A 56614-nucleotide genomic window follows, 5' to 3' on the forward strand; every position below is an offset into this window, starting at 1 on the left:
GTCTTCCTGCTCTCGCCGCCGAATGTCACGGTGGCCGCCGAGGACAAGCAGCGCATCGTCGAGGGCGGGTTCTTCAACCAGAGCTAGGACACATCACGTGCATTCAGTCGGACTCGTCATCCATGTGGTCCTCTGGTTCTTCATAGCACTCCTCTGGATCCGGTTCGTGGTGGACTGGGTGCAGGTCTTCGCCCGGTCGTGGGTGCCTCGCGGCCCGCTCCTGGTGGGCCTCGAGGGCGTGTACTCCACCACCGACCCCCCGATCAAGGCACTACGACGGGTCATCCCGCCGCTGCGGATCGGAAGCATCTCGCTCGATCTGAGCTTCCTGATCGTGATGATCGCCGCCTGGATCCTGCTCCGGATCAACGACCAGCTGCTCCTGACCTGAGCGGGTGCACCCTGGTGGCGGTGACTTGGTCACCATCGCAGACGCTATTGTTCGACCGACAGTTACTTTGACGATTGATGAATGGGTGAGGTCATGCCGCTGACGCCTGAGGACGTGAGCAACAAGCGCTTTACGCCCGTCCGGCTCCGCGAGGGCTACGACATGGGCGAGGTCGACCAGTTCCTCGACGAGGTGGAGGCCGAGCTGGCGCGGCTCACGAAGGAGAACGAAGACCTCAGGTCCAAGTTGTCCACGGCGCAGGGTTCCGGTGGGGTCACCGAGACCGCATCGCAGCCGAAGGTCGAGGAGCAGAAGGCTCCCGAGCCGACGCCCGAGCCCGCGCCGGTCGCGACTCCGGCGGCGGTCGTGGCCGCCACCCCGGTGGAGACGATCCGGGTCGAGACCGTCCCGCAGGCGTCCAACGCCGCGGCCCGGCTGCTCGAGATCGCGACCCGCAACGCCGATGAGCTGGTCGAAGAGGCCAAGAACGACGCCGACAAGATCGTCGGCGAGGCCCGCACCAAGGCCGAGCGTCTCGAGTCGGAGTCCAAGAGCAAGGCCGACCGCCTCGAGGCGGACGCCCGCACCCGCGCGCAGATGCTCGACTCGGAGACGGCCGAGCGCCGTCGCCAGATGTTCGGCGACCTGGAGAAGGAGCGCGACAAGCTCAACGGCGAGGTCGAGAACCTCCGCTCGTTCGAGCGCGAGTACCGCTCCCGCCTCAAGAGCTACTTCAGCCAGCAGCTCGAGGCCCTCAGTGGTGGCTCGGAGGCTTCGGCCCCGACCGGTGACGAGCAGCCCGCTCCCAAGCGGCTCCGCTCGATCCTGGGCGAGGACGAGGCCTGAGGCACGGTCCGACACAGCGTTCCACCAGGCGGCCGGTCCCTTCGGGGGCCGGCCGCTTTGCCTGTGCACGGTGCGCCTGATTTGAGGGGGTAGGGGTCACCCGCTACCCTCCGTGCACAACTGTGGCTCAAGCCACAGCAGCCGAGGCCGGAGGAGGCCCGCCCATGGCCCGCAGCACGAGGAAGTCACTCGCCGGGCAAGCGGCCACCGCCGCTCGCAAGGTGATCACACGACGACCCGCCGACAAGACGGCGAAGGCCACGACGAAGAGCGGCGCCACGAAGGCTGCGCCCGTGAAGAAGGCGGCCCCGGCGAAGAAGGCCGCGCCCGTGAAGAAGGCCGCTGCGGTGAAGAAGGCTGCGCCGGTGAAGAAGGCGGCCCCGGCGAAGAAGGCCGCCCCGGTGAAGAAGGCCGCTGCGGTGAAGAAGGCTGCGCCCGTGAAGAAGGCCGCCCCGGCCAAGAAGGCCGCGCCCGTGAAGAAGGCCGCTGCGGCGAAGAAGGCTGCGCCGGTGAAGAAGGCGGCCCCGGTTAAGAAGGCGGCCCCGGCCAAGAAGGCCGCCCCGGTGAAGAAGGCCGCCCCGGTGAAGAAGGCCGCTGCGGTGAAGAAGGCTGCGCCCGTGAAGAAGGCCGCCCCGGCGAAGAAGGTTGCCCCCGTGAAGAAGGCCGCCCCGGCACGCAAGGCGTCGCCCAGCGCCCTGGTGGTCCAGGAGGGCGAGGCCAAGTGGACGAAGGCCGAGCTCAAGGAGGTCCTCGACGAGCTCCACACCCAGCGCGCGCACAGCGAGGAGATCATCCAGAGCCTCGACTCCGAGCTCAACGGGCTGATGCGCGACTCGGGTGACGGTGCCGGCCAGGACCAGGCCGACCTGGGCGCGACCAGCTTCGAGCGCGACCACGAGCTGACCGTGCTCAACAGCGAGCGCGACAAGCTCGCCCAGATCGACCGGGCCCTGGCCCGCATCGACGACGGCACGTACGGCGTGTGCGAGTCCTGCGGCAACCCCATCGGCAAGATGCGGCTCATGGCCTTCCCGCGTGCCACACTGTGCATGACATGCAAGCAGCGCGAGGAGCGTCGCTGACCGGCGGCGCGCACGACCAGTCCGTCGACCAGCCGACCCCTCGCCGCGCCTCTCGAGCCCGGTTGCTGGCGCTCTTCGCGGGCGTCGCGCTCACGGCGTACGCCGTCGACGTGGTGTCCAAGATCGTCGCCGTCGAGAAGCTCACCGACCGTCCCGACGTCGAGCTCGTGGGCGACCTGTTCGTGCTCCACCTCGTCCGCAACCCCGGCGCGGCCTTCAGCACCGGCACCGGCTACACCGAGATCTTCAGCTGCGTCGCCATCGTCGCCGTGCTGGTGATCCTCTACGTCGTACGCCGGGTCGGCAGCGCCGGCTGGGGCGTCGCGCTCGGTCTGCTCCTCGCCGGGGTGGGGGGCAACCTCACCGACCGGCTGGTGCGCGAGCCCGGCCCGCTGCGGGGGCACGTCATCGACTTCTTCATGCTCCCGCACTGGCCGATCTTCAACGTCGCCGACATCTGCATCGACGCCGCCGCGATCCTGATCCTGATCCTGGTCTACCGCGGCGTCCGCCTCGACGGCACGCGCGCGCAGCGCGACGACGTCGAGCCCGAGCCCGAGCCGGCCCCGGAGACGACCGAGTGAACCGCGGGGCCGACCACCGGACGCTTCCGGTGCCCGATGGCCTCGCCGGGGAGCGGGTCGACGCCGCCATGGCGCGGATGTTCGGGCTCTCGCGCACCCGCGCCGCCGACCTGATCGCCGAGGGTCACGTCGCCGTCGACGGTGCCGCCGTCGGCAAGAGCGACCGGGTGATGCCGGGGGCGATCCTCGACGTCACGATCCCGATCCTCACCGACCCGCTGATGGTCGTGCCCGAGATCGTCGAGGGGATCAAGATCATCCACGACGACGACGCCATCGTGGTGATCGACAAGCCCGTCGGCGTCGCCGTGCACCCCTCGCCCGGCTGGAACGGACCGACCGTCGTCGGGCACCTCGCCGGCGCCGGCTTCCGGATCTCCACCAGCGGCGCCTCCGAGCGGCAGGGCATCGTCCAACGCCTCGACGTCGGCACATCCGGCGTGATGGTGATCTGCAAGTCGGAGCACGCCTACTCGGTGCTCAAGAACGCCTTCCGGCACCGCACGGTCGACAAGGTCTACCACGCGCTGGTGCAGGGCCACCCCGACCCGCTCGAGGGCACCATCGACGCCCCCATCGGCCGGCACCCGAAGTCCGACTGGAAGTTCGCCGTGATGGCCGACGGCCGGCACAGCGTCACCCACTACGAGACCCTCGAGGCACACCGCTTCGCCAGCCTTCTCGAGGTCCACCTCGAGACCGGCCGCACCCACCAGATCCGGGTGCACATGGCCGCGCTCAAGCACCCCTGTGTCGGTGACCTCACCTACGGTGCCGACCCCAAGCTCGCCAAGCGGGTCGGGCTCGAACGGCAGTGGCTGCACGCCGTACGCCTCGGCTTCGAGCACCCCGACACCGGCGAGCACGTCGAGTACGAGACCGAGTACCCGGAGGACCTCGCCCACGCGCTGGAGGTCGTCCGTGACGAGCACTGACCTCCTCCTCCGACCCGCGGTCGAGACCGACGCGACCGCGATCGCCGAGGTGCAGATCGCCTCTCGCCGCGAGGCCACGATGCCGCCCGGCATCCATCCCGACCACGAGGTCCACGCCTGGCTGACCGCCAAGCTGGCCGAGGACGAGCTGTGGGTCGCCGAGGTCGACGGCGTGGTCGCCGGCTACGCCCGGATGACCGCCACCTGGCTCGACGACCTGTACGTCGCCCCGCCGTACGCGCGCCGCGGGGTCGGCTCGGCGCTCCTCGAGGTCGTCAAGGCACAGCGCCCCGGCGGCTTCTGCCTCTGGGTCTTCGAGATGAACACGCCCGCCCGTGACTTCTACGCGCGCCACGGGTTGGTGGAGCTCGAGCACACCGACGGCTCCGCGAACGAGGAGCAGGCGCCCGACCTCCGGATGGCCTGGCCGGGGGAGGACCCGCTGGCGTTCCTCCGCGGGCTGATCGACGAGGTCGACGAGCATCTCGGCGACCTGCTCGCCCGCCGCGCGGCGCTGACCGCCGCCGTCCAGCACATCAAGCACGACACCACCCGCGACCCCGTCCGCGAGCGCGCGATCGCCGAGGCGATGGCGCTCCGTGCCCCTGCTCTCGGCGCCGAGCGGCTCTCCCGGATCGTGGACGCGATCATCACCGAGAGCCTCGACGCGACGTCTCCCGGCGGTGGCTGAGGCAGGCGTCCGGCGAGAGCCTCTCGTGCGCCACAACAGCGCAATTGCGCGGTTGGGCACTGGATATCGGCCGCCAGCAGGTCACAACAGCGCAATCGCGCGGTTGGGCACTCGACATCGGCCGCCAGCACGTCACAACAGCGCAATTGCGCTGTTCCGGTCGCCCCGAGATGGTCGCGCGCAGACTGTCCGTGCGTCCTGACATGATCAGATCCAGCGGTCGCGTAGGCTGACGGTCTTCCCCCAGGACGACCGTCACGGCCTCTGCCGTGGCCGCTGCCGCACGCCCTGAAGTAGCACCGAACACCTATCCGAGATCAGCCGAGGAGTGGCCCGCGACGATGGCGACAGGCTCCCAGGACTCCTTCGTCCACCTCCACGTCCACACCGAGTACTCCATGCTCGACGGAGCGGCTCGCCTCGGAGCGCTGGCGGAGCGGACCGCCGAGCTGGGCATGCCCGCGATCGCGATGACCGACCACGGCAACGTGTTCGGCGCCTACGAGTTCTACAAGAAGGCGAAGGGCGCCGGGGTCAAGCCGATCATCGGCATCGAGGCCTACTTCGCGCCCAACATCTCCCGCTTCGAGCGCAAGGGCGTCAACTTCTACGGCGGCGGCCCCGACGACGTGTCGGCCCGCGGCGCCTACACCCACATGACCCTCCTGTCGGAGACGACCGAGGGCATGCACAACCTCTTCCGGCTGAGCACCGGAGCCTGGCGCGACGGCTTCTTCAAGCAGCCGCGCATGGACCGCGAGCTGCTCGCCCAGCACAGCAAGGGCATCATCGGCACCACCGGCTGCCCGTCGGGCGAGGTGCAGGTCCACCTGCGCCACGGTCAGTACGACGCGGCGCGCCAGGCCGCCGCCGACTTCCAGGACATCCTCGGCCGGGACAACTACTTCCTCGAGCTGATGGACCACGGCCTCGACATCGAGAACCGCGTCCGCGACGGGCTGCTGCGCCTGGCTAAGGACCTGCAGATCCCGATGATCGCGACCAACGACTCCCACTACGTGATGCGCGAGGACGCGCCGTCGCAGGAGCACCTGCTCTGCATCAACTCCGGCTCCACGATGGACATCCCGGCCGGTGACGGCCCCGGCCAGCGGTTCGCCTTCAGCGGAGACGGCTACTACATCAAGTCGCCCGCGGAGATGCGGGCGCTGTGGGCCGACAAGTACCAGCTCCGCGAGGCCTGCGACAACACGCTGCTGATCGCGGAGCGCTGCAACGTCTCGTTCACCGAGGGCAACGGCACCTTCATGCCCCGCTTCCCCTGCCCCGAGGGCGAGAACGAGGACTCCTGGCTGGTCAAGGAGGTCGAGCGCGGCCTCCGCGTCCGCTACCCGAACGGCATCCCCGACGAGGTCCGCAAGCAGGCCGACTTCGAGGTCGGCGTCATCACCCAGATGGGCTTCCCGGGCTACTTCCTCGTCGTCGCCGACTTCATCAACTGGGCCAAGGACAACGGCATCCGGGTCGGCCCGGGCCGCGGCTCCGGCGCGGGCTCGATGGTCGCCTACGCCATGCGCATCACCGACCTCGACCCGCTGGTCCACGGCCTGATCTTCGAGCGCTTCCTCAACCCCGACCGCGTGTCGATGCCCGACTTCGACATCGACTTCGACGAGCGCCGGCGCGGCGAGGTCATCAAGTACGTCACCGAGAAGTACGGCGACGACCGGGTCTCCTACATCGTCACGTACGGCACCATCAAGGCCAAGCAGGCCGTCAAGGACTCCTCGCGCATCCTGGGCTACCCGTTCGCCATGGGCGACCGGATCACCAAGGCGATGCCGGCCGCGGTGATGGGCAAGGACGTGCCGCTCCAGGAGATCTTCAACCCCGAGCACAAGCGGTTCGGCGAGGGCGGCGAGTTCCGGGCGCTCTACGACGGCGACAACGACGTCAAGCGGGTCGTCGACACCGCCATCGGCATCGAGGGACTCAAGCGCCAGTGGGGCGTGCACGCGGCCGGCGTCATCATGTCCAGCGAGCCGTTGCTCGACATCATCCCGATGCTCAAGCGGCCCGCCGACGGCGCGATGATCACCCAGCTCGACTACCCGACCTGTGAGGCCCTCGGGCTGATCAAGATGGACTTCCTCGGGCTGCGCAACCTCACCGTCCTCGACGACGCCGTGAAGAACATCTTGGCCAACCGCGGCGAGGACGTGGTCCTCGAGGACCTCCCGCTGACCGACGAGACGACGTACGCCCTGCTCCAGCGCGGCGACACCCTCGGCGTCTTCCAGCTGGACGGCGGACCGATGCGGGCGCTGCTCCGGTCGATGAAGCCCGACACGTTCGAGGACATCTCCGCCGTCGGCGCGCTCTACCGACCCGGGCCGATGGGTGCCGACTCCCACAACAAGTACGCCCGCCGCAAGACCGGCCGTGAGCCGGTCGAGGCGATCCATCCCGAGCTGGCCGAGCCGTTGGCCGACATCCTGGGCGAGACCTACGGTCTGATCGTCTACCAGGAGCAGGTCATGGCGATCGCCCAGAAGCTCGCGGGCTACTCGCTCGGACAGGCCGACATCCTGCGCCGGGCGATGGGCAAGAAGAAGAAGGAGGAGCTGGACAAGCAGTTCGCCGGCTTCTCCGCGGGCATGCAGGAGCGCGGCTACTCCATGGGAGCGGTCAAGACGCTCTGGGACATCCTGCTCCCGTTCTCCGACTACGCCTTCAACAAGGCCCACTCCGCGGCGTACGGCATGGTCTCCTACTGGACCGCCTACCTGAAGGCCAACTACCCGGCCGAGTACATGGCGGCCCTGCTCACCTCGGTCAAGGACGACAAGGACAAGTCCGCGATCTACCTCAACGAGTGCCGCCGGATGAAGATCCAGGTGCTCCCGCCCGACGTCAACGAGTCGTCGGCCAACTTCACCCCGGTCGGCAACGACGTCCGCTTCGGTCTCACCGCGGTCCGCAACGTCGGCAGCAACGTCGTCGACAAGATCGTCGCCGGACGCGAGGAGCACGGGCGCTACGAGCACTTCAACGACTTCCTCGAGAAGGTCGACGGCCTGGTCTGCAACAAGCGGGTGCTCGAGTCGCTGATCAAGGCGGGCGCCTTCGACGACATGAAGCACAAGCGCCGCGCGCTGGTGGCCATCCACGAGGACGCCGCCGACCGCTACGCCACGATGAAGAAGGACACCGGCGGGGGACAGGACTCCCTGTTCGACGACCTCGAGTCGGGGTCCGAGGCGGCGTTCAACATGTCGGTCGCGATCCCCGAGATCGACGAGTGGGACAAGATGACGCTGCTGGGCCACGAGCGCGAGATGCTCGGCCTCTACGTCTCCGACCACCCGCTCCTCGGCCTCGAGCACGTGCTCGCCAACAGCTCCGACTGCACGGTCGGCCAGCTGATGCTCGACGAGGACCGCCAGGACGGCTCGCCGATCACGATCACCGGCCTCGTCACCTCGGTGCAGCGCAAGATCACCAAGCGTGGCGACGCCTGGGCCATGGTCACCCTCGAGGACCTCGACGGCGCCATCGACGTGCTGCTGTTCCCGAGCTCCTACCAGCTGGCCAGCACCTACCTGGTCGAGGACGCGATCCTCACCGTGAAGGGCCGGCTGTCACGCCAGAAGGACCAGCCCGAGATCCACGGCCAGGAGGTGTCGGTCCCCGACGTCTCCGACGGTCCGTCCGGCCCGGTCGTGATCAGCCTCCCGTCGACCCGGTGCACGCCACCGGTGGTCGACCAGCTCAAGGACGTGCTCGCGACGCACCCCGGCATGACCGAGGTCCGGCTCCGCCTGCTGACCCGCGAGGAGACCCTGGTGATGCGGCTCGACGACCGGCTCCGCGTCACCCCCAGCCCCGCGCTGTTCGCGGACCTCAAGGCCCTCCTGGGACCCGGATGTCTGACCAGCTGACCGCGCCCGCCGACGAGCTCGGCGCCGGCGAGCGGTCCGGGACCCGTGCTGCCCTGCTCCAGTTCCTGCTCGCCGTCGCGGTGATCGCGGCGCTCGGGGCCCTGGGCGCCGTCGTGTGGAACTGGGTCTGGACGCCCCCGGTCGGCGTCGTCTCCGACCACCAGTGGCTCGCCGAGGACGAGGCCGGTCTGCGGGGACAGTTCTCCAGCACCGGCTGGTTCGTGGTCGTCGCCGGCGTCGCCGGGCTCCTCGGTGGTGCGCTGGTCGCGCTCCTCCTCGACCGGGTGCCGCTGCTGACGCTGGTCGCGGTGGTCGTCGGCTCGGTGATCGCCACCTGGCTGATGATCGAGGTCGGCTCTGCGCTCGGCCCGCCCGATCCCCGCCACCTGGCGCTCACCGCCGAGGAGGGCACCCACCTGCCCGCCGACCTCACGGTCTCGGGGGCAGCTCCGGGGGACCTGCCGCGCGGGCTCGGCTTCCTTCGGTACAGCCCGTGGATCGCCCTGCCGACCGGGGCGCTGGTCGGCCTGACGCTGGTGTTCCTCGGACTGTCCGCCCGGGCCCGGATCGCTCCCGCCCACGAGGTTGACGCCCCGCCTGCTGGGTAGGATCCGCGCGTGTCCAGCAACGTGCCTCCCGGTGGCCCCGGCGTCCCTGAGTACCTCGACAGCCACGGCGGCGGTCCGCGGCAGCCGCCACCGCCTCCTGCCGGCGGCGGACGCCGTACCGGCCTGGTCGCCGGGGGAGTCATCTCCGGTGTCGTGCTGATCGGTGCCGGCGCCTGGGGCGCCTGGTCGTTCTTCGCGACCGGCCCGCAGCCGGCCGAGGCGCTGCCCGACTCGACCGTCGCCTACGTGAGCGTCGACCTGGACCCGAGCGGCGGCCAGAAGATCGAGGCTCTGCGCACGCTGCGCGAGTTCCCCGCCTTCAAGGACAAGGTCGGCCTCGACACCGATGACGACATCCGCGAGCGCATCTTCGAGGAGATCCAGAAGTCGTCGCCCTGCGACGACCTCGACTACGGCGACGACATCGAGCCGTGGCTCGGTGACCGGATGGCACTCGCGGCCGTCGACACCGGCGGAGACACCCCGACACCGGTCTTCGTGCTCCAGGTGAGCGACGACGACGCCGCCGACGCCGGCCTCCAGAAGCTCGAGGACTGCGGTGGTGACGGCGGCGACTCGGTCGCCTGGGCGATCAACGACGGCTGGGCGCTGCTCGGCGAGTCGCAGGACACGGTGGACGGCATCGCGAAGGACGCCGCCGAGTCACCGCTGTCCGGGGACGACGACTACACGACCTGGACCGACGAGACCGGCGACCCCGGGATCATGACGGCGTACGTCGCGCCCGAGGCCGGGCAGATCCTGGCCGACAACCTCGACGGGTTGCTGTCCCCCTTCGGCGGGCTCGGAGCGGACGCCCCGGTCACGGGCTACGCCGATGCTCTCGAGGACTTCCAGGGGATGGCCGCGACCGTCCGCTTCGACGACGGCGCCCTCGAGGTCGAGGTCGCCGCCGACGCCGGGTCGAGCCAGGACGCGCTGAGCGAGTCCGACCGCGGCGACGACGTGCTCGCGACGCTGCCCGACGACACGGCCGCCGCGATCGGCGTCGGTCTGGCGGACGGGTGGTTCGGCGACCTCGTCGACCAGCTGGCCTCCTCCGTCGGCGGCGACACGAGTGCCGACGAGCTGCTGGACCAGCTCTCGCAGGAGTCCGGGCTCGACCTGCCCGACGACGCCGAGACGCTGGCCGGCGACTCCGCGGCCCTGGCCGTGGGCGCCGACTTCGACCCGAACTCCTTCCTGGAGTCCGGCGACGGCACCGGTGTGCCCGTCGGCCTGAAGGTCCAGGGGGACCCCGACGAGATCGAGAAGGTCCTCGACAAGCTCCGGCTCCAGGTCAGCGAGGGCGAAGGCTTCTTCCTCGACAGCGACAGCGACGGCGACATGATCGCGATCGGACCCGACGAGGACTACCGCCAGCAGCTCCTCGACGACGGCGACCTCGGCGACTCCGACGTGTTCCAGAACGTCGTCCGCGAGGCGGGTGACGCCGCGGCCGTGCTCTTCGTGAACTTCGACGCGGGCGACGACTGGCTCAGCAGCATCGGTGACCAGGACCCCGAGATCGCCGACAACCTCGAGCCGCTCCAGGGCCTGGGTCTCAGCACCTGGCTCGACGACGACACCAGTCACCTGGTGCTGCGGGTCACGACCGACTAGCGGAGACGCGGCAGCGGATCCGCTGATGGTGGTCGAGCGAGCCGCGTGTCGAGACCTAGGCCTGCTGTCGGCCGATCGGGGCCACCATCGCGCCCGTCACGGCCACCAGGTCGGCGGGCGCGATCCCGAGGTCGAGGCCGCGCCGGCCGCCGGAGACGTAGACCGTGTCGAAGCCGAGCGCCGACTCGTCCACGACGGTCGGGTGCGGGCGCCGCTGGCCGACCGGCGAGATGCCGCCGGCGACGTAGCCGGTGGCCCTCTCGGCCGCGGCGACCTCGGCCATCGCGGCCCTGCTCGCGCTGCGGGCCCGGGCCAGCGCCTTGAGGTCGAGCTGGCCGGACACCGGCACGATGCCGACGGTGAGCACCCCGTCGACGGTCGCCATCAGCGTCTTGAACACGCTGGCGGGCTCCACCCCGAGCGCCGCCGCTGCCTCGAGCCCGTAGGACGCCGCCCGCGGATCGTGGTCGTACTCGTGCAGCGTGAAGGCGATCCCGGCGCGGGTCAGGGCGACGGTGGCCGGGGTTCCTCCGGCGGACTTCTTCTTGGCCATCGTCCTAGTTGGGACTCCACCGAGTGCGGGCCACCTCGGTTGCCGGCAAGGACGGGATCACGTTCATGAACCGGAGCTCGGCGCGCAGCAGGTCGGTGACCAGCACCAGCCGCTCACCGGCGTCCTCGGCCTCGAGCAGCGCCTGCCGCTCCTGCATCGGCAGCGGCGCCACCGCGGCCAGCGTCCAGGAGAGGTACGTCGGGTCGCGGGGGAGCGCCCCGGAGTACGGGTCGCTGCGGATGCCCGCCAGCGCAGCGCGGTAGGCCGTGAAGGTGACCCGTGCTCGCTCGAGGATCGACTCCGGCACGTCGGCCACCGGGTCGGGCAGCTCGGTGACGTGGCCGACCGGGAAGTTGCCGGTCGTGTCGAGCCGGTCGAGCTGGATCCGCTCGAGCCCGACCGCGACCACGTCGAACGTGCCGTCGGCGTGGCCCTCGACCTCGGTCAGCTGCACCCGGCAACCGACTCGGTAGAGCGACTGCGCGCCGTGGTCGCCGACCTCGTAGCCCTCACGAATGCCCACCGAGCCGAACACCCGCTCGGCGGGGTCCTCCACGCGGAGCAGGTGGTGCACGAGCGCGCGGTAGCGGTCCTCGAAGACCGTCAACGGCACGCTCACCCCGGGGAACAGCACCGCGTTCAGCGGGAACATCGGCAGCGTGTCGCTCACCCCTTCAACCTAGCCCGTCCATCGACTGTCGCCGTGTGCTGCTCAGGCGTGGCGCCTCGTACGATTGACCCATGATCCGCCGCATCGACCTGCGTGGAGCCGCGCCCGGCTCCGTCGACTACCGCGAAGCCGTGCCGCGCGCCGACTTCGACGTCGAGGCTGCGGTGCCCGCCGTGCATGCGATCTGCGAGGCGGTCCGCACCCGCGGGCTCGACGCCATCCGGGAGTACGGCGAGAAGTTCGACGGCGTGACCGTCGACGACATCCGCGTGCCCGCGGCCGACCTGGCCGACGCGCTCGCGAACCTCGACCCGGCGATCCGAGCCGCGCTCGACGAGTCGATCCGCCGGCTGCGCCTGACCTGCGCGGCCGAGCTCGAGCAGGACGCGGTCACCGACCTCGGCCCCGGCGCCCGGGTGACCCACCGCAAGGTGCCGGTCGGCCGGGTCGGCCTCTACGTCCCCGGCGGCCTCGCGCCGCTGGTGTCCAGCGTGCTGATGAACGTCGTCCCCGCCCAGACTGCCGGCGTCGAGTCGATCGCGCTCGCGAGCCCGCCGCAGAAGGAGTTCGGCGGCTCCGTGCACCCGACGATCCTGGCCGCGTGTGCGCTGCTCGGCGTCGAGGAGGTCTACGCCGTCGGGGGTGCCCAGGCGATCGCCATGTTCGCCTACGGCACCGGCCCCTGCGACCGGGTCGACCTGGTCACCGGCCCCGGCAACATCTACACGGTCACCGCCAAGCGGCTGCTCAAGGGACAGGTCGGCATCGACTCCGAGGCCGGCCCCACCGAGATCGCGATCCTGGCCGACGACACCGCCGACGCGGCGTTCGTGGCCGCCGACCTGATCAGCCAGGCCGAGCACGACCCGCTCGCCGCCGCGGTGCTCGTCACCCCGAGCGAGGCGCTGGCCGCCGACGTCGAGGCCGAGCTCGACAAGCAGGTCTCCGCGACCCGTCACGTCGAGCGGATCCGCACCAGCCTCGCGGGCAGCCAGTCGGGCATCGTGCTCGTCGACGACCTCGAGCAGGGCCTGGCCGTGGTCAACGCCTACGCCGCCGAGCACCTCGAGATCCACACCGCCGACGCCGCGTCGTACGCCGCCCGGGTCCGCAACGCGGGTGCGATCTTCGTCGGGCCGTACGCCCCGGTCAGCCTCGGCGACTACTGCGCCGGCTCCAACCACGTGCTGCCCACCGGCGGCTGCGCCTGCCACTCCTCGGGGCTGTCGGTGCGCGCGTTCACCAAGTCGGTGCACGTCGTCGACTACTCCCGCGAGGCGCTCGAGGCCGTCGCCGGCCACGTCGTCACGCTCGCCGCGGCGGAGGACCTGCCCGGCCACGGCGCCGCGGTCTCGGTTCGGTTCGAGCGATGACCTGGCCTCCGCTGCGGGAGGAGCTGCGCGGCATCGAGCCGTACGGCGCCCCCCAGCTGGACGTGTCCGTCCAGCTCAACGTCAACGAGAACCCGTACGGGCCCTCGCCGGCCTGCGCGGCCGACATCGCGGCCGCCGTCGCGGCGGCGGCGACGACCCTGAACCGCTACCCCGACCGCGAGTTCACCGAGCTGCGCACCGCGCTGGCCGACTACCTCGGCCACGGCGTGACCCCCGAGCAGGTGTGGGCGGCGAACGGCTCCAACGAGGTGATGCTCCAGCTGCTCCAGGCCTTCGGCGGTCCGGGCCGGGTGGCGCTGAGCTTCGCCCCGACGTACTCGATGTACCCCGAGTACGCCCGTGACTCGGTCACCGCGTGGGTCGTCGGCCACCGCGAGACCGACTTCTCGCTCGACCTCGACCACGCGCGCGACCTGGTCAAGGAGAAGCAGCCGAGCGTCGTGCTGCTGCCGAGCCCCAACAACCCGACCGGCACCGCGCTCCCGCTCGACGCGGTGACCACGCTCTGCGAGGCGGCCGCCAGCACGGAGCAGGGTGGGATCGTCGTCGTCGACGAGGCGTACGGCGAGTTCCGGCGGGCCGGCACCCCGAGTGCGCTCGAGCTGCTGCCGCGGCACCGCAACCTCGTCGTCAGCCGGACCATGAGCAAGGCGTTCGCGCTGGCCGGTGCCCGGGTGGGCTACCTCGCCGCGGCGCCGGAGATCTGCGACGCGATCCGGGTCGTCCGCCTGCCCTACCACCTCTCCGCGGTCACCCAGGCGACCGCGCTGGCGGCGCTGCGGCACGCCCCCGAGCTGCTCGGCAAGGTCGACCAGCTGCGGGCCGAGCGCGACGACACGGTGGCGTGGCTGCGCGGCCGCGGGCTGCTGGTCGCCGACAGCGACGCCAATTTCGCATTGTTCGGGACCTTCCGGGACCGTCATGCTGTGTGGCAGGGGCTGCTCGACCGGGGTGTGCTGATCCGGGAGACCGGCCCCGACGGCTGGCTGCGCGTCTCGATCGGCACGGCCGACGAGATGCAGACCTTCAAGGAAGCACTGACCCAGGTCATGGAAGAGGCAGAGAGATGAGCAGGACAGCACGCATCGAGCGACAGACCAGCGAGTCGAAGGTGCTCGTCGAGGTCGACCTCGACGGCTCCGGACGCCACGACGTCTCCACCGGCGTCGGCTTCTACGACCACATGCTGATCTCGTTCGCCCGCCACGCGCTCGTCGACCTGACCGTCCAGACCGCGGGCGACACCCACATCGACGCCCACCACACCGTCGAGGACACCGCCATCGTGCTGGGCCAGGCGCTGCGCGAGGCGCTCGGCGACAAGGCCGGGATCCGCCGCTTCGGCGACGCGACCGTGCCGCTCGACGAGGCGCTGGTGCAGGCCGTCGTCGACGTGTCCGGGCGCCCCTACTGCGTGCACACCGGCGAGCCCGAGGGCCAGCAGTACGTCGTCCTCGGGGGCGACTACCTCGGCTCGCTGACCCGCCACGTCTTCGAGACGCTCGCCTTCCACGCCCACATCGCGCTGCACGTCCGCGTGCTGGCCGGCCGCGAGCCGCACCACATCGTCGAGACCCAGTTCAAGGCGTTCGCGCGGGCCTTCCGCGACGCGGTCGCGCTCGACCCGCGCGAGACCGGGGTCCCGAGCACCAAGGGTGCACTCTGAGCACGAAGCCCGGTGTCGTCGTCCTCGACTACGGATCGGGGAACCTCCGCTCCGCCGTGCGCGCTGTCGAACGCGCCGGCGCGGAGGTGACGCTCACCGGCGACTTCGACGCTGCCCTCCAGGCCGACGGCCTGGTCGTGCCGGGGGTCGGCGCCTACGCCTCGTGCATGGCCGGCCTGCGCGCGATCAAGGGCGAGCGCATCATCGGTCGCCGGCTCGCGGGCGGGCGCCCGGTGCTCGGCATCTGCGTCGGCATGCAGATCCTCTTCGAGCGTGGCGTCGAGCACGGCGTCGAGACCGAGGGCTGCGACGAGTGGCCGGGCGTGGTGGAGCGGATCCAGGCGCCCGTCGTGCCCCACATGGGGTGGAACACCGTCGAGGTGCCCGAGGGCAGCACCCTCTTCGAGGGCATCGCCGACGAGCGCTTCTACTTCGTGCACTCGTACGGCGTGCGCGCCTGGGAGCTCGAGACCGACGGGCGCACCCGCGCGCCGCTGGTGACCTGGGCCGAGCACGGCGGTGACCGGTTCGTCGCCGCCGTCGAGAACGGCCCCCTCACCGCGACCCAGTTCCACCCGGAGAAGTCGGGCGAGGCCGGTGCGGCCCTGCTGCGCAACTGGGTCCGGTCGCTGGGATGAGCAAGGAACGCGCCCAGCGCCGGGCCGAGCGCGAGCGGGAGGCCGCCGTGCTGGCTGCCGCCCGGGCCGCCGAGGCCGAGCGCCAGGAGCGCCGCGCCGCCCGGCTCCGCGCGGTGACCTCCCAGCTGCCGAAGCGGCGAGCCAGGCCGACCGGGATCATCGCCGAGCGGCGCCGCAAGCAGACCGGGGCGACGATCGCGCTGCTGCTGGCGCTCAACGTCCTGGTCTGGGTCTTCCTCCGGGACTGGGGCGTCAGCCTGGCCGCCCTGGTGGTCAGCCTGCTCGCCGCGCCCGTCCTGTACACGATGCTCTTCCGCCGATCCTGAAGGAACCCATGTCCGACTACCTCGAGCTCCTCCCCGCCGTCGACATCACCGAGGGTCAGGCCGTCCAGCTCGCCCAGGGCGTCGCCGGCTCCGAGCGCGCCTACGGCGACCCGGTGGCCGCCGCGATGCGGTGGCAGGACGCCGGCGCCGAGTGGCTGCACCTGGTCGACCTCGACGCGGCCTTCGGCCGGGGGAGCAACCGTGAGCTCCAGGCGCAGATCGTCGGCGCCCTCGACATCAAGGTCGAGATGAGCGGCGGCATCCGCGACGACGAGTCGCTCGAGGCCGCACTGGCGACCGGCTGCCGCCGGGTCAACATCGGCACCGCCGCGCTCGAGCAGCCGGAGTGGTGCGCGCGCATCATCGCCGAGCACGGCGACCGGATCGCGATCGGCCTCGACGTCCGCGGCCGGACGCTCGCGGCCCGCGGCTGGACCCGCGACGGTGGCGACCTGTACGACGTACTCGCCCGGCTCGACGCCGAGGGCTGCGCCCGCTACGTCGTCACCGACGTCAACAAGGACGGCATGCTCCAGGGTCCCAACCTCCAGCTGCTGCAGGACGTCTGCGCCGCGACCGACCGCCCGGTCGTCGCGTCCGGCGGCGTGACCACGCTCGCCGACATCGAGGCGCTGATGGGCCTCGTGCCGGTCGGCGTCGAGGGCGCGATCGCCGGCACCGCGCTCTACGAGGGCCGGTTCACCCTCGAGGACGCGCTCGCCCTCACCCGGGGCCCGCGGTGAGCCTCGCGGTCCGCGTGATCCCGTGCCTCGACGTCGACGCCGGCCGCGTGGTCAAGGGCATCAACTTCCAGGAGCTGCGCGACGCGGGTGACCCGGTCGAGCTGGCGCGGATCTACGACGCCGAGGGCGCCGACGAGCTGACGTTCCTCGACATCTCGGCCTCCCACGAGGGCCGCGCCACCACGATGGAGATCGTGTCGCGCACCGCGGAGGAGGTCTTCATCCCGCTGACCGTCGGCGGGGGAGTCGGCAGCGTGGAGGACGTCGACCGGCTGCTGCGCGCCGGCGCCGACAAGATCGCCGTGAACACCGCGGCCATCCACCGGCCCGGGCTGGTCGCCGAGATCGCCGACCGGTTCGGCAGCCAGGTCCTGGTCCTCTCGGTCGACGCCCGCCGCGCGCCGGGGACGGCGTCCGGCTTCGAGGTCACCACCCACGGGGGCCGCAAGTCCGCCGGGCTCGACGCCCTCGAGTGGGCCGTGCGGGCCGCCGAGCTGGGCGCCGGCGAGATCCTGCTCAACGCGATGGACGCCGACGGCACCCAGGAGGGCTTCGACCTCGAGCTGATCCGCGCCGTACGCCGTGAGGTCACCATCCCGGTGATCGCGTCGGGGGGCGCGGGCGCCGTCGAGCACTTCCCGCCCGCGGTCGACGCGGGTGCGGACGCCGTGCTGGCCGCCACCGTCTTCCACTTCGGCACGCTGCGGATCGCGGACGTCAAGCAGTCGCTCGCGGCCGCGGGCCACCCGGTGCGCTAGGCGATCGGACCGATCGGGCCTGGGCCGGGGCCGGGGCGGTTGGCGCGGTCGGACGCGTCGTTCTGGGAGTCCAGCGTGCTCCGCCGCATCTTGTCGGCATCCACCCCACCGCGGCGGGGCCGCCCGCTGGTCCACCAGGCGAGCGCGCCGAGGACGACGACGACCACCAGGGCGACGAGCCAGAACATCACGGGGTCTCCTAGATGGAGTTGAACGGGTTGCCGTGGCCGGTGCCGTGACCCTCCACGGGACGCCCGGAGCGGATGGCGACGTCGCCCTCGGACTTCTCGCGGGCCCGCCGGAACTCCTCGGCGTCCACGCCGCCCGGCTTCTTGCGGCCGCTGGTCCACCACGCGAGGGCTCCGAGCACGACGACGACCGCGAGGACGATCAACCAGAACATCATGGTGCCTCCCGAGGGGGTGGAGTGACAGCGTACGCCCGTCGACCTGCGGAAAACCGGTTCAGACCCCCAGGTCCGCCGAGCGCACCGCTTCGACCGCGTCGTCCGGGCCCGTGATCTCGACCCCGGCGACGGCCCGGCGGCCGAAGAGGAACAGCACCAGCTCGACGACCGGCCCGGTCACGGTCACCGGGTCCGGGCCCCGGCGCATGGTCACCTCGGCACCGGAGTCGGCGCGGTGGAAGACGACCGGGACCGGCAGCGACCGGCCGAGGAACGCCGCGCCCCCGCGCAGCTGGCGCCACAGCTCGTCGAGGTCGGCCGGCTCGAGCGCGCGCGGCTGCCAGTCGGGCTGGGCGCGGCGCAGGTCCTCGAGGTGGACCAGGTACTCGAGCGTGTTGGCGGCCTTCTCGACCGGCGGGAGGGCGTACGGCGAGAGGCCGGGCGAGCGCAGCTTCTCGACGAGCACGCCGAAGTCCTGGCGCCGGTAGCGGGCCATCGACCGCTCGGTGAGGGCGGAGAGCGGGCCGACCACGATGCCGGCCGCGCCGACCGGGCGGCGCTCGCGCACCAGCAGGTGCGTGACGAGGTCCTTGGCGTCCCAGCCACCGCACAGGGTCGGGGCGTCCTCGCCGAGGACGAGGGCGAGGTCGCAGAGGTCGGCGCGCTCGCGGCGGGCCAGGGACGCACTCATACCGGCGAGCCTATTGTCCGTACCCGGGAATACCCTGACCGTCCCGCTGGGTTGTCAGCGGCTGACACGAGAAGAGGCACGACACAGGTGACGGACCAACGGCGCAGCCGGCGCGGCACGACCCGCGAGGGCTTCGCCGTACTCGCCGTGGCGATCCGGCGCGAGCCGTGGATCTTCACCCTCTCGACCGTCGGCAGCCTGCTTTTCGGTGCGTTGACCGTGGCCGACGCCTGGGTGCTCGGCTGGGCCACCGACCACGTCGTGCTCCCCGCCTTCCGAGACGGCGAGATCGGTGCCGACATGCTGCTCGCGGTCCTGGCGCTCTTCGTCGGGGTCGCGATCCTGCGCGCGGTCGGCATCGTCGCCCGCCGCCTCGGCGCCGGGGTCATGCAGTACCGCATGCAGGCCCACACCCGGCGCGCCGTGACCCGGCAGTACCTCACCCTCCCGATGGAGTGGCACCAGCGGCACCCGACCGGGCAGCTGCTCTCCAACGCGAACTCCGACGTCGAGGCCGCGTGGGGGCCGATCGCGCCGCTGCCGATGGCCGTCGGCACCCTCGCGATGATGGTGATCGCGATCGCCCAGATGTTCGCCGCGGACGTGGTGATGGCGCTGGTCGGACTGCTGGTGTTCCCGGCCGTGGTCCTCGCCAACCTCGCCTACCAGCGGCGAGCGTCGCCGCTGATGACCAAGGCCCAGCAGCTCCGTGCGGAGCTGAGCGAGGTCGCCCACGAGTCCTTCGACGGCGCGATGGTCGTCAAGACCCTCGGCCGCGAGACCGAGGAGACCGGGCGCTTCGCCGACAAGGCGCTGGCCCTGCGCGACGTCAACATCCGGGCCGGCCGGATCCGCGCGGCGTTCGACCCGACGCTCGCGGCGCTGCCCAACGTCGGGGTGCTGATCGTGCTCGCCGTCGGCGTCGAGCGGGTGCTGCACGGCGCCACCGACCCGGGCGACGTCGTGACCATCGCCTACCTGCTGACGATCGTGTCCTTCCCGATCCGGTCGATCGGCTGGCTGCTGGGGGAGTTCCCGCGCAGCGTGGTCGGCTTCGACCGGGTGCAGCACGTCCTGCGGGCGACCGGCGAGATGGCGTACGGCGACCGGGAGGCCGACCGCGACTCCGGCTCGGGCGCCCGGCTGTCCGTCGAGCACCTCGCCTACCGCTACGACACCGACCAGGGACTCCTCGAGGACGTCTCCTTCACCGTCGAGCCCGGTCGGACGGTCGCCGTCGTCGGGGCCACCGCGTCGGGCAAGAGCACGCTCACCCACCTGCTGACCCGTCTCGTCGACCCCGACGGCGGGCGGATCCTCCTCGACGGCACCGACCTGCGCGACCTCGCTCGCGGCCAGCTCGCCGAGACCGTCGCGATCGTGCCCCAGACCGCCTTCCTCTTCGACGACACCGTGCGCGGCAACATCACCCTCGGCGCCACGGACCTCACCGACGACGACGTGTGGGCGGCGCTGCGCGCGGCCCAGGCCGACGGCTTCGTCGCCGCGCTGCCGGAGGGTCTCGACAGCCGGCTGGGCGAGCGTGGCACGTCGCTCTCGGGCGGCCAGCGGCAGCGCATCTCGCTGGCCCGGGCGCTCGTGCGCCGGCCGCGGCTGCTGATCCTCGACGACGCGACGTCGGCGGTCGACCCGGAGGTCGAGGCCCGGATCCTCGAGGCGCTCCGCTCGGGCGGCACCGGGGCCTCGCTCGTCGTGGTCGCCTACCGCAAGGCCACGATCGGGCTCGCCGACGAGGTGGTCCACCTCGAGGACGGCCGGGTCGCCGACCGCGGCACCCACGCCGACCTGCTCGAGCGGAGCCCGGCCTACGCCCGTCTCGTCAACGCCTACGAACACTCCGCCCTCGATCTCGGGACCGAGCTCGTGGAGGACCCGTCATGACCGCCCTCGAGCAGGGCACGGCCATGGACTCCGGCGACGAGATGGGCGCGATCGAGACCATCCGCCGCGGCGTCCACTTCTCGCCCGAGCTCAAGGAGGGCGTCGGCTGGACCCTCGTCCTCGCCGCGCTCGCGTCGGTCGGCCAGATCATCGTGCCGGTCGCGGTCCAGCAGACCCTCGACCAGGGACTCAACGGCCCCGACGGCCCGGACGTGTCGTTCACGGTGCTGATGGGCATCGGTGCCGCGCTCGCCCTGATGGTGACCAGCTGGGCGTCGTACGCCATGACCCGCCGGCTGTTCACCAGCGCCGAGCGCGGCCTCGCCACGCTCCGGATCAAGGCCTTCCGCCACGTCCACGACCTGCCGCTGCTCACCCAGAACACCGAGCGCCGCGGCGCCCTGGTCTCGCGGGTGACCAGCGACGTCGACCAGGTCAGCCAGTTCCTGGTGTTCGGCGGCCTGCTGCTGGTGGTGAGCGTCGGGCAGGTGCTGGTCGCGACGGTGGTGATGCTGATCTACAGCTGGCAGCTCGCACTCGTCGTGTGGGTCTGCTTCGCGCCGCTCTTCTTGTCGCTGAAGTACTTCCAGCGCAAGCTGTCCGACGCCTACCGCACCGTGCGCCAGCAGGTCGGCCTGATGCTCTCCGCGATCTCCGAGCCCGTGGTCGGCGCGGCCGTCGTGCGGTCGTACGCCGTCGAGGCCCGCACCCAGGCCCGCATCGACGAGGCCATCGACGAGTACAAGACGGCCAGCACCCGTGCCCAGGGCTTCACCGCCGTGTCGTTCTCGCTGGGCGGCCTGTCCGCGGGCCTCGCCAACGCCGGCGTGCTGATCGTCGGCATCTGGCTCGGCTTCGCCGACGACATCACCGCCGGCAAGGTGCTGGCCTTCGCGTTCCTGGTGACGCTCTTCGTCGGCCCGGTGCAGATGGGGACCCAGATCCTCACCGACGGGCAGAACGCGATCGCGGGCTGGCGCCGTGTCATCGGCATCCTGGAGACGCCGGCCGACCTGGTCGACCCCGGACCCGACGGGCGGACGCTGCCGCGCGGACCGATCGACGTCCGCCTCGACGGCGTGACCTTCGCCTACCCCGGTGGGCCGCCCGTGCTGCGCGACATCGACCTCGACATCGCCTCCGGCACCCGCCTCGCCGTCGTCGGCGAGACCGGCTCCGGCAAGTCCACCGTCGCCAAGCTGGTGACCCGCCTGATGGACCCGTCCGAGGGCGCCGTCCTCCTCGACGGCGTCGACGTGCGCCGGATCGCCCACGAGTCGCTGCGTCGCAGCGTCGTGCTCGTGCCGCAGGAGGGCTTCCTCTTCGACGACACCATCGAGGCCAACGTCCGCTACGGCAAGCTCGACGCCACCGAGGACGACATCCTCGTTGCCGCCCGCGAGCTCGGCCTGGACGACTGGCTCGCGGGGCTGCCGCGCGGCATCCACACCGCCGTCGGCCAGCGCGGCGAGTCGATGTCGGCGGGGGAGCGCCAGCTCGTCGCACTGCTGCGCGCCCAGCTCGCCGACCCCGACCTGCTCGTCCTCGACGAGGCCACGAGTGCCGTCGACCCGGCCCTCGAGATGCGCATCGGCCGCGCCCTCGAGCGGCTGATGAGCGGCCGCACGTCGATCACCATCGCGCACCGCCTCTCCACCGCCGAGAACGCCGACGAGGTCGTGGTCGTCGACAAGGGCCGGATCGTGCAGCGCGGCCCGCACGCCGACCTGGTCGCCCAGGAGGGGTCGGTCTACGCCGGTCTGCACGCCTCGTGGGTCAGCCAACAAGGCTCATGACCCTGCCGAGGTGGTTTCGAGGCTCGTCGCTGGCGCTCCTCGCACCTCAACCACCGTCGCGGTGGTTGAGGTGCGAAGGCGCCCCGCGCCTGAGCCTCGAAACCACCCACGCGGAATAATGACGGCGTGACTTCCCTCGACCCCGCGATCGCCGACCGGCTCAAGCGCACCGCCGAAGGGCTGGTGCCGGCCGTGGTGCAGCAGCACGACACCGGCGAGGTGCTGATGCTCGGCTGGATGGACGACGAGGCACTGGCCCGCACGATGGCGACCGGCCGGGCGACCTACTGGAGCCGCTCGCGTCAGGAGTACTGGATCAAGGGCGACACCTCGGGCCACGTGCAGTGGGTCAAGGAGGTCCGGCTCGACTGTGACGGCGACACCCTCCTGGTGAAGGTCGACCAGGTCGGCGCGGCGTGCCACACCGGCGACCGCACCTGCTTCGACGCCGACCTGGTCCACGACGGTGCCTGAGAGTCGCCGCCGGACGTTCGGTCCGGTGGTGCTGCTCGGCCTCGTGGCCGGTGGCCTGGTCGCGGTCGCGGGAGACCAGCCCGCCGCCGACGCCTCGGGCCGCGCGGCGCGCGCGGCGGCCGGTGGCTTCGTGACGTACGACGCCCACCTGCCGCTCGTGACCGCCCTCGGACTGGTCGTGCTCGCCTGCTGGGGGGTCGTGCTCGTCACCCGCGGCCGGGTCCGCCGGGCCGTCGCCGCGCTCGGCGTCCTGGCGAGCGGCGGCGCCCTGGTCGCGGTGGTGATGGCCTGGTCCGCGGTTCCCGACCAGCTCCGCGCCGACCTCGCCGAGGTCGGCGTCACCGACGCGGGCATCGGCCACACGCTCTGGTACTTCGCGGCCGGGATCGGCACCCTGCTCTCGGTCGGCGTGACCGTGCTCGCGGTCGCGTGGGTGCCGGACTGGCCCGAGATGGGCACCCGGTACGACGCACCCGGCACCGCTGCGTCGAGCACACCCCCGGCCCGGGAGCCGGAGGAGCAGACCAGTCTCGACCTCTGGAAGGCGCTCGACGAGGGTCGCGACCCCACCGCGTGACGACACTGAATAGACTGCACACGCACGATCGTCGCCCACCTGAACCGCCCCGAGGAGCCCCGCATGTCTGACAGTCACGGCAACACTCCCGCAGCCTGGACGGCCGTCACCGTCGCCATGCTCGGCTTCGTGGTCGCCGCCGTCGGCATGCTGATCGACGTCGACCAGATCAACTGGCTGATCTTCTACATCGGCGTGGGGATCGGCGTGGCTTCCCTGGTCATCTTCGCCGTGATGGCCAAGCTCGGCTACCACACCGAGTCCGAGCACTGAGCCGGACAGCTCGACGATGACCGCCACCGCGCGCCCCACCGGGCAGCCGCCGGCCGCAGCCGCGGAGCCGAGCCGGTGGCAGCGGATGGCGGCCCCGACGTTCACGATCGGCGGTCTCGCCCTGGCCACCGTGGCCCTGCACGTCCGCGACCCGCACGACAGCGGCTCCTGGGGCTACTGCCCGAGCGCGGCGATGGGCTTCTGGTGCCCCGGCTGCGGCGGCCTGCGGGCGGTCAACGACCTCACCCGGGGCCAGGTCGGTGCGGCCGCGTCCAGCAACCTGCTCTTCGTGGCGGTGCTCCCGCTCCTGGTGTTCCTGCTCGGGCGCTGGGCGGTCGACCGCTGGACCGGGCGCGAGCGTGAGCCCGACACCCGGTTGATCACCGTGGCGACGGTGGTGTTCTGCGCGCTCGGTGTGGTCTTCGCCGTGCTGCGCAACATCCCGGCCGGCTCCTGGCTCGCGCCGTAGTCCCACCCGGGACGTACGAAGGCCGGCCTCCCGCAGGGAGACCGGCCTTCTGAGCTGAGTGCGTGGGTCAGCTGCTGTACTCGAAGTTCGTGTCGATGACACCGGTCGCGACCAGGATGATCGAGATGATGACCATGATGATGCCGACGATGCCGGTGATGATGCCGGTCAGCGCCATGCCGTCGCCCTTGAGGGCACCGTTGGAGTTCCTGATCTCCTTGCGGGCCAGGATGCCGAGCACGAGCGCCACGATGCTGCTGACGACGAGGAACCCGCAGCAGATCGTGAGGAGGCCGACCAGGCCGGTCACCATCGAGGCGATGGCCTTGCCGGCCGTCTTGGGCGGGGTCCCGCCGGCCGGCGGGACGGGTGCGCCGTACTGCGGCGGCGGGGGCGGTTCTGAGTAGCTCACGTGGTCGAACCCTTCGTTGTGGCCGTTCCGTCTGTCGGCCGCTTGGAGCGGACCCTACCCCGGACGGACCGTCGTCGGGACGCAACCGCCGCCGTGAAACACTGAGACGCCCGCACCCGTTCGTTGACGTTGGAGTTCGCCGCATGTCCGTGCTCGATGACATCGTCGCCGGCGTGCGGGTCGATCTCGCCGAGCGGGAGTCCGCGGCCAGCCTCACCGACCTGCGGGCAGCCCTGGCCGACGTCGACCCGCCGCTCGACCCGATGCCGCAGCTGCGTGCCCCCGGCTCGAGCGTGATCGCCGAGGTGAAGCGGCGCAGTCCCAGCAAGGGCGACCTGGCCGACATCCCCGACCCGACCGTGCTGGCGCGGGCGTACGCCGCCGGCGGGGCGGCCGCGATCAGCGTGCTCACCGAGCGCCGCCGCTTCGGGGGCAGCCTCGACGACCTGCGCGCCGTCCGCGCGGCGGTCGACGTCCCCCTGCTGCGCAAGGACTTCATCGTCACGACCTACCAGCTCGTGGAGGCCCGTGCCGCGGGCGCCGACCTGGCTCTCCTGATCGTCGCGGCGCTGCCCGGCGACGAGCTCCGGCGGCTCCACGACGAGGCCCGCGAGCTCGGGCTGACGGTGCTGGTCGAGGTCCACGACGAGGCCGAGACCGAGCGCGCGGTCGAGCTGGGCGCCGAGCTGGTCGGCGTCAACGCCCGCAACCTCAAGACCCTCGAGATCCACGACGACACGTTCGGCCGGCTCGCGCCGCAGATCCCCGATGACCGGGTCAAAGTCGCCGAGTCCGGCATCTTCGGGCCCGACGACGTCAAGCGCTTCGTCCGCGAGGGCGCCGGTGCGGTGCTCGTCGGCGAGGCACTGGTGAAGGACGGCGACCCCGAGCGGGCCGTCGCGAGCATGACAGGAGTGCAGGCATGACCACCCACCAGGCACGTCCCCCCAGCTACGACGCCGACGCCCAGGGCTGGTTCGGCGGTGCCGGGACGGGGTTCGGCGGCCGGTTCATGCCCGAGGCGCTCGTGGCCGCGCTCGACGAGCTCACGGTCGCCTGGCACGAGGCGATGGCCGACCCGGAGTTCGTGGCGGAGTTCGAGGCGATCCTGCGGGACTACGCCGGGATCCCGAGCCCGCTCTACCACGCCGAGCGGCTGAGCCAGAAGGTCGGCGCCCGGATCCTGCTCAAGCGCGAGGACCTCAACCACACCGGCGCCCACAAGATCCGCAACGTGCTCGGCCAGGCCCTGCTCACCCGCCGGATGGGCAAGACCCGCGTGATCGCCGAGACCGGGGCCGGCCAGCACGGTGTCGCCAGCGCGACCGCCGCCGCCTACTTCGGCCTCGACTGCACCGTCTACATGGGCTCGGTGGACACCAAGCGCCAGGCGCTCAACGTCGCCCGGATGCATCTCCTCGGCGCCAAGGTCGTGCCGGTCGACTCCGGCAGCGCGACCCTCAAGGACGCGATCAACGAGGCGCTGCGCGACTGGGTCGCGAGCGTCGACCACACGGCGTACCTCTTCGGCACCGCCGCCGGCCCGCACCCGTTCCCGAGCATGGTCCGCGACTTCACCCGCGGCATCGGAGACGAGGCCCGCGCCCAGTGCCTGGAGCAGTACGGCGCGCTGCCCGACGCCATCGCCGCCTGCGTCGGCGGCGGGTCGAACGCGATCGGGCTGTTCACCGCCTTCCTCGACGACGAGGACGTCGCGATCTACGGCTTCGAAGCGGGTGGCGACGGCTTCGAGACCGGGCGGCACGCCGCCACCATCCACGCCGGCGACCGCGGCGTGCTGCACGGCGCCCGCACCTACGTGCTGCAGGACGAGGACGGCCAGACCATCGAGTCCCACTCGATCTCGGCCGGTCTCGACTACCCGGGCGTCGGGCCGCAGCACGCCCACCTCGCCGCGGTCGGCCGGGCGACGTACCTCCCGGTCACCGACGACGAGGCCATGCAGGCGCTGGCGCTGCTCAGCCGCACCGAGGGGATCATCCCGGCGGTCGAGTCGGCGCACGCGATCGCCGGCGCGCTCAAGGTCGCCGAGCAGCTCGCCGCCGAGAAGGGCCCCGAGGTCACGATGCTGATCAACCTCAGCGGCCGGGGCGACAAGGACATGGAGACCGCCATCGAGTACTTCGGGCTGGGCCACGAGGACGTGGTGCTGTCCGACCAGGTGACCGAAGAGCCCGTGGGGGACGTCCGATGAGCGTGTCGATCGCCTTCGAGAAGGCACGCGCCGACGGCCGCGCCGCGCTGGTGGGCTACCTGCCGGCCGGCTACCCCGACGTGCCGGGCGCCATCGACGGGCTGCTCGCGATGGTCGACGCCGGCTGCGACGTGATCGAGATCGGCCTGCCCTACAGCGACCCGGTCATGGACGGTCCGACCATCCAGGCCGCCGCCCAGGCCGCGCTGGAGCGCGGCGTCCGCACCGCCGACGTGCTGCGCACGGTCGAGGCGGTCGCCGCTACCGGCACGCCCACGGTCGTGATGACCTACTGGAACCCGATCGAGAAGTACGGGGTGGGGCGCTTCGCCGCCGACCTGGCCAACGCCGGGGGAGCGGGCCTGATCACGCCCGACCTGACCCCCGACAGCGGACCCGACTGGATCGCCGCCGCCGACGAGCACGACCTCGACAAGATCTTCCTGGTCGCGCCCTCGTCGACCGACGAGCGGATCGCGATGACCACGGCCGCCTGCCGCGGGTTCGTCTACGCGACCGCGGTCATGGGCGTCACCGGCGCCCGGACGACGACCAGCGACCTCGCCGGCCCGCTCGTCGCCCGCACGAAGGCGCTCACGGACCTCCCTGTCGGCGTCGGGCTCGGCGTGAGCAACGGCGACCAGGCGGCCGAGATCGCGGCGTACGCCGACGGCGTCATCGTCGGCTCGGCGTTCGTGCGGGTGCTGCTCGACCACGCCGACGACCGCGCCGCGGGCCTGCGCGCCCTCACCGCCCTCACCGAGGACCTCGCCGGAGGCGTCCGGCGTGCGTAGCACCGTGGCCGCGCTGGCCGCGCTGCTCTGCCTGGGCGCGCTCGCGGCCTGCGGCGGCGGGTCGGACGGCGACTTCAGCGGCAACCGGCTGGACCCGCCGTTCGAGGTCCTGAGCACCCCGCTCACCGATACGGGCGATGAGCCCTACTCGCTGGCCGACGACACCGACAAGCCGCTGACCCTGGTCTTCTTCGGCTACACGCACTGCCCGGACATCTGCGGCCAGGTGATGTCCAGCCTCGCGTCGGCGATGACCCGCCTCGACGAGAGCGACCGCGACCGGGTCGACGTCGTGTTCGTGACGACCGACCCGGTGCGCGACACCGCCCCCGTGCTGCGGAAGTACCTCGACGGTTACGACCCGTCCTTCGTGGGCCTGACCGGTGACATCGGCACCATCGCCGACGTGGCCCTGCCGCTCGGCGTCGGGGTCGAGAAGGGCCAGAAGCTGCCCTCGGGCGGCTACGACGTCACCCACGGCACGACCATCACCGGGATCGACGGCGACGACGAGGGCACTGTCTACTGGGGCGAGGCGACGTCCTCGGCCCAGTACGCCGCCGACATCCACACCTTGCTGAACGAGGACTGACCGATGACCACCGCACTGACGCTGCTCTCGATCCCGAGCCCCTCGTCGGGGGAGTGGTACCTCGGACCGTTCCCACTGCGTGGCTACGCCTTGGCGATCATCCTCGGCATCGTCGCCGCGATCTGGATCGGCGAGCGCCGCTGGGTCGCCCGCGGGGGTCGCTCCGGCGACATCCAGGACCTGGCGATCTGGGCGGTCCCCTTCGGCCTGGTCGGCGGGCGGCTCTACCACGTCGCCACCGACCACGACCTCTACTTCGGCGCCGGTCGGCACGCGATCGACGCCCTGTACATCTGGCGCGGCGGCCTCGGGGTGTGGGGCTCGATCGCCTTCGGCGCGGTCGGCGTCATCATCGGCGCGCGCCGCAAGGGCATCAAGCTGCTGCCGGTGCTCGACGCGATGGCACCCGGGGTGCTGGTCGCCCAGGCCATCGGCCGGTGGGGCAACTGGTTCAACCAGGAGCTCTTCGGCAGGCCGACGAAGCTGCCCTGGGGCCTCTCGGTCAGCGACGACACCGCGCTCGGCCTCGGCTATCCCGCCGGGACGCTGTTCCACCCGACGTTCCTCTACGAGTGCCTGTGGTGCCTGGCGGGCTTCGTGCTGCTGGTGTGGCTGGACCGTCGGTTCCGGCTCGGCCACGGCCGGGTGGTCGCGCTCTACATCATGATCTACACGCTCGGCCGCGGCTGGATCGAGATGCTGCGCATCGACGACGTCGAGCTCAAGGACGTCGGCGGGCTGCGCTTCAACGTGTGGACCTCGATCGTGCTGTTCGTGGCCGCGCTGATCTGGTTCCTGGTCAGCAGCCGGATGCGCCCCGGTCGCGAGGAGCAGGTCTACGACGACGGCCGCGGCCCCGAGGCCTCGGTGCTCGGCACCCCTTCCGCGCCGGAGGGGGACGACGTAGCCTCGGAACAGGCCGCCGCCGACCGTGACGGCCCCCCGGGCGCGAGCTGACCGGGCCCGTCCCGCCCGTGTCCGCGTCCGACGTGACGGAGCAAGAGCGCCCGACCGGGTGATAATCTGATGACTCCGCTAGGGCCAATGTCGTCCCCTGCCCATGCACAGCCGATTCGCCGGCGGCCCCGACAACGTCGTGGGGTCCGTGCGGCGCTGAAGACGACGGGAGAATGCCCGGTGCCCTACTCGCACGCATTCCCGCCGCCCCAAGGGCTCTACGACCCCCGCCACGAGCACGATGCGTGTGGTGTGGCGTTCGTCGCGACCCTGACCGGCGTCGCCAGTCACGACATCGTTGCCAAGGCCCTCACGGCCCTGCGCAACCTCGAGCACCGCGGAGCCGCGGGCGCCGAGCCCAACTCGGGCGACGGTGCCGGCATCTTGATGCAGGTCCCGGACGCGTTCCTGCGCGCCGTGACCGCCGAGGCCGGCTTCGAGCTCCCGGGCCAGCACGCGTACGCCGTCGGCACGGCCTTCCTGCCCGGCGACGACGAGGAGGTCACCAAGACCCGACGCCGGATCGAGGAGATCGCGGCCGAGGAGGGCCTGACCGTCCTCGGCTGGCGCGACGTCCCGACCCAGCCCGACATCCTCGGCAAGACCGCCCTGGGCGTGATGCCGTCGTTCAGCCAGCTGTTCGTGGCCGGCGCCGGCTCCCGCGTGACCGGGATGGCGCTCGAGCGGCTCGCCTTCTGCCTGCGCAAGCGCGCCGAGCGCGAGACCGACGTGTACTTCCCGTCGCTGTCGTCGCGCACGCTCGCCTACAAGGGCATGCTCACGACCGACCAGCTCGACAACTTCTTCCCCGACCTGGTCGACGAGCGGGTCGCCTCGGCGCTGGCCGTCGTGCACTCCCGCTTCTCGACGAACACGTTCCCGAGCTGGCCGCTGGCGCACCCGTTCCGGTTCATCGCCCACAACGGCGAGATCAACACCGTGATGGGCAACCGCAACTGGATGCGGGCCCGCGAGGCGCTGCTCGACTCCGACCTGATCCCGGGCGACCTCGAGCGGCTCTTCCCGATCTGCACCCCGGGGGCCTCCGACTCGGCGTCGTTCGACGAGGTCCTCGAGCTCCTCCACATGGGTGGCCGGACGCTGCCCCACTCGGTGCTGATGATGATCCCCGAGGCGTGGGAGAACCACGCCGAGATGGACGCCAAGCGCCGCGCGTTCTACGAGTTCCACTCCACGATGATGGAGCCGTGGGACGGCCCCGCCTGCGTCGTCTTCACCGACGGCTCCCAGATCGGCGCGGTCCTCGACCGCAACGGCCTGCGCCCGTCGCGCTACTGGGTCACCGACGACGGCCTGGTCGTGCTGGCCTCCGAGGTCGGCGTCCTCGACCTCGACCCCGCCTCCATCGTCCGCAAGGGCCGGCTCCAGCCGGGCCGGATGTTCCTCGTCGACACCGACGAGCACCGGATCATCGAGGACGAGGAGATCAAGACCCAGCTCGCCTCGGAGCACCCCTACGACGAGTGGCTGCACGCCGGCCTGATCCACCTCGACGACGTCACCGAGCGCGAGCACATCATCCACACGCACGCCTCGGTGACCCGCCGCCAGCAGGTCTTCGGCTACACCGAGGAGGAGCTGCGGGTCATCCTCACCCCGATGGCCAACACCGGCGGCGAGCCGCTCGGGTCGATGGGCACCGACACGCCCATCGCCGCGCTGAGCGCCAAGCCGCGGCTCCTGTTCGACTACTTCAGCCAGCTGTTCGCCCAGGTCACCAACCCTCCGCTGGACGCGATCCGCGAGGAGCTGGTCACGTCGCTGGCCGGCACCATCGGCCCGGAGGCCAACCTGCTCGACCCGGCGCCGGCCTCCTGTCGGATGGTCGTGATGCCGTTCCCGGTCATCTCCAACGACGACCTCGCCAAGATCCGCCACATCAACCGTGACGGCGACATGCCGGGCTTCATCACCCACGTGGCGCGCGGTCTCTACCCCGTCGAGGGCGGAGGAGCGGCGATGGCCGAGCGGATCGAGGAGGTCTGCCAGGAGGTGTCCGCGGCGATCGCCGACGGCGCCCGCGTCATCGTGCTCTCCGACCGGCACTCCACGGCCGAGCTGGCCCCGATCCCGTCGCTGCTGCTCACCGGTGCGGTCCACCACCACCTGGTCCGCGAGAAGACCCGCACCCAGGTCGGGCTGCTGGTCGAGTCCGGCGACGTGCGCGAGGTGCACCACGTCGCGCTGCTCGTCGGGTACGGCGCGGCCGCGGTCAACCCGTACCTCGCGATGGAGTCCGTCGAGGACCTCGCCCGCGAGGGCTACTACGTCAAGACCGACGGCGAGAAGGCCGTCGCCAACCTGATCAAGGCGCTCGGCAAGGGCGTCCTCAAGGTGATGTCCAAGATGGGCGTCTCGACTGTGGCGTCGTACACCGGTGCCCAGATCTTCGAGGCGGTCGGCCTCTCGCAGGCGGTCGTCGACAAGTACTTCACCGGCACGACCTCCAAGCTCGGCGGCGTCGAGCTGGACACGATCGCGGAGGAGGTCGCGCAGCGGCACGCCACGGCGTACCCCCGCGGCGGCATCGCGCCGGCGCACCGCGAGCTCGAGATCGGCGGCGAGTACCAGTGGCGCCGCGAGGGCGAGCCGCACCTGTTCGACCCCGAGACCGTCTTCCGCCTCCAGCACGCCACGCGCGCGGGTCGCTACGACGTCTTCAAGCAGTACACCTCCCGCGTGGACGAGCAGTCCGAGCGGCTGATGACGCTGCGCGGCATGTTCCGCTTCAAGGACGCCGAGGGGACCGGGCGTGCCCCGATCCCGATCGAGGAGGTCGAGCCGGTCTCCGAGATCGTCAAGCGCTTCTCGACCGGTGCGATGTCGTACGGCTCCATCTCCAAGGAGGCGCACGAGACCCTCGCGATCGCCATGAACCGGCTGGGCGCGAAGTCCAACACCGGTGAGGGCGGCGAGGACCCGGACCGCCTCTACGACCCGGAGCGGCGCAGCTCGATCAAGCAGGTCGCGTCCGGTCGCTTCGGTGTCACATCGGAGTACCTCACCAACGCCGACGACATCCAGATCAAGATGGCGCAGGGCGCCAAGCCCGGCGAGGGCGGTCAGCTGCCCGGCAACAAGGTCTACCCGTGGGTGGCCAAGACCCGGCACTCCACGCCGGGTGTGGGCCTGATCAGCCCGCCGCCGCACCACGACATCTACTCGATCGAGGACCTGGCGCAGCTGATCCACGACCTCAAGAACGCCAACCCGAGCGCCCGCGTCCACGTGAAGCTGGTCTCCGAGGTCGGCGTCGGCACGGTCGCGACCGGCGTCTCCAAGGCGCACGCCGACGTGGTGCTCATCTCCGGCCACGACGGCGGCACCGGCGCCGCGCCGCTCACGTCGCTCAAGCACGCGGGTGGACCCTGGGAGCTCGGCCTGGCCGAGACCCAGCAGACGCTGCTGCTCAACGGCCTGCGCGACCGGATCGTCGTGCAGACCGACGGCCAGCTCAAGACCGGCCGCGACGTCGTGGTCGCCGCGCTGCTCGGCGCGGAGGAGTACGGCTTCGCCTCGGCCCCGCTGGTGGTCTCCGGCTGCATCATGATGCGGGTCTGCCACCTCGACACCTGCCCCGTGGGCGTCGCGACGCAGAACCCGGTCCTGCGGGAGCGCTACTCCGGCAAGGCCGAGTACGTCGTGAACTTCTTCGAGTACATCGCCGAGGAGGTGCGCGAGATCCTGGCCGAGCTGGGCTTCCGCACCCTCGCCGAGGCGATCGGCCAGGTCGACACCCTCGACGTCGCCGAGGCGGTCGACCACTGGAAGGCCGCGGGTCTCGACCTCACGCCGATCCTGCACAAGCCCGAGCTCCCCGAGGGCGCCGCGCTGCGCAACACGACGACCCAGGACCACGGCCTCGACAAGGCGCTCGACGTCACCGACCTGGTGCCGCTCGCGAAGGCGGCGCTGGAGTCCGGGGAGCCGGTGCGCGCGCAGGTCGCGATCCGCAACGTCAACCGCACGGTCGGCACGATCCTCGGCCACGAGGTCACCAAGAGGTACGGCGGTGACGGTCTGCCCGAAGGCACCATCGACATCACGTTCCTCGGTTCGGCGGGCCAGTCGTTCGGCGCGTTCGTGCCGAAGGGCATCACGCTGCGGCTCGAGGGCGACGCCAACGACTACGTCGGCAAGGGTCTGTCCGGCGGTCGGATCGTCGTTCGCCCCGACCGGGCCGCGACGTTCCGGGCCGACGAGCAGATCATCGCCGGCAACGTGATCGCGTACGGCGCGACCTCGGGCGAGATCTTCATCCGCGGCGGCGTGGGCGAGCGGTGCTGCGTGCGCAACTCCGGCGCGCGGGTCGTGACCGAGGGCGTGGGCGACCACGGCTGCGAGTACATGACCGGCGGCCGCGTCGCGGTCCTCGGCAAGACCGGTCGCAACTTCGCGGCCGGCATGTCCGGAGGCGTGGCCTGGGTGCTCGACCTGTTGCCCGGCCGCGTCAACCAGGAGCTCGTCGAGCTCGGCCCCGTCACCGGCGACGCGGCCGTCGAGCTCGAGAAGATGGTGCGGGCGCACCTCGAGGAGACCGGTTCGACGGTCGCCGAGGAGCTGCTCGCCGACTGGGATACCTCGCTGACGCGCTTCACCGAGGTCATGCCCACCGACTACCGCAAGTCGCTCGAGGTCAAGGCCAAGGCGGAAGCCGACGGCCTGGACGAGAACGAGACGGCGCACGCGATGATGGAGGCACTCCATGGATGAGCGAAGCGAAGGAATGGAGGGGGTGGCGCAGCATGGCTGACCCCAAAGGCTTTCTCAAGTACGGCCGCGAGGTCGCCGAGCGGCGTCCGGTCGAGGAGCGGATCCACGACTGGAACGAGGTCTACCCCGGCAGCGCCGGGCGGGCCCTGCTCCCGATCATCACCGAGCAGGCCGGGCGCTGCATGGACTGCGGCATCCCGTTCTGCCACCAGGGCTGCCCGCTCGGGAACATCATCCCGGAGTGGAACGACCTGGTCTGGCGCGACGACTGGGACGGCGCGATCGAGCGCCTGCACGCGACCAACAACTTCCCGGAGTTCACCGGTCGCCTCTGCCCCGCCCCCTGCGAGACCGCCTGCGTGCTGGGCATCAACCAGGACCCGGTCACGATCAAGAACGTCGAGGTCTCGATCATCGACAAGGCCTGGGAGTCGGGCATGGTCCGGCCCCAGCCGCCGGAGTGGCTCTCGGGCCGCACGGTCGCCGTCATCGGCTCGGGCCCGGCGGGCCTGGCTGCGGCGCAGCAGCTCACCCGCGCCGGTCACACGGTCGCCGTCTACGAGCGGGCCGACAAGATCGGCGGCCTGCTGCGCTACGGCATCCCCGAGTTCAAGATGGAGAAGAAGCACCTCGACAAGCGCCTCGAGCAGATGCGCCGCGAGGGCACCGTCTTCCGGGCCGGCGTCAACGTCGGCGAGGACAAGATGACCGGCGACAAGCTGCGCGAGCGGTACGACGCCGTCGTCCTCGCCATGGGTGCCACCCAGGCGCGCGACCTCGACGCCCCGGGCCGCGAGCTCGGCGGCATCCACCAGGCCATGGAGTTCCTGCCGCAGGCCAACCGGGTCGCGCTCGGCGAAGAGGTCGAGGGCCAGATCACGGCCACCGGCAAGCACGTCGTGATCATCGGCGGCGGCGACACGGGTGCCGACTGCCTCGGCACGTCGACCCGCCAGGGTGCCGCGTCGATCACGCAGCTCGAGATCATGCCCGAGCCCCCGGAGACCCGCCCGGCGGGCCAGCCGTGGCCGACGTACCCGATGACCTTCCGGGTCTCCTCGGCCCACGAGGAGGCAGGTGAGCGCGTCTACGCCGTCTCCACGAAGGAGTTCCTCGGCGACGAGGACGGCAACGTGCGCGCGCTGCGCCTGGTCGAGGTGGAGTTCGAGGCCGGCAAGTTCACCGAGGTCGAGGGCTCCGAGCACGAGATCCCGGCCCAGCTGGTGCTCTTCGCGATGGGGTTCACCGGCCCCGAGCGGGCCGGTCTCATCGAGCAGCTCGGCGTCGACCTCGACGAGCGCGGCAACGTCAAGCGCGACGCGTCGTACCTCTCGTCGGTGCCCGGCGTGTTCGTGGCCGGCGACGCCGGTCGCGGTCAGTCGCTCATCGTCTGGGCGATCGCCGAGGGCCGGGCCGCCGCGTCGAAGGTGGACGAGTTCCTGACGGGTTCGACGACGCTGCCGGCGCCGATCGCGCCGACGGAGCGCCCGCTCGTCGTATGAGAGTCGCCCAGGACCCGGGGTTCGGTCTTTGAACGATCAAAGTCACGCTAGGGTAGGGCCCGTGCGTAGAGCCAAGATCGTCTGCACCCTGGGTCCGGCGACCTCGTCGCCGCGGCGCATCCGCGAACTCGTGTACGCCGGGATGGACGTCGCCCGGCTGAACATGAGCCATGGCACCCACGAGGACCACGCCGAGGCGTACCGCCTCGTGCGCGAGGCCTCGGACGCCAGCGGCCACGGCGTCGGCATCTTCGCCGACCTCCAGGGCCCGAAGATCCGGCTCTCGACCTTCGACGACGGCCCCGTCGTGCTCCACCGCGGCCAGCAGTGGACGATCACGACGCGCGACGTGCCCGGTGACGACCAGGTGGCCGGCACGACGTACCAGGGCCTGCCCGGTGACGTGAACGTCGGCGACCCGATCCTCATCGACGACGGCAAGGTCCGGCTGCGGGTGACCGGTGTCGAAGGCACCGACGTCCGCACCGAAGTCCTGGTCGGCGGCAAGGTCAGCAACCACAAGGGCATCAACCTCCCCGGCGTCGCGGTGTCCGTCCCCGCACTGTCGGAGAAGGACATCGAGGACCTGCGCTTCGCCCTGCACCTCACGGTCGACTTCATCGCGCTGAGCTTCGTGCGCGACGCGAAGGACGCGGACGACGTCCGCAAGATCATGGACGAGGAGGGCGTGCACCTCCCGATCATCGCCAAGATCGAGAAGCCCCAGGCGATCGAGAACCTCGACGAGGTCATCGACGCCTTCGACGGCTTCATGGTCGCCCGCGGTGACCTCGCCGTGGAGTGCCCGCTCGAGGACGTGCCGTTCCTGCAGAAGCAGATCGTGCGCAAGGCGCGCCTGCACGCGAAGCCGGTCATCGTCGCGACCCAGATGCTCGAGTCGATGATCTCGAGCCCGGCGCCCACCCGCGCCGAGGCCTCCGACGTCGCCAACGCCGTGCTCGACGGCGCCGACGCCGTGATGCTCTCCGGTGAGACCAGCGTGGGGGAGTACCCCGTGCACACGGTCGAGACCATGGCCCGGATCATCACGTCGACCGAGGAGCACGCGATCCAGTCCGGCGACGAGGTCGGCGTGTTCGCCAAGATCGACTGGGACCCGCACACCCGCTCCGGCGTGATCGCCAAGGCGGCCGAGGAGGTCGCCGAGCGGGTCGACGCCAAGTACGTCGTCGCGTTCACCACGAGCGGCGACTCCGCCCGCCGGATGTCGCGGCTGCGTGGCCCGGTGCCCGTCCTCGCGTTCACCCCGGTCCCCGCGGTCCGGTCCCAGCTCGCGATGAGCTGGGGCGTCGAGACGTTCCTGACCCAGATGGTCGAGCACACCGACGAGATGGTCCGCCAGGTCGACGAGCAGCTGCTCCAGATCGGCCGCGTCAGCGAGGGCGACCTGGTCGTGATCATCGCCGGGGCGCCTCCGGGCATCCCCGGCTCCACCAACGCGCTGCGCATCCACCGGATGGGCGACGCCATCAAGGGCGTCGCCCCGGCCTACCGCCGGTCGACGGACGCCTAGCTCGTACCTCGCCGCGGCGTCCGACCCCGACAGGTCGGCGGCCCGAACCCGGGCCGCCTCCCTCCTCGGCTGTGCGGTGCACGCACCCTGTGCACGTTCCCGCCCGAGGGCGATGCCTCAGACCACTGCGCTGCGCCCGCCGAACTCCTTGCGACCCCAGAGGGCCCACACGGCCGCGGTGACGATGGAGAAGAGGATCGCGCAGACGATCCAGATCACCTTGGCCGCGGTGCTCGCCGAGGAGCGTGCGACCTCGACGATCACCCAGATGGCGGCGACGAGACCGATGATGCCGATGACTGTGCCCATGTGGCGCTCCTTCGTGATGTGCGCGGCCGACCGGCCGGCGTGCCCCGAGTGGGATTCGAACCCACACTGAATGGTGTTTGAGACCATCGCCTCTGCCGTTGGGCTATCGGGGCCAGCGGCTGCAGAACCCTACCGAAACTCCCGGAGGCATGACGCCTTGGCAAAAGTCGAGTAACTAACTATTGTTTGTGGTCAACATCGGGTGCCGCACAGGTGGAGGTCGGTCATGGGGTCGTGGTGGAAGCCGTGGCAGTGGAGTCAGGACAGCAACCGGGCCGCGGTCGTCAACGCCCGCGCGGCGAGCACCGAGCTCAGCCGCCGGCGGGTCGAGCGTCAGGAGATCGAGCTCTTCCTCCGGCAGCACCGACGCGTGGCGGCAGCGACGCCCGCCGCGACCAGGCGTCCAGCCTGACGGTCCCGCGCGTACGGCGGGTCGCGGGCGGCTAGCCTTCTGCCCGTGAGCCAGCCGACCCACCCGCCGACCCCCGAGCCCGCGAGCGCCGCGACCCGTCGCGTCGTGATCGCCGAGGACGAGGTCCTGATCCGGATGGACCTCGCCGAGATGCTCTCCGAGGAGGGCTACGACGTGGTCGGCCAGGCGGGCGACGGCGAGATGGCCGTCCAGCTGGCCGAGGAGCTCCGACCCGACCTGGTCATCCTCGACGTCAAGATGCCGGTCCTCGACGGCATCGCCGCCGCGGAGCGGATTGCCGGTCAGCGGATCGCCCCGGTCGTCATCCTCACCGCCTTCTCGCAGCGGGACCTCGTCGAGCGGGCCCGCGACGCCGGCGCGATGGCGTACCTCGTGAAGCCCTTCTCCCAGACCGACCTGGTGCCCGCGATCGAGATGGCGGTCAGCCGCTTCGCCGAGCTGGCCATGCTCGAGTCCGAGGTCGCCGACCTCACCGAGCGTCTCGAGACCCGCAAGGCGGTCGACCGGGCCAAGAGCGTGCTGCAGCAGCAGCTGCAGCTGTCCGAGCCCGACGCGTTCCGCTGGATCCAGAAGACCGCGATGGACCTCCGCCTCTCGATGCGCCAGGTCGCGGACGGCGTGATCACGCACGGTCCGAGCATCGCGGGCTGACCGCCGGCACCTGTGGACGAGCAACGTCCGGATCACTCGCAGATCACGCTTCGGTAAAGGCGCACCGTGACCCGCCGATCGAACCGCGCGATGTGGCGCTGGACGGCGAGTTGACCCCTAGACTGCCGTCGGTGCCCGGCCGGGTGCCCGGAGGGAGGACCGAGTTGACGACTCGACACGCAGTCCGCGCACGGGCAGTGAGTAGGCGGGCCGCAGGCCTTCTCCTCGCCATGCTCGTCGCGCCCCTGATCGTCCTCCTCGGGCAGTCATCGGCGGGCGCCGTCGACACGCTCTGCCTCCCCGGCCCGGACAAGGCCTGCATCGCCGGCACGCTCCGCACCGAGGACGGCGTCCTCCCCGACGTCACGATCACCGTGACCGACGAGGCTGGCACCGTCCAGGAGGCGGTCACCAGTGACACCGGCAAGTGGAACGTCCAGGTCGACGAGGAGGGGACCTACACGGTCGCGCTCGACAAGACGACCCTCCCCAAGGACCTCGACGTCGCGAAGTCGGAGATCACGGTCCAGGCGAAGTTCGGCGCGACCCTGCCGGCTCTGTTCGACGTCCGCACCGCGTCGTACGACGCCTCCACGAGCAAGGTCGACGAGCTCGTCCAGAGCGGTGTCAACGGCCTGCGCCTGGGGCTCCTGCTCGCCCTGGCCTCCGTCGGGCTCTCGCTCATCTACGGCACGACCGGCCTCTCGAACTTCGCGCACGCGGAGCAGGTCACCCTCGGCGGCGTGCTCGGCTACCTGTTCGTGAACAGCTGGGGCCTGAACCTCTGGATCGGCGGAGTGCTGGTGGTCCTCGCCTGTGCGTTCTCGGGCTACTTCCAGGACCGGGTGCTCTGGCAGCCGCTCCGGCGCCGGGGCCTGGGCCTGACCCAGATGATCATCGTGACGATCGGTCTCTCGCTGTCGCTGCAGTACGTCTTCCAGTACTTCCTCGGCGCCGGGACGGTGCGCGTCGTCCAGGACAACCCGTCGGTGCGGACGTTCGGCTCGGTCACGATCACCAACCAGTCGCTGGTGGCGATGGCGATCTCGATCGTCGTCCTGGCCGCCGTCGGCTTCGCCCTGCTGCGCACCCGCATCGGCCGGGCCACCCGGGCGGTGTCGGACAACCCGGCCCTCGCCTCGGCCTCGGGCATCGACACCGACAAGGTGATCCGCCTGGTCTGGACGGTCGCGATGGGCCTGGCCGGACTCTCCGGGATCCTCTACGCGCTGGTCGTCAACGGCATCAAGTGGGACTCCGGTCTGCAGATCCTGCTGCTGCTGTTCGCGGCGGTCACGCTGGGTGGTCTCGGCACGGCGTTCGGCGCGCTGCTCGGCGCCCTGGTCATCGGCCTCGTCGTCGAGGTCTCCCCGGTGGTGGGCATGCCGGGTGACTTCAAGTACGCCACCGCGCTGTTGATCCTGATCCTGCTCCTGCTCGTGCGGCCCCAGGGCCTGCTCGGGAAGCCGCAGCGGGTCGGCTGAGGAAGGACGGGGACATGGACACCATCCAGGGAATTCTCAACGGCATGATGCGGGAGACGCTCTCCCCGCAGACCGCCGCCGTCGCCATCGCCGTCATCGGCCTCAACATCCACCTCGGCTTCACCGGCCTGCTGAACTTCGGCCAGGCCGGGTTCATGCTGCTGGGCGCCTACGGCATGGCGATCTCCGTCTGGCACGGCCTGCCGTTCGCCGTGGGCATCCTCTTCGGGCTGGGCGCCGCGCTCATCTTCGCGCTGGTGCTCGGCGTACCCACCCTGAAGCTGCGTGGTGACTACCTGGCGATCGTGACGATCTCGGCCGCCGAGATCCTCAGGTACGTCGGCAGATCGTCGCTGCTCTCGGACTTCACCGGTGCGGCCCAGGGCATCCCCGGCAGCCAGTACCGCACGCCCTTCACGTCGCTCTCCTTCTTCGGCAACGGCTCCTTCACCCTGTGGCCGTTCAACTACCTGGACGTCGCCGGCGGTGCCGCGTGGGTCCGGATCCTCGGGTGGATCGTGCTCGTCGCCCTGATCGTGGGGCTCGTCTACGTGCTGCGCGGCAAGGCCGGCCTCGCGGGCGGCGCCAAGGTCGGCGCCGCGGTCGTCCTGGGTGTCCTGGCCGTCCTCCTGGTCTTCTTCCTGTTCCCGGTCCCGAACCAGTCGACCGGCGTCAACGGCTGGTGGGTCCGGTTCGTCGCCTGGACGATCGTGGCCATCTGCACGTTCCTCGTGTTCCTGCTGGTCCGCAGCCCCTGGGGCCGGCTCCTGCGAGGCGTGCGCGAGGACGAGGACGCGATCCGCTCGCTCGGCAAGAACGTCTTCTCGATCAAGATGCAGGCGCTGATCATCGGCGGCCTGTTCGGTGCCATCGGCGGCATGATCTACGTGCTGCCGTCCAGCACCCAGCCCGACTCCATGGGCCGCTCGCTGACGTTCTTCTGCTACACCGCGCTGCTGATCGGCGGTGCCGCGACGATCTTCGGTCCGGTGCTCGGAGCGTTGATCTTCTTCGGCTGCCGGATCGGGATCAAGTACACCGCCTCGGCCTACATCCCGGACAGCGTGATGAACGCCCAGCAGACCGAGCAGTTCTCCTACATCGTGGTCGGTGTTGCGCTGATGCTGATCGTGATCTTCAGGCCACAAGGCATCCTGGGCAACAAGAGGGAGCTGCGCTTCGATGTCTGAGCACACCATCACGACCAACGACATGGCCGACCCGGCCGCCCGTACGGCCCTGGTCGCGACCCTCGACGCCACGCCCGGCGCGAGCAAGCCCGACCCGATCCTGGTCGTCGACCACATCGTGCGCCAGTTCGGCGGCATGACCGCCGTCGACGTGGGCCACCTCGAGGTCCAGCGCGGCATCATCACCGCGCTGATCGGCCCGAACGGTGCCGGCAAGACGACGTTCTTCAACCTGATCACCGGCTTCGACAAGCCGACCTCGGCGAAGCAGGGCGCGCACTGGTCCTTCGACGGGCGCAAGCTCGACAAGACCTCGGCGTCCAGCGTCGCCCAGGCCGGCATGGTCCGGACCTTCCAGCTCACCAAGGCGCTGAGCCGGATGACCGTGATCGAGAACATGATGCTCGGCGCCCAGAACCAGGCCGGGGAGAACCTCTTCAAGTCGATGTTCCACGGCGTCTGGCGTGCCCAGGAGCGCGAGATCGAGGCGAAGGCCGACGAGCTGCTCGCGCGCTTCAAGCTGCTCGAGAAGAAGCACGACTACGCCGGCAGCCTCTCCGGTGGTCAGCGCAAGCTGCTCGAGATGGCGCGCGCCCTGATGAGCGACCCGAAGATGATCATGCTCGACGAGCCGATGGCCGGCGTGAACCCGGCGCTGACCCAGTCGCTGCTCGGCCACATCCAGACCCTGCGCGACGAGGGCATGACCGTGCTCTTCGTCGAGCACGACATGCACGTCGTACGCCACATCTCCGACTGGGTCGCCGTGATGGCGGAGGGCCGACTGGTCGCCGAGGGTGCGGCCGACACGGTGATGTCCAACCCGGCCGTGATCGACGCCTACCTCGGCGCGCACCACGACACCGACCTCGGTGACGACGCGCTGCTGACCGACGAGGCGCTCGAGGAGATCGAGGCCGAGGTGGCGGCCGAGGAAGCCGAACGTCAGGCCGAGGAAGAGGCGGAGGGACTGCGATGACCGAGCAGCAGCAGGGCGGGGTCGCGACAGAGACCCGGAAGGCCGTCGTCGAGGCCAAGGACGTCGTCGCGGGCTACCTCCCGGGGGTCAACATCCTCAACGGGTGCAGCCTGGTCGCCTACCCCGGCGAGATGATCGGCATCATCGGCCCGAACGGCGCCGGCAAGTCGACCCTCCTCAAGGCGATGTTCGGCCTCGTGAAGGTGCACTCCGGCACGGTGGTGCTGGGCGACCGCGACATCACCAACCTGCGCACCAACCAGCTGGTGGAGATGGGTGTCGGCTTCGTGCCGCAGACCAACAACGTCTTCCCGTCGCTGAGCATCGAGGAGAACCTCCGCATGGGCCTCTTCCTCCGCCCGAAGAAGGCGGCGGAGCGCCTCAAGGCGATGTGGGACCTCTTCCCGGTCCTCCACGACCGCCGCAACCAGAGCGCGGGCGCCCTCTCCGGCGGTGAGCGCCAGTCGTTGGCGATGGCCCGTGCGCTGATGATGGAGCCCTCGGTGCTGCTGCTCGACGAGCCGTCCGCCGGCCTGTCGCCGGTCCGCCAGGACGAGACCTTCCTGCGCACCCGCCGGATCAACAAGACCGGCGTCTGCGTGGTCATGGTCGAGCAGAACGCCCGCCGCTGCCTCCAGATCTGCGACCGCGGCTACGTGCTCGACCAGGGCCGCGACGCCTACACCGGCACCGGCCGCGAGCTGGCCAACGACCCCAAGGTGATCGAGCTCTACCTCGGCACCCTGGCCAAGGACGTCGACGAGGCGCGCGAGCACTGATCGACCCGCGTCCTGCAGCTGAGGAGCTCCTCCCAGCCCTTCTGGGACTGTCACCGGGATAGTCCCTGACGATTCGGGCACCGTGCGGCGTGTCCGACCCCGGAAACGTCAGGGAGTATCCCGGTTGTCCAGCTGCCCGGAAGAAGGCAGGGCCTGCAGAAGGCAGGGCATGAAGAAGGGCCCCGGACCGTGAGGTCCGGGGCCCTTCAGCGTGGTGCCGAGGAGCTGATCAGCAGGCGATCAGCCCTTCGAGCCCTCCACCGTGCTGGTGAGCTCGTTCTTGTTGTTGGCGTCGAAGGTGTAGATGCCGACGAACGCCGACGACGGGTCGTTCTCGTCGTCGATCGGACCGATGCCCGAAGGTCCGGCGTACCGGATCTCCTTGCCGTCGCCGAGCAGGGCGACACAGTCGGCGTAGGTGTTGCACTCCTCGCCGTCCGTGGCGCCGGAGACCGCAGCCAGGTTCTTCTGGACCGTGACCGAGTCGGTCGCCCCGCCCTTCACCGCGGCGAGCGCGGCGAGGATGGTGGCGTCGTACGACTCAGCGCCGTACGAGTAGTCCGACAGCGGCTTGCCCTCGCCGACCTCGGCCCAACCGCTGAGGCGGTCCTTGAAGGTCTGGTCGGGGTCAGCACCCGGGATCGTGCCCTGGGCGCCGTCGAGGGTGCCCTTGGCGAAGTCCTTGCTGTAGTCGGCCGTGTTGCCGTCCGTGAAGTAGGTCTTGGACATGTCCCAGCCCTGCGACTTCAGCTCGGGGACGATCGACTTCGTCTCGTCGAAGGCGAGGACGACGATCGCGTCGGGCTTCGACGCGAGGGCGCTGCTGACCTCGGAGGAGAACGTCGTCTGTCCGGGCGGGAACTCGTCGCCCTGACCCTTGCAGCCGTAGGTGCAGGAGCCACCGGCGGCCTTGATGGTCTCCTCGACCGCGTTGCGGAGACCGGTGCCGTAGGTGTCCGCGAAGACGATGAACGCGACCTTCGAGTAACCGTCGGTGCTGATCAGCGTGCCGAGCGCGTTGCCCTGGACGCCGTCCGGCGGGGCGGTGCGGAAGTAGAACGGCGAGTAGCCACTCAGGTCCACCGCGGTGTTGGCCGGGGAGATCTCCGTGATCTTGTTGTCGGCGAACGTGTCGACGACGTTCAGCGAGACGCTGGACGACGCCGCACCGATGATCACGGAGGGCTTGGAGCTGACGAGCGTGCCTGCCGAAGCGGTCGAGACCGACATGTCGCTCGAGTCGCCCGAGTCCTGGACGTCGTGGCAGGCCTGGGCGCCGTTGACGCCGCCGGCCGCGTTGATGTCCGAGACAGCAAGGCCGACGCCCGCGATCTCCGGGGGACCGAGGAACGCGAGCGAGCCGGTGAGCGGCAGGATGCCACCCACCCGGAAGCTGTCCGCGCTGGTCTGGTTGGCGGCGCACTTGTCGTTGGTGAACGAGTCGGCCGGAGGCTCGCTCGACTCGGGGGCCGATGCGCTGGTGGGGGTGTCGCTGGGCGTGTCGCTTGCGTCATCCGACGAGCCGTCGGACCCGCAGGCTGCCAAGGCGAAACTGAGGACGGCGGTGCCGGCCATCAGTCGAACCCATGTGGCGGTTGTGGATCGATTCACGGGGTGAACCTTTCTGTCGCGTTGTTGCACTTCACCGCGCCCGCCCTCCCGGATGGTTGGGCATAGCCCTGTCACCGTAGGACCGGGGGTCTGGTGCCGGGCCGTACGGCACCCTGTCGTTAGCGAACCGTTACGTCAATGAAGTGCGGCGGCGCACTGGACCAGAATCGGCGCGACGAGCAGCGCGGGCAGCAGGTCGGCCACCGGGATCTCCCGCACCCGGAGGAGGCGCAGCGCCACGCCGACGAGCAGCAGCCCCCCGGTGGCCGTGATCGCGGCGAGGTGGGCGTCGGGGAGCACGTCGCCCAGGGCGAGCCCCAGCAGCGTGAGCGACCCCTGCACGACGACCACGGTGAGCGCGCTGGCGGCCACGCCCCAGCCGAACGACGCCGCGAAGGCGATCGCCGCGAACCCGTCCAGCGCGGCCTTGAGGAACAGCTGGTCGGCGCCGTTGCCCAAGCCGTCGTTGAGTGAGCCGAGGATGGTCAGCGGGCCGGTGCAGAAGACCAGCGAGGAGATCACGAACCCCTCGACGAACCGGTGCCGCTCGGCCGAGTCGGCCCCGCCCGACAGGCGACCCTGGAGCCAGCCGCCGAAGGACTCCACGCGCGACTCCAGGCGGAGCAGCGACCCGACGATGCCGCCGACCAGGAGCGAGCCCAGCACGATCAGCATCGGGGCGCTGTCGCCGACCTTGTCGGCCAGGTCGTCGTCCAGGACGGCGATCGCCGACGTCCCCGCGATGAGCAGCGTCACCAGCCCCAGCGCGTCGGTGACGACGTCGCGGGTGCGGGTCGGGAGACGGTTGCCGAGCAGCACCCCGAGGGTCGCTCCGACGAGGACGGTGGCCACGTTGACCAGGGTGCCGATACCGGGGATCAAGGGACTCCTCTGACAGGACAGCGACGCTGAGCGTAGTCTCCTGGGGTGGTGCTGCGTTCGGGGGACACGAGACGTGGCGTACGTGTGGAGAACCGGAAGGCCATGACCCGATGACCCGAACCCAGGTGTCGCTCAGGATGGCCGTGCCCTCGGATGCGCCGGACCTCGCCGACCTGTGGACCGACGTCCTCCGGCGGACCACTGTCGAGGACCAGGCGGCCGACCTCGAGCTCATCATCGCGGGCCTCGACGACTCGACCGTCGAGCGGATCATCGTGGCCGAGTACGACGGTGAGTTCGCCGGCGCCGTCTACCTCCAGGCGACCACCCTGTCGCCGCTCAACCTCGAGCCGGTCGTCCGGGCGCTGTCGCCGCACGTGCTGCCCCGCTTCCAGCGGCACGGGATCGGCAGCGCGCTCATGGACGCCGCCGTGACGTGGGCCGAGGAGCTCGGCATCGGTCACGTCGCCACCGCCGCGGTCGCGGGTTCGCGCGACGCCAACCGCTTCATGGCGCGGATCGCCCTCGGTCCGTACGCCGTGCTCCGCGTCGCCACCACGCACGCCGTCCGCAGTCGCCTCAGCGCGCACCGCCGCCCGGCCCAGTCGTCCGGCGGTCGTCAGCTCACGCAGGTCCTCGCCGCGCGCCGCTCGATGCGGCGCAGCCGCGCCGGTGCAGAAGGCTAGGTGTACCGCTCCCGCGGCATCAGCGCGCAGGTGATCCGCGAGGTGCAGACCCGCTTGCCGCGCTCGTCGGTGATGACGACCTCGTAGCACGCGCTGCTCCGCCCGAGGTGGATGGCGGTCGCGACGCCGGTCACCGTGCCCGACGTGGCGGAGCGGTGGTGGGTCGCGTTGATGTCGACGCCGACCGAGAGCTTGTCGGGGTGAGCGTGCACGGCCGAGCCGACCGAGCCGAGGGTCTCGGCGAGCACGACGGACGCGCCCCCGTGCAGCAGCCCGTACGGCTGGGTGTTGCCCTCGACGGGCATCGTGCCGACGACCCGCTCGGCGGAGATCTCGGTGAGCCGGATGCCCATCTTCTCGTTGAGCCCGCCCATGCCCTCGGGCATGGAGGAGATGTAGTCGTCGATGCTCAGCTCGTCGCTCATGGCCCCATCCTGCCGGTCGGCGGTCGCCGATAGAGTCGCAGGGTGCCCGACGCCGCTCCCATCACCGCCCGCCCGCGCCTGCTCCTGCTGGACGGCCACTCCCTGGCCTACCGGGCCTTCTTCGCCCTGCCGGTGGAGAACTTCTCGACCACGACCGGGCAGCACACCAATGCCGTCTACGGCTTCACGTCGATGCTCATCAACGTGCTCCGCGACGAGCAGCCGACCCACATCGCCGTCGCGTTCGACGTCTCGCGGCAGACCTTCCGGCTCGCGGAGTACGCCGAGTACAAGGCGGGCCGCAGCAAGACGCCCACCGAGTTCAGCAGCCAGCTGCCGCTGATCGAGGAGGTGCTCGACGCGCTGCGGATCCCGTTCCTGAAGAAAGAGGGCTACGAGGCCGACGACATCATCGCGACGCTCGCCACCCAGGCGCTCGCCCAGGAGATGGAGGTGCTCATCCTCACCGGTGACCGCGACTCCATCCAGCTGGTCACCGACGAGTCGACCGTGCTCTACCCGATGCGCGGGGTCTCGGACCTGGCCCGGATGACGCCCGACTGGGTCGAGAACAAGTACGGCGTCCCGCCCTACCGCTACCCCGAGATCGCGGCGCTGGTGGGGGAGACCTCCGACAACCTCCCGGGTGTGCCCGGGGTCGGGGTGGGTTACGCCGCGAAGTGGATCAACCAGTACGACGGGCTCGACAACGTCATCACCCACGCCGACGAGATCCCCGGCAAGAAGGGCGAGGCGCTGCGCGCCCACCTGGGCGACGTGATCCGCAACCGCCAGCTGAACGCGCTGATCCGCGACCTCGACCTCGACCTGGGCCCGGCCGACCTGGCGATCCGCCCGTGGGACCGCCAGGAGGTGCACACCCTCTTCGACGGCCTGGAGTTCCGGGTGCTGCGCGAGCGCCTCTTCGAGACGCTCACCTCCGAGGAGGAGATCGACGACTCCGGCTTCGACGTGGCGATGAGCGTCCTCGCGGCCGGCGAGCTGCCGGCCTGGCTCGAGCAGAACGCCTCGTCCGGAGACCGGGTCGGGGTCCACGTGGTCGGCAGCTGGGGCGCCGGCAGCGGCGACGTCACCTCGCTCGCGCTGGCGACGGGTGACGGGACGGCCGCCTGGGTGTCGGCCGACGAGCTCGACGCCGATGACCAGGCGGCGCTGGCGGCGTGGCTGGCCGACCCGGCCCGGCCCAAGGTGCTCCACGACGCCAAGGGGCCGATGCTGGCGCTGGCCGCCTGGGGGATGCCGCTGTCCGGGCTCGACCGCGACACGGCGCTCTCGGCCTACCTCGCCCGGCCCGACCAGCGCTCCTACGACCTCGCCGACCTGACCGTCCGCTACCTCAAGCGCGAGCTCAAGCAGGGTGTGGCCGACGACGGGCAGCTCAGCCTCGACGGGCTCGACGACGCGCTCGGTGACAGCAGGGCCGGTGAGGTCGAGATGCTGCACGCCCGCGCGGTGCTCGACCTGGCCGCCGCGCTCGACGACGAGCTCGACGAGCGCGGCGGCACCCGCCTGCTCAAGGACATCGAGCTGCCCCTGGTCGACCTGCTCGCGAAGATGGAGCAGACGGGCATCGCGGTCGACGCCGACCACCTCGAGGCGCTCGAGGGCCACTTCGCGACCGAGGTCCGCACCGCCGCCGAGGAGGCGTTCGCGGTGATCGGCAAGGAGATCAACCTCGGCTCGCCCAAGCAGCTCCAGGTGGTGCTGTTCGACGAGCTCGACATGCCGAAGACCAAGCGCACCAAGACCGGCTACACCACCGACGCCGACGCGCTCCAGGCGCTCTACGTGAAGACCGAGCACCCGTTCCTGCTCCACCTCCTGCGCCACCGCGACGTGTCCCGGCTGCGCCAGACGATCGAGGGCCTGCTCAAGACCGTGGCCGGCGACGGCCGCATCCACACCACGTTCAACCAGCTGATCGCGGCCACCGGCCGGCTCTCCAGCACCGACCCCAACCTCCAGAACATCCCGGTCCGCACCGAGGAGGGCCGCCGGATCCGGGAGGGGTTCGTGGTCGGACCCGGCTACGAGTCGCTGATGACCGCCGACTACAGCCAGATCGAGATGCGGATCATGGCCCACCTCTCCGAGGACGCCCTCCTCATCGAGGCGTTCAAGTCGGGCCGTGACTTCCACTCGATCACCGCGGCCCGGGTCTTCGACGTCCCGGCCGACGACGTCACCAGCGAGATGCGCGCCAAGATCAAGGCGATGAACTACGGCCTGGCCTACGGGCTGTCCGCCTTCGGCCTCAGCCAGCAGCTCGGCATCGACCCGGGCGAGGCGCGCGGCCTCATGGACGAGTACTTCCAGACCTTCGGCGGCATCCGCGACTACCTCGGCGGGGTTGTCGAGGAGGCGCGCAAGACGGGGTTCACCGAGACCATCAAGGGCCGGCGCCGCTACCTGCCCGACCTGACCAGCGACAACCGGCAGCGCCGTGAGATGGCCGAGCGGATGGCGCTCAACGCCCCGATCCAGGGCTCGGCCGCCGACCTGATCAAGATCGCGATGCTGAACGTCGACCGCGCGATCGGCGAGGCCGGGCTGGCATCACGGATGCTGCTCCAGGTCCACGACGAGCTCGTGTTCGAGGTCGCGCCGGGTGAGCGCGAGACGCTCGACGCGCTGGTGCGTGAGCAGATGGGCGCCGCCGCGGAGCTGACGGTCCCGCTCGACGTCTCCGTCGGCACCGGGCACAGCTGGCACGAAGCAGCGCACTAGGGCTGCGGCGTGACGATCGGCTCCGGCATCGGGCGCGTGCGGGTCACGTAGAGACTGATCGTCAGCAACGCGGCCAGCAGCAGGGCGTCGACGACGATGACCACGGTCAGCAGGCCGCGCAGGCTGTCGGCGGCCAGGCCGAGCGCGATGACCGCGACGAACGCCGCCCACACCAGGTAGGCCGAGCGCTGGCCCTGGCGGGCGAGCACGGAGTAGACGAGCAGCTGCAGCATCGACAGCACGGTGCCGAGGATCGCGAAGATCCACAGGTGGTCGGCGATCTCGTCGTAGTTGTCGCCGCCGACGAAGATCAGCGCCAGCTGGGGCAGCACCGCGGCTCCCGCGGTGGTCACCGCACCGAGGACGGCCACCAGCGAGAGGCTGAGCGTGAGCGCGCTGCGCCGCTCGGAGCTGGTCGACATCGACGGGAAGGCGACGACCACCACGAACTGCGGCAGGAAGAGCACCGCCTTCGTGAGGATCAGGCCGCCGGCGTACAGGCCCGCGTCGTGCCCGTCGAGGACGTTGCGCGCGACGACGATGTCGGCGTTCGAGAGGGCGAAGAACGCGAGCAGCACCTGGGAGTTGTGGAACGACTCCCGGATCACGTTGCGGAAGCCGTGCGACTCGCTCTGCACCCCGGACTCGCGCGGGCGGCGCAGGAAGCGCCAGCCGGCGATCACCGGGAAGGTCGCGCCGATGCCGATGCCGACCAGCGCGGCCGCCTCGCTCGGCTGCCACACGATCAGCGCGGTGCCGATGACCAGGCGGGGGAGCCCGCTGAGGAGGTAGAGGATGGAGAGCGCCCCCCACCGGCGCTCGCCCTGCAGGATGCCGGCCTGTCCGCCCATGATCGTGAAGGGCACCGACACGACCGAGACCAGCGCGGCCGTGCCGAGGCTGTCCAGGCGCAGGACGATGTCGAGCAGCGGGGTCAGCACCAGGAGCAGCACGCCGAGCGCCACGGCCGCGCGGTAGGTGACGCCCAGGATGGTCTTCTCGATCTGGGCCACGTGCTCGGGCTCCGCAGCGATCCGCCGGGCGGCGGTGGCCTGCAGGCCGAGCTGCAGCACGGTGATGACGAGCAGGGTGGCCATCAGGCTGGCGAGGGCGCCGTACGACCTCGGGCCGAGCAGGCGCGCGGCGATCATCGTGAAGCCGTAGGTCGCGACGTTCATGACGCCCATCGCCACCGCGATCGACCCGCCGCCGCCCAGCAGGGCGGTCAGTCGCGGGGTTCGAAGGGCCACGGCAGGGAAGCGTATGCGAGTCCGGACCTGCGCTCGCTACCCGCACCCTAGACTCGCCGCCGTGACTCCCGCCGGCGCCGTGCTCCGGTCCATGCGACCGAAGCAGTGGACCAAGAACCTCCTGGTGGTGGCGGCGCCCCTCGCGGCCGGTGACATCGGCGAGCCCGGTGTCCTCGGCGCGACCCTCCTCGCGTTCGTCGCTTTCTGCGCGGCGTCCTCGGCGATCTACCTCGTCAACGACTGCGCGGATGTGGAGGCCGACCGGCTGCACCCGCGCAAGCGGTTCCGGCCGATCGCGTCCGGCCGGCTGTCCGTGCGGACGGCGCTGGTCGTGGCGGCGGCACTGTTCGCCGGCAGCGTCGCGGTGGCCGCCGCGATGCGCTGGGAGTTCGCGGCGCTCCTGGGCTCCTACATCGCGGTGATGCTGCTCTACGCGCTGTGGCTCAAGCACGAGCCGGTCCTCGACCTGACCCTGATCGCGGGCGGCTTCCTGATGCGGGCCGTCGCCGGCGGCCTGGCCGCGGACATCCCGATCTCGGACTCGTTCCTCCTGGTCGCGGGCTTCGGGTCCCTCTTCATCGTGGCCGGCAAGCGCTACTCCGAGCTGCACACGCTCGGCAGCGAGGCCGGGACCCGTCGGTCCCTGGTCCGCTACACCGACACCTACCTGCGCTTCGTCTGGAGCATCGCGGCGGCGGCGACCATCACGGCGTACTGCCTCTGGGCGTTCGAGGGCGGCGCGGAGGCCGGCGACTCGGGCGTCCCGTGGCACACCCTGTCGATCCTGCCGTTCGTGGTCGGCCTGCTCCGGTACGCCGTCGACATCGACGCCGGCCAGGCCGCGGAGCCCGAGGACATCGTCTGGGGTGACCGGGTCCTGCAGGGCGTCGGCGTGGTCTGGATCGTGGTCCTGTCGCTGGGGGTCCTGGGTGTCTGAGCGGTTGACGGGCTGGGGGCGCACGGCGCCCACGGTCGGCCACGTCGTCAGCTCGACGCCCGATCAGGTCGCCGAGCTCGTGGGTAGGGCCGGCCCGCGCGGTCTGATCGCCCGGGGTCTGGGCCGGTCGTACGGCGATCCCGCGCAGAACGCCGGCGGCACCGTCCTCGCCCCGTTCGCCGGGCGCATCGAGGCTCCGCTCGCCGACGGCACGGTCCGGGTGTCGGCCGGGACCAGCCTCCACGAGCTGATGGTGGACCTGCTGCCGCGCGGCCGCTTCGTGCCGGTCACGCCCGGCACCCGCTACGTGACCGTCGGTGGCGCGATCGCGTGCGACGTGCACGGGAAGAGCCACCACGTCGCCGGCAGCTTCGGAGACCACGTCGCCTCCCTCGACCTGGTGCTCGCCGACGGCTCCACGCGCACGGTCGGACCCGACCGCTCCGCCGACCTCTTCTGGGCGACGGTCGGTGGCATGGGGCTCACCGGCGTGGTCACCTCGGCGGTGCTCCGCACGATCCCGGTCGAGACCGGGTACGCCACGGTCACCACCCAGCGGCTGCCCGACCTCGACGCCGTGATGCGGGAGATGCGGGAGTCCGACCGCGACTTCACCTACTCCGTCGCCTGGATCGACACCCTCGCCCGTGGTCGTGCGATGGGGCGGTCCGTGCTCTCGCGCGGCGAGCACGCCACCCGCGACCAGCTCAGCGGTCGCGCGGGCGCCGAGCCGCTGGTCGTGCCGGGCGCCCCTCGGCTCGCGGTGCCCTTCCCGTCGCCCACGAACCTGGTCACGTCGCTCGGCGTGCGCGCGTTCAACGAGGCGTGGTTCCGCACGTCACCGGCCCACCGGGACGGCGAGATCCAGTCGCTCGGAGCGTTCTTCCACCCGCTCGACGGCGTCGCGAACTGGAACCGGGTCTACGGTCCGCACGGCTTCGTGCAGTACCAGTTCGTCGTGCCCGACGGACAGGAGGAGTCCCTGGTGCGGATCCTCGAGCGGATCTCCGCGGAGCGGCTGCCCTGCTTCCTCGCGGTCCTGAAGCGCTTCGGTCCCGGCAACGCCGCGCCGATGTCCTTCCCGCTCGCCGGGTGGACCCTGGCGTACGACGTGCCCGCCCACCCCGACCTGGCACCGCTCCTCGACGGGCTCGACCGGCTGGTGGTGGCCGCCGGCGGCCGGGTCTACCTCGCCAAGGACGCGCGCCTGCGGCCCGACGTGCTGGCCGAGATGTACCCCCGGCTCCCCGAGTTCCGCGCCGTTCGCGAGACCGTGGACCCCGATCACGTCTTCCAGTCCGACCTCGCCCGCCGCCTCGCCCTCTGACAGGACCCCATGATCAACGCACTCGGTCAGCCGCAGACCCTGCTCCTCCTGGGCGGCACCAGCGACATCGCGCTCGCCGTGGCCCGCGACTACGCCCGGACCGGCTCGCCGTACGTCGTGCTGGCCGCGCGTCCGGGTGCCCGGCGGGACGCGGCCGTCGCGGAGCTGGCCGGCCTCGGCCTGGGCGTCGAAGCGGTCGACTTCGACGCCGAGGCGACCGACACCCACGCCGACCTCATCGAGGGCGTCGCCCGGGTGCGCGACATCGACGTCGCGGTGGTCGCTTTCGGGGTGCTCGGCGACGAGGAGCAGGCCTGGCAGGACCACGACGCTGCGGTCCACCTCGCCACGGTCAACTACGTCGCGCCGGTGAGCGTCGGCGTCTGCCTGGCCGCCGTCGTCAAGCGCCAGGGGCACGGGGTGATCGTCGCGCTCTCCTCGGTGGCGGGGGAGCGCGTACGCAGGTCGAACTTCGTCTACGGCTCCTCGAAGGCCGGCATGGACGGCTTCTACCTCGGGCTGGGCGAGGCGCTGCGCGGCACCGGCGGCCGGGTGCTCGTGGTCCGCCCCGGGTTCGTGCACACGAAGATGACCGAGGGGCGCGACGCGGCGCCGCTCTCGGTGACCGCCGAGGACGTCGCGGCCGCCGTGACCAAGGCAGTCGCCGGCGGCGACGACCTGATCTGGGTGCCGGGCGCGATGCGCGGCGTCATGTCGGGCCTGCGGCACGTGCCCCGGGCGCTCTTGCGCCGACTCCCCATCTGACCATGCGGTTCGTCGCGAGGTACGCACCCGCGGCCTGGGCGCTCGCCCTGGGCCTGCTGCTGCTCGGTCCGGCGCTGGGGCCGGGCTACCTGCTGACCTACGACATGGTGTGGGTCCCCGACCTCGCGCTCCGCGGCGACTTCTGGGGTCTCGGCACGGCGCTCCCGCGCGCGGTCCCCTCCGACGCGGTCGTCGCCGTCCTCGACAGCGTCGTGCCCGGCATGGTCCTGCAGAAGGTCGTCCTGCTCGGTGCCCTCGCGCTCGGGGGCCTCGGCGCGATCCGGCTGGCGGGCCGGTCGACCGCGGCCCGGCTCGTCGCCGTGAGCGCCTACGTGTGGACCCCGTTCGTCGTCGAACGGCTCTGGATCGGGCACTGGCCGCTGCTGCTGTGCTGGGCGGTGCTCCCGTGGCTGGTGGTCGAGGCCGCGCGGTTCCGCGGCGACGGACGCCTCGGTGCCGCGCTCCCGTTCCTGCTGGTCGTCGGCTCGCTGAGCGCGAACGCGGGGGTGATGTCGGCCCTGGTGCTGCTCGGTGTCGGGCTCACCCGCCGGGGTGCGGTGCGCCTGGCGCTGGCCGTGGTGGCCGCCAACGCCCCGTGGCTCGTCGCCGGCGTGCTCCACCTCGACAGCGCGACCTCGAGCGCCGCCGGTGGCGTCTTCGGCGTCAACGCCGAGGGCTCGCTGCCCACGCCCCTGTCGGTCCTCACCCTAGGCGGCATCTGGAACGCCGAGGTCGTGCCGGCCTCGCGCACCGGCGTCGTGCTCCCCCTGGTGCTCGCCGGTGTGCTCGTGGCCGCGGCCGTCGCCGGGTGGCCGCTGCTGCGCGAGCGCCTCGGGCGCCGCACGATGGACGCCCTGGTCGCGTCCTGGCTGCTCGGCTACGGGCTCGCCCTGCTGTCGTGGGCCGCGCCCGAGACCGTCGGCGGCCTGGCCGGCCACGTGCCCGGGGGTGGGCTGCTCCGCGACGGCGGACGCTTCCTCGCCCTCTGCGCGCCGCTGACCGCAGCCCTGATGGCGGCGGGCGCGGAGCGGCTCGCCGGCCGGTGGCGCGAGCTGGCGCCGAAGGTCGTCGTCGGCGTCGCCGGCGCCCTGCTCCCGCTGGCGCTGATGCCCGACGCCGCCTGGGGCGGGGGAGGCGACCTCGACCCGGCGACGTACCCCGACGACTGGGCCGCGGCCCGCGCGGCGCTCGCCGACCCGCCCCCGGGCGACCTCGTGGTGCTGCCGTTCACCAGCTACCGCGCGCCGACCTGGAACGGCGGGCGCAAGGTGCTCGACCCGCTGGCGCGCTACCTCCAGCGCGACTACGTCGTCAACGACCAGCTCGCGGTCGACGGCCGGCTGATCTCGGGGGAGGACCCGCGGGTCCCGGCGGTGCTCGACGCGCTGCAGGAGCCCGACGCGACGAGCCGGGCGACCGCCCTCGGGCGGCTCGGCATCGGGATCGTCGCGCGCGAGACCGACGTGCCGACCTCGCCGGCGTACGACGCCCCGGTCGCGGGCACCCGGATCTTCCACGGAGCGAGCGTCGACGTGGTCCGGATCGATGCCCCGGTCGCCCTGCGCGAGCCCCCGACGAGCTGGGTCGTGGCGCTCTCGGCCGCCTGGGGAGCCTTCCTCCTGCTGCTGCTCGGCGGCACGTGGAACGTGTTCTCGTTGCTGTGGTCGCGAATGCGTACGAGACGTGGATTCCAGTGATACGGTCTGGCCCGAGAGGGAGGGAACCCACGTGCAAGGATTTCTGATCGCGTTCGTCAGCGTTCTGGTCGGCGGAGGTCTGGCCGGTGCGACGGTCGTCGGACTCGTCGACTCGCAGACCGCGCCTCCCGAGAAGTCGCCGGCCAACGTCAGCGACCCGGTTCTCGAGTACGGCACCACCAGCTGACGCCGGCTGCTTCTCGCGACTGATCAGTCCCCGGTCGCGTCCTGGTCGTTGACCAGCTCTCCGCGCAGTGCCGAGCCCACCACGTGGGCGAAGGCCGCCTGCGAGTGCTCCCAGGTGTAGCCCTCGCCGTGCCGGACCGCCCCCTCGGCGAGGACCCGGCGTCCGGCGGTGTCTCGCAGCAGCGCGCCGAGTGCGGCCGTCAGCTCGGCCGGGGTGTCGACCAGGACTCCGGACACGCCGTCGACGATCGACTCCCGGGTGCCGCCCGCGCTCGCGTAGGCGACCGTGGGGGTGCGGTGCGCGGCGGCCTCGCCCACGACCAGACCCCAGCCCTCCTTGAGCGAGGGCAGGACCATCAGCCACGACTCCTCGTAGATCTCGTGCTTGCGGACCTCGGAGACCTGCCCCTCGAAGACGACCGCCCCGCGGTCCACCAGCTCGCGGGCGTGGGCGTGCAGCTCGGCCTCCCACCAGCCGCTGCCGACCACGCGCAGCCGGAGGTCCGGGAACTCCTCGAGCAGCTCGCCGACGGCGTCGATGGCGTGCTCGACCTGCTTGTGGGGGACCAGCCGTCCGACCACGCAGATGGAGGGGTTCGCGGACTTGTGGGCGTCGACGGACACGACGGGGTCGCTGCCGTTGTGCACGACCGCGATCCGCGGCCCGGTCACGCCGAGCTCGCGCAGCTCTGCGCGCGTGGCCCGCGAGACGGCGACGTACTGGCGTCCGCGGTAGAGCCGCGGCGCGAGCCGGCTCTCGATCCACCACCCGACCCGGCCGGCCAGTCCGGGGTAGACGACCGGCCACTGCTCCCGGTGGACGTGGTGGACCAGGACGACGACCGGCGCGCGGGTGACCAGCGGGGTGAAGAACGGGAGCCCGTTCTGCACGTCGACCACCACGTCGACCCGGCCGAGGCGGCGACGCAGCAGCGCCCACATGCCGAGCGGGTAGACGGACAGCTTGGAGCCGCGGCGCACGAAACGGATGCCGTCGACGGTCTCGTCCGGGGCGGCGCCGGCGTACGCGACGCAGAAGATCGTGACGCGGCAGCCGCGCTCGACCAGCCCGGCGGCCATCTGCTCCAGGTAGCGCTCGGCACCCCCGCCCTCGGGGTTGCGGGTGTCGCGCCAGCTCAGGAAAACGACGTGGCGACCCGCCAGCTCAGCGGCATCCGTCGGTGACACCCGGCGAGGTTACTACCCAGTTAGGCCTCGGCTATGGTTCCCGCATGCTGAGCGGGTCGACGACACCGTGGACCGCGGACCTGAGGCGCTCGGTGCGGCTGATGGGCGACTTCCGGCAGGAGCAGGCCGACCCGGCGCGCTTCTACTCCGCGCTCGCGGCCGACTCGGTGGGCCAGCTGTCCGGCTACCTCGACCTGTCCGGGAGCACCGTCCTCGACGTGGGCGGCGGCCCCGGCTACTTCCGCGACGCGTTCCGGGCGGCCGGGGCGACCTACTGGGCCCTGGACGCCGATGTCGGCGAGCTCTCGGGGCTGGGCGACATCGCCCGCGGGACCGTCATCGGCGACGG

57 protein-coding genes and 1 tRNA gene (2 of these 58 cut by a window edge) are annotated in these 56614 nt (G+C 71.3%); 45 read left to right on the forward strand and 13 right to left on the reverse strand.

The annotated features are described in order from the left end of the window. The 10 genes from PD653B2_RS18260 to PD653B2_RS18305 all read left to right on the forward strand — a co-directional run. Positions 1-87: the 3' end of a cell division protein SepF gene (locus PD653B2_RS18260; protein WP_085873827.1), read on the forward strand. 408 nt of this gene lie to the left of the window's left edge; only the last 87 of its 495 coding nucleotides appear in the window; its start codon lies beyond the left edge, outside the window; the stop codon is at positions 85-87. A 10-nt stretch (positions 88-97) separates the two neighbouring features. After that, positions 98-391: a YggT family protein gene (locus PD653B2_RS18265; protein ID WP_207559322.1), complete on the forward strand. Its 294-nt coding sequence runs from the start codon at positions 98-100 to the stop codon at positions 389-391. Positions 392-472: 81 nt separating this feature from the next. After that, positions 473-1237, forward strand: a complete 765-nt coding sequence (locus PD653B2_RS18270) for a DivIVA domain-containing protein (RefSeq protein WP_165763533.1) — start codon at positions 473-475, stop codon at positions 1235-1237. Positions 1238-1401: 164 nt separating this feature from the next. After that, positions 1402-2319: a TraR/DksA family transcriptional regulator gene (locus tag PD653B2_RS25395; protein ID WP_085873829.1), complete on the forward strand. Its 918-nt coding sequence runs from the start codon at positions 1402-1404 to the stop codon at positions 2317-2319. After that, positions 2292-2903, forward strand: coding sequence for a signal peptidase II (locus PD653B2_RS18280; RefSeq protein ID WP_085873830.1), 612 nt, complete (start codon positions 2292-2294; stop codon positions 2901-2903). The genes PD653B2_RS25395 and PD653B2_RS18280 overlap by 28 nt, the downstream gene beginning before the upstream one ends. Further along, entirely contained in the window at positions 2900-3838 is a 939-nt protein-coding gene (locus PD653B2_RS18285; RefSeq protein WP_085873831.1) for an RluA family pseudouridine synthase, read from the forward strand. Before PD653B2_RS18280 ends, PD653B2_RS18285 begins: the two co-directional genes overlap by 4 nt. Next, positions 3825-4529 (forward strand): GNAT family N-acetyltransferase, encoded by a 705-nt coding sequence (locus PD653B2_RS18290; protein WP_085873832.1) that lies wholly within the window; start codon positions 3825-3827, stop codon positions 4527-4529. Before PD653B2_RS18285 ends, PD653B2_RS18290 begins: the two co-directional genes overlap by 14 nt. Positions 4530-4870: 341 nt before the next feature. Then, positions 4871-8431 carry a DNA polymerase III subunit alpha gene (dnaE, locus tag PD653B2_RS18295; protein ID WP_085873833.1) on the forward strand — a complete coding sequence of 1187 codons (3561 nt, stop codon included), beginning with the start codon at positions 4871-4873 and terminating at the stop codon, positions 8429-8431. Continuing rightward, a complete protein-coding gene (locus tag PD653B2_RS18300) occupies positions 8416-9039 on the forward strand; it encodes a hypothetical protein (RefSeq protein WP_085873834.1) in 624 nt (207 codons plus the stop codon). The genes dnaE and PD653B2_RS18300 overlap by 16 nt, the downstream gene beginning before the upstream one ends. Positions 9040-9048: 9 nt before the next feature. Beyond that, positions 9049-10662: a DUF3352 domain-containing protein gene (locus PD653B2_RS18305; protein ID WP_085873835.1), complete on the forward strand. Its 1614-nt coding sequence runs from the start codon at positions 9049-9051 to the stop codon at positions 10660-10662. 55 nt (positions 10663-10717) lie between these two features. Here the strand turns inward: PD653B2_RS18305 and ybaK are convergent, their stop codons facing one another. Both ybaK and PD653B2_RS18315 read right to left on the reverse strand, forming a co-directional pair. Next, positions 10718-11215 carry a Cys-tRNA(Pro) deacylase gene (gene ybaK / locus PD653B2_RS18310; RefSeq protein ID WP_085873836.1) on the reverse strand — a complete coding sequence of 166 codons (498 nt, stop codon included), beginning with the start codon at positions 11213-11215 and terminating at the stop codon, positions 10718-10720. A gap of 4 nt (positions 11216-11219) precedes the next feature. Beyond that, the gene (locus PD653B2_RS18315; protein ID WP_085873837.1) at positions 11220-11885 is read right to left on the reverse strand and encodes an LON peptidase substrate-binding domain-containing protein; all 666 of its coding nucleotides are present in this window, start codon (positions 11883-11885) and stop codon (positions 11220-11222) included. Positions 11886-11956: 71 nt separating this feature from the next. Between PD653B2_RS18315 and hisD the strand changes: the two genes are divergently transcribed. From hisD to hisF, 7 genes are read left to right on the forward strand one after another with little or no spacing between them, the layout of a single operon-like run. Then, entirely contained in the window at positions 11957-13258 is a 1302-nt protein-coding gene (gene hisD, locus PD653B2_RS18320) for a histidinol dehydrogenase (protein ID WP_085873838.1), read from the forward strand. Further along, positions 13255-14349: a histidinol-phosphate transaminase gene (locus PD653B2_RS18325; RefSeq protein WP_085873839.1), complete on the forward strand. Its 1095-nt coding sequence runs from the start codon at positions 13255-13257 to the stop codon at positions 14347-14349. The genes hisD and PD653B2_RS18325 overlap by 4 nt, the downstream gene beginning before the upstream one ends. After that, positions 14346-14945, forward strand: a complete 600-nt coding sequence (hisB, locus tag PD653B2_RS18330) for an imidazoleglycerol-phosphate dehydratase HisB (protein WP_085873840.1) — start codon at positions 14346-14348, stop codon at positions 14943-14945. Before PD653B2_RS18325 ends, hisB begins: the two co-directional genes overlap by 4 nt. Further along, a complete protein-coding gene (gene hisH, locus PD653B2_RS18335) occupies positions 14942-15583 on the forward strand; it encodes an imidazole glycerol phosphate synthase subunit HisH (RefSeq protein WP_085873841.1) in 642 nt (213 codons plus the stop codon). The genes hisB and hisH overlap by 4 nt, the downstream gene beginning before the upstream one ends. Continuing rightward, entirely contained in the window at positions 15580-15909 is a 330-nt protein-coding gene (locus PD653B2_RS18340) for a hypothetical protein (protein WP_085873842.1), read from the forward strand. Before hisH ends, PD653B2_RS18340 begins: the two co-directional genes overlap by 4 nt. Positions 15910-15917: 8 nt before the next feature. Continuing rightward, a complete protein-coding gene (gene priA, locus PD653B2_RS18345; protein WP_085873843.1) occupies positions 15918-16652 on the forward strand; it encodes a bifunctional 1-(5-phosphoribosyl)-5-((5-phosphoribosylamino)methylideneamino)imidazole-4-carboxamide isomerase/phosphoribosylanthranilate isomerase PriA in 735 nt (244 codons plus the stop codon). Beyond that, entirely contained in the window at positions 16649-17410 is a 762-nt protein-coding gene (gene hisF / locus PD653B2_RS18350; RefSeq protein WP_085873844.1) for an imidazole glycerol phosphate synthase subunit HisF, read from the forward strand. The genes priA and hisF overlap by 4 nt, the downstream gene beginning before the upstream one ends. On the opposite strand, the gene PD653B2_RS18355 is transcribed toward hisF, so the two are convergent. The 3 genes from PD653B2_RS18355 to PD653B2_RS18365 are packed head-to-tail and all read right to left on the reverse strand — an operon-like array spanning position 17407 to position 18507. After that, positions 17407-17601, reverse strand: coding sequence for a hypothetical protein (locus PD653B2_RS18355; RefSeq protein ID WP_133058935.1), 195 nt, complete (start codon positions 17599-17601; stop codon positions 17407-17409). The genes hisF and PD653B2_RS18355 overlap by 4 nt on opposite strands. Positions 17602-17609: 8 nt before the next feature. After that, positions 17610-17816: a hypothetical protein gene (locus tag PD653B2_RS18360; protein ID WP_085873846.1), complete on the reverse strand. Its 207-nt coding sequence runs from the start codon at positions 17814-17816 to the stop codon at positions 17610-17612. Between the two features lie 58 nt (positions 17817-17874). Further along, the gene (locus PD653B2_RS18365; protein WP_085873847.1) at positions 17875-18507 is read right to left on the reverse strand and encodes a TIGR03085 family metal-binding protein; all 633 of its coding nucleotides are present in this window, start codon (positions 18505-18507) and stop codon (positions 17875-17877) included. Between the two features lie 87 nt (positions 18508-18594). Between PD653B2_RS18365 and PD653B2_RS18370 the strand changes: the two genes are divergently transcribed. The 6 genes from PD653B2_RS18370 (at position 18595) to PD653B2_RS18395 (ending at position 23998) form a co-directional block, all read left to right on the forward strand. Beyond that, complete coding sequence (locus PD653B2_RS18370) at positions 18595-20409, forward strand: ABC transporter ATP-binding protein (protein ID WP_085873848.1); 1815 nt, start codon at positions 18595-18597, stop codon at positions 20407-20409. Beyond that, positions 20406-22205: an ABC transporter ATP-binding protein gene (locus PD653B2_RS18375; protein ID WP_085873849.1), complete on the forward strand. Its 1800-nt coding sequence runs from the start codon at positions 20406-20408 to the stop codon at positions 22203-22205. The genes PD653B2_RS18370 and PD653B2_RS18375 overlap by 4 nt, the downstream gene beginning before the upstream one ends. 126 nt (positions 22206-22331) lie before the next feature. Beyond that, positions 22332-22679, forward strand: coding sequence for a phosphoribosyl-AMP cyclohydrolase (hisI, locus tag PD653B2_RS18380; RefSeq protein ID WP_085873850.1), 348 nt, complete (start codon positions 22332-22334; stop codon positions 22677-22679). Then, positions 22672-23256 (forward strand): Trp biosynthesis-associated membrane protein, encoded by a 585-nt coding sequence (locus PD653B2_RS18385; protein ID WP_085873851.1) that lies wholly within the window; start codon positions 22672-22674, stop codon positions 23254-23256. Before hisI ends, PD653B2_RS18385 begins: the two co-directional genes overlap by 8 nt. 63 nt (positions 23257-23319) lie before the next feature. Then, complete coding sequence (locus PD653B2_RS18390; protein WP_085873852.1) at positions 23320-23529, forward strand: HGxxPAAW family protein; 210 nt, start codon at positions 23320-23322, stop codon at positions 23527-23529. A gap of 16 nt (positions 23530-23545) precedes the next feature. After that, positions 23546-23998: a DUF2752 domain-containing protein gene (locus tag PD653B2_RS18395; RefSeq protein WP_085873853.1), complete on the forward strand. Its 453-nt coding sequence runs from the start codon at positions 23546-23548 to the stop codon at positions 23996-23998. Between the two features lie 67 nt (positions 23999-24065). On the opposite strand, the gene PD653B2_RS18400 is transcribed toward PD653B2_RS18395, so the two are convergent. Beyond that, positions 24066-24410: a DUF4190 domain-containing protein gene (locus PD653B2_RS18400; protein WP_085873854.1), complete on the reverse strand. Its 345-nt coding sequence runs from the start codon at positions 24408-24410 to the stop codon at positions 24066-24068. A gap of 143 nt (positions 24411-24553) precedes the next feature. On the opposite strand from PD653B2_RS18400, the gene trpC reads away from it, so the two are divergent. The 8 genes from trpC (at position 24554) to pyk (ending at position 36738) form a co-directional block, all read left to right on the forward strand. Next, positions 24554-25336 (forward strand): indole-3-glycerol phosphate synthase TrpC, encoded by a 783-nt coding sequence (gene trpC / locus PD653B2_RS18405; RefSeq protein ID WP_085873855.1) that lies wholly within the window; start codon positions 24554-24556, stop codon positions 25334-25336. Then, the gene (gene trpB, locus PD653B2_RS18410; RefSeq protein ID WP_085873856.1) at positions 25333-26625 is read left to right on the forward strand and encodes a tryptophan synthase subunit beta; all 1293 of its coding nucleotides are present in this window, start codon (positions 25333-25335) and stop codon (positions 26623-26625) included. Before trpC ends, trpB begins: the two co-directional genes overlap by 4 nt. After that, on the forward strand, positions 26622-27419 hold the full coding sequence (trpA, locus tag PD653B2_RS18415; RefSeq protein WP_085873857.1) for a tryptophan synthase subunit alpha: 798 nt from the start codon (positions 26622-26624) through the stop codon (positions 27417-27419). The genes trpB and trpA overlap by 4 nt, the downstream gene beginning before the upstream one ends. Beyond that, positions 27412-28011 carry an SCO family protein gene (locus PD653B2_RS18420; RefSeq protein ID WP_085873858.1) on the forward strand — a complete coding sequence of 200 codons (600 nt, stop codon included), beginning with the start codon at positions 27412-27414 and terminating at the stop codon, positions 28009-28011. Before trpA ends, PD653B2_RS18420 begins: the two co-directional genes overlap by 8 nt. 3 nt (positions 28012-28014) lie before the next feature. Further along, positions 28015-28968 carry a prolipoprotein diacylglyceryl transferase gene (gene lgt, locus PD653B2_RS18425; RefSeq protein WP_085873859.1) on the forward strand — a complete coding sequence of 318 codons (954 nt, stop codon included), beginning with the start codon at positions 28015-28017 and terminating at the stop codon, positions 28966-28968. 180 nt (positions 28969-29148) lie between these two features. Beyond that, positions 29149-33702, forward strand: coding sequence for a glutamate synthase large subunit (gltB, locus tag PD653B2_RS18430; protein ID WP_242665339.1), 4554 nt, complete (start codon positions 29149-29151; stop codon positions 33700-33702). Positions 33703-33734: 32 nt separating this feature from the next. Beyond that, positions 33735-35204, forward strand: a complete 1470-nt coding sequence (locus tag PD653B2_RS18435; RefSeq protein WP_085873861.1) for a glutamate synthase subunit beta — start codon at positions 33735-33737, stop codon at positions 35202-35204. Between the two features lie 61 nt (positions 35205-35265). Beyond that, on the forward strand, positions 35266-36738 hold the full coding sequence (gene pyk / locus PD653B2_RS18440) for a pyruvate kinase (protein ID WP_085873862.1): 1473 nt from the start codon (positions 35266-35268) through the stop codon (positions 36736-36738). Between the two features lie 117 nt (positions 36739-36855). On the opposite strand, the gene PD653B2_RS18445 is transcribed toward pyk, so the two are convergent. Together PD653B2_RS18445 and PD653B2_RS18450 are read right to left on the reverse strand one after the other, a co-directional pair. Then, the gene (locus PD653B2_RS18445; RefSeq protein ID WP_165763534.1) at positions 36856-37047 is read right to left on the reverse strand and encodes a PLDc N-terminal domain-containing protein; all 192 of its coding nucleotides are present in this window, start codon (positions 37045-37047) and stop codon (positions 36856-36858) included. A gap of 40 nt (positions 37048-37087) precedes the next feature. Further along, a tRNA-Leu gene (locus tag PD653B2_RS18450) sits at positions 37088-37160 on the reverse strand. 113 nt (positions 37161-37273) lie between these two features. On the opposite strand from PD653B2_RS18450, the gene PD653B2_RS18455 reads away from it, so the two are divergent. From PD653B2_RS18455 to PD653B2_RS18480, 6 genes are all read left to right on the forward strand, one after another. Continuing rightward, complete coding sequence (locus tag PD653B2_RS18455; RefSeq protein ID WP_085873864.1) at positions 37274-37459, forward strand: hypothetical protein; 186 nt, start codon at positions 37274-37276, stop codon at positions 37457-37459. A 45-nt stretch (positions 37460-37504) separates the two neighbouring features. Continuing rightward, on the forward strand, positions 37505-38131 hold the full coding sequence (locus PD653B2_RS18460) for an ANTAR domain-containing response regulator (protein WP_089504018.1): 627 nt from the start codon (positions 37505-37507) through the stop codon (positions 38129-38131). A gap of 230 nt (positions 38132-38361) precedes the next feature. Further along, positions 38362-39615 (forward strand): branched-chain amino acid ABC transporter permease, encoded by a 1254-nt coding sequence (locus PD653B2_RS18465; protein ID WP_085873866.1) that lies wholly within the window; start codon positions 38362-38364, stop codon positions 39613-39615. Positions 39616-39629: 14 nt separating this feature from the next. Then, positions 39630-40805, forward strand: coding sequence for a branched-chain amino acid ABC transporter permease (locus PD653B2_RS18470; RefSeq protein WP_089504019.1), 1176 nt, complete (start codon positions 39630-39632; stop codon positions 40803-40805). Next, positions 40798-41784 carry an ABC transporter ATP-binding protein gene (locus PD653B2_RS18475; protein WP_207559321.1) on the forward strand — a complete coding sequence of 329 codons (987 nt, stop codon included), beginning with the start codon at positions 40798-40800 and terminating at the stop codon, positions 41782-41784. The genes PD653B2_RS18470 and PD653B2_RS18475 overlap by 8 nt, the downstream gene beginning before the upstream one ends. Next, entirely contained in the window at positions 41781-42563 is a 783-nt protein-coding gene (locus PD653B2_RS18480) for an ABC transporter ATP-binding protein (RefSeq protein ID WP_085873867.1), read from the forward strand. Before PD653B2_RS18475 ends, PD653B2_RS18480 begins: the two co-directional genes overlap by 4 nt. 240 nt (positions 42564-42803) lie before the next feature. On the opposite strand, the gene PD653B2_RS18485 is transcribed toward PD653B2_RS18480, so the two are convergent. Together PD653B2_RS18485 and PD653B2_RS18490 are read right to left on the reverse strand one after the other, a co-directional pair. Further along, on the reverse strand, positions 42804-44138 hold the full coding sequence (locus PD653B2_RS18485; protein WP_085873868.1) for an ABC transporter substrate-binding protein: 1335 nt from the start codon (positions 44136-44138) through the stop codon (positions 42804-42806). 171 nt (positions 44139-44309) lie between these two features. After that, complete coding sequence (locus PD653B2_RS18490; protein ID WP_207559320.1) at positions 44310-45056, reverse strand: DUF554 domain-containing protein; 747 nt, start codon at positions 45054-45056, stop codon at positions 44310-44312. A 110-nt stretch (positions 45057-45166) separates the two neighbouring features. Here PD653B2_RS18490 and PD653B2_RS18495 point away from each other — a divergent pair, with 110 nt between their 5' ends. Next, positions 45167-45742, forward strand: coding sequence for a GNAT family N-acetyltransferase (locus tag PD653B2_RS18495; RefSeq protein ID WP_085873869.1), 576 nt, complete (start codon positions 45167-45169; stop codon positions 45740-45742). On the opposite strand, the gene PD653B2_RS18500 is transcribed toward PD653B2_RS18495, so the two are convergent. Further along, positions 45739-46167 carry a PaaI family thioesterase gene (locus PD653B2_RS18500; protein WP_085873870.1) on the reverse strand — a complete coding sequence of 143 codons (429 nt, stop codon included), beginning with the start codon at positions 46165-46167 and terminating at the stop codon, positions 45739-45741. The two genes, PD653B2_RS18495 and PD653B2_RS18500, sit on opposite strands and share 4 nt — an antisense overlap. 42 nt (positions 46168-46209) lie before the next feature. On the opposite strand from PD653B2_RS18500, the gene polA reads away from it, so the two are divergent. Further along, positions 46210-48915 (forward strand): DNA polymerase I, encoded by a 2706-nt coding sequence (polA, locus tag PD653B2_RS18505; RefSeq protein WP_085873871.1) that lies wholly within the window; start codon positions 46210-46212, stop codon positions 48913-48915. Here the strand turns inward: polA and PD653B2_RS18510 are convergent. Continuing rightward, a complete protein-coding gene (locus PD653B2_RS18510) occupies positions 48912-50165 on the reverse strand; it encodes a lipopolysaccharide biosynthesis protein (RefSeq protein ID WP_242665340.1) in 1254 nt (417 codons plus the stop codon). The two genes, polA and PD653B2_RS18510, sit on opposite strands and share 4 nt — an antisense overlap. Positions 50166-50226: 61 nt before the next feature. Here PD653B2_RS18510 and PD653B2_RS18515 point away from each other — a divergent pair, with 61 nt between their 5' ends. Genes PD653B2_RS18515 through PD653B2_RS25135 form a run of 5 tightly spaced genes read left to right on the forward strand, consistent with a single transcriptional unit; the run spans position 50227 to position 55078 of the window. Further along, positions 50227-51102, forward strand: a complete 876-nt coding sequence (locus tag PD653B2_RS18515; RefSeq protein ID WP_242665341.1) for a decaprenyl-phosphate phosphoribosyltransferase — start codon at positions 50227-50229, stop codon at positions 51100-51102. Further along, positions 51095-52429, forward strand: a complete 1335-nt coding sequence (locus PD653B2_RS18520; protein ID WP_207559319.1) for an FAD-binding oxidoreductase — start codon at positions 51095-51097, stop codon at positions 52427-52429. Before PD653B2_RS18515 ends, PD653B2_RS18520 begins: the two co-directional genes overlap by 8 nt. Before the next feature lie 9 nt (positions 52430-52438). Continuing rightward, positions 52439-53194 carry a decaprenylphospho-beta-D-erythro-pentofuranosid-2-ulose 2-reductase gene (locus tag PD653B2_RS18525; protein WP_085873874.1) on the forward strand — a complete coding sequence of 252 codons (756 nt, stop codon included), beginning with the start codon at positions 52439-52441 and terminating at the stop codon, positions 53192-53194. A 2-nt stretch (positions 53195-53196) separates the two neighbouring features. Continuing rightward, positions 53197-54891, forward strand: coding sequence for a hypothetical protein (locus tag PD653B2_RS18530; protein WP_085873875.1), 1695 nt, complete (start codon positions 53197-53199; stop codon positions 54889-54891). A 31-nt stretch (positions 54892-54922) separates the two neighbouring features. Further along, positions 54923-55078 (forward strand): hypothetical protein, encoded by a 156-nt coding sequence (locus tag PD653B2_RS25135; RefSeq protein WP_165763535.1) that lies wholly within the window; start codon positions 54923-54925, stop codon positions 55076-55078. A gap of 23 nt (positions 55079-55101) precedes the next feature. On the opposite strand, the gene PD653B2_RS18535 is transcribed toward PD653B2_RS25135, so the two are convergent. Beyond that, positions 55102-56265 carry a glycosyltransferase family 4 protein gene (locus tag PD653B2_RS18535; protein ID WP_085873876.1) on the reverse strand — a complete coding sequence of 388 codons (1164 nt, stop codon included), beginning with the start codon at positions 56263-56265 and terminating at the stop codon, positions 55102-55104. Positions 56266-56309: 44 nt separating this feature from the next. Between PD653B2_RS18535 and PD653B2_RS18540 the strand changes: the two genes are divergently transcribed. Continuing rightward, positions 56310-56614, forward strand: the 5' portion of a protein-coding gene (locus PD653B2_RS18540) for a class I SAM-dependent methyltransferase (protein ID WP_085873877.1). The gene runs 439 nt beyond the window's last position; only the first 305 of its 744 coding nucleotides appear in the window; its start codon is at positions 56310-56312; its stop codon lies off the right edge, out of view.

It is taken from the genome of Nocardioides sp. PD653-B2, from assembly GCF_002117935.1.
Taxonomy (GTDB): Bacteria; Actinomycetota; Actinomycetes; order Propionibacteriales; family Nocardioidaceae; genus Nocardioides.

Excerpts from the sequence above, each read along its gene's own strand:
- PD653B2_RS18270 (WP_165763533.1), top strand. The coding sequence starts at position 473 with ATGGGTGAGGTCATGCCGCTGACGCCTGAGGACGTGAGCAACAAGCGC.
- PD653B2_RS25395 (WP_085873829.1), top strand. The coding sequence starts at position 1,402 with ATGGCCCGCAGCACGAGGAAGTCACTCGCCGGGCAAGCGGCCACCGCC.
- PD653B2_RS18280 (WP_085873830.1), top strand. The coding sequence starts at position 2,292 with ATGCAAGCAGCGCGAGGAGCGTCGCTGACCGGCGGCGCGCACGACCAG.
- dnaE (WP_085873833.1), top strand. The coding sequence starts at position 4,871 with ATGGCGACAGGCTCCCAGGACTCCTTCGTCCACCTCCACGTCCACACC.
- PD653B2_RS18300 (WP_085873834.1), top strand. The coding sequence starts at position 8,416 with ATGTCTGACCAGCTGACCGCGCCCGCCGACGAGCTCGGCGCCGGCGAG.
- ybaK (WP_085873836.1), bottom strand. The coding sequence starts at position 11,215 with ATGGCCAAGAAGAAGTCCGCCGGAGGAACCCCGGCCACCGTCGCCCTG.
- hisD (WP_085873838.1), top strand. The coding sequence starts at position 11,957 with ATGATCCGCCGCATCGACCTGCGTGGAGCCGCGCCCGGCTCCGTCGAC.
- PD653B2_RS18325 (WP_085873839.1), top strand. The coding sequence starts at position 13,255 with ATGACCTGGCCTCCGCTGCGGGAGGAGCTGCGCGGCATCGAGCCGTAC.
- hisB (WP_085873840.1), top strand. The coding sequence starts at position 14,346 with ATGAGCAGGACAGCACGCATCGAGCGACAGACCAGCGAGTCGAAGGTG.
- PD653B2_RS18340 (WP_085873842.1), top strand. The coding sequence starts at position 15,580 with ATGAGCAAGGAACGCGCCCAGCGCCGGGCCGAGCGCGAGCGGGAGGCC.
- priA (WP_085873843.1), top strand. The coding sequence starts at position 15,918 with ATGTCCGACTACCTCGAGCTCCTCCCCGCCGTCGACATCACCGAGGGT.
- PD653B2_RS18360 (WP_085873846.1), bottom strand. The coding sequence starts at position 17,816 with ATGATGTTCTGGTTGATCGTCCTCGCGGTCGTCGTCGTGCTCGGAGCC.
- PD653B2_RS18365 (WP_085873847.1), bottom strand. The coding sequence starts at position 18,507 with ATGAGTGCGTCCCTGGCCCGCCGCGAGCGCGCCGACCTCTGCGACCTC.
- PD653B2_RS18375 (WP_085873849.1), top strand. The coding sequence starts at position 20,406 with ATGACCGCCCTCGAGCAGGGCACGGCCATGGACTCCGGCGACGAGATG.
- PD653B2_RS18390 (WP_085873852.1), top strand. The coding sequence starts at position 23,320 with ATGTCTGACAGTCACGGCAACACTCCCGCAGCCTGGACGGCCGTCACC.
- PD653B2_RS18395 (WP_085873853.1), top strand. The coding sequence starts at position 23,546 with ATGACCGCCACCGCGCGCCCCACCGGGCAGCCGCCGGCCGCAGCCGCG.
- trpC (WP_085873855.1), top strand. The coding sequence starts at position 24,554 with ATGTCCGTGCTCGATGACATCGTCGCCGGCGTGCGGGTCGATCTCGCC.
- trpB (WP_085873856.1), top strand. The coding sequence starts at position 25,333 with ATGACCACCCACCAGGCACGTCCCCCCAGCTACGACGCCGACGCCCAG.
- trpA (WP_085873857.1), top strand. The coding sequence starts at position 26,622 with ATGAGCGTGTCGATCGCCTTCGAGAAGGCACGCGCCGACGGCCGCGCC.
- lgt (WP_085873859.1), top strand. The coding sequence starts at position 28,015 with ATGACCACCGCACTGACGCTGCTCTCGATCCCGAGCCCCTCGTCGGGG.
- PD653B2_RS18435 (WP_085873861.1), top strand. The coding sequence starts at position 33,735 with ATGGCTGACCCCAAAGGCTTTCTCAAGTACGGCCGCGAGGTCGCCGAG.
- PD653B2_RS18445 (WP_165763534.1), bottom strand. The coding sequence starts at position 37,047 with ATGGGCACAGTCATCGGCATCATCGGTCTCGTCGCCGCCATCTGGGTG.
- PD653B2_RS18455 (WP_085873864.1), top strand. The coding sequence starts at position 37,274 with ATGGGGTCGTGGTGGAAGCCGTGGCAGTGGAGTCAGGACAGCAACCGG.
- PD653B2_RS18465 (WP_085873866.1), top strand. The coding sequence starts at position 38,362 with ATGCTCGTCGCGCCCCTGATCGTCCTCCTCGGGCAGTCATCGGCGGGC.
- PD653B2_RS18470 (WP_089504019.1), top strand. The coding sequence starts at position 39,630 with ATGGACACCATCCAGGGAATTCTCAACGGCATGATGCGGGAGACGCTC.
- PD653B2_RS18475 (WP_207559321.1), top strand. The coding sequence starts at position 40,798 with ATGTCTGAGCACACCATCACGACCAACGACATGGCCGACCCGGCCGCC.
- PD653B2_RS18480 (WP_085873867.1), top strand. The coding sequence starts at position 41,781 with ATGACCGAGCAGCAGCAGGGCGGGGTCGCGACAGAGACCCGGAAGGCC.
- PD653B2_RS18485 (WP_085873868.1), bottom strand. The coding sequence starts at position 44,138 with ATGGCCGGCACCGCCGTCCTCAGTTTCGCCTTGGCAGCCTGCGGGTCC.
- PD653B2_RS18495 (WP_085873869.1), top strand. The coding sequence starts at position 45,167 with ATGACCCGAACCCAGGTGTCGCTCAGGATGGCCGTGCCCTCGGATGCG.
- PD653B2_RS18500 (WP_085873870.1), bottom strand. The coding sequence starts at position 46,167 with ATGAGCGACGAGCTGAGCATCGACGACTACATCTCCTCCATGCCCGAG.
- PD653B2_RS18525 (WP_085873874.1), top strand. The coding sequence starts at position 52,439 with ATGATCAACGCACTCGGTCAGCCGCAGACCCTGCTCCTCCTGGGCGGC.
- PD653B2_RS18530 (WP_085873875.1), top strand. The coding sequence starts at position 53,197 with ATGCGGTTCGTCGCGAGGTACGCACCCGCGGCCTGGGCGCTCGCCCTG.